Consider the following 56232-nt stretch of genomic DNA (forward strand, 5'->3'; position numbering starts at 1 on the left):
TGTAGTGGTCAACTAATATTGGCCACGATCTTAGAGTTTAACCAGAACAATCGTTCCGATTCATTGGGCGTCAGTCCGCCGTTATATTGATGTGGACGAAGCTGGCAGTAATATCCAATTATGTATCGTGTAATTTCGTTCTGAGCTTCTGTAAAATTACGATACCCTGTTGTTGGTATCCATTCTGTCTTAAGGCTCCTAAAAAAGCGTTCCATTGGACTATTATCCCAACAATTCCCACGTCGAGATAAACTTTGTTTGAGCTGGTATCGCCATAAAAGTTGTCGATATTTTCTGCTTGTATAGTGAGTCCCTTGATCGCTATGGAACATAACATCTTTAGGTTTACCACGACCTTCATAGGCCATCGTAAGCGCTTTGCCAGTTAAACGGCTATCAGGTGATAATGACATAGCCCAGCCAATCACTTTACGGGCGAATAGATCAATCACAACAGCTAAGTACATCCAGCGGTTACCAGCCCACACGTAGGTGACATCACCAACCCAGACTTCATTCGGAGCTGTAACTGCGAATTGTCGACCTAGGTGATTAGGGGTTTCAATATGTTCTAGCGTGCCTTTTCGGTATTTGTGCTTAGGAACCTGACAGCTAACTATACCAAGCTCTTTCATCAACTTAGTGGCACGATAGCGGCTTAGCAAGACACCTTGCTGGCTAACCATATCTGCAATGGTTCTAGCACCAGCCGACCCATTACTTGCAGTGTGTACTTCGCTAACTAGGCTCCGAAGTTTAACTTTATCGGCATTAATGGTTGTTGGCCGCTTTTTCCAATATTTGTAACTACTACGATGAATACTGAACACTTCGCATAATGTTTTTATGCTGTAGCTCTGCCTGAGTTTCTCAATTATTAAGAATTGTTCAGTGAGTCCGACATCAACAGAGCTGTGGCCTTTTTTAATATTTCGTTGTGCTCTTGGAGGCGAGCGAGTTGCTTTTTTAACTCTCGAATTTCAATTTGTTCTGGTGATATAGGTGATGCTTTAGGTTGCTTACCTTGTCGCTCTTCTCTTAATTGTCGAACCCATTTATCCATGGTTGATTTGCCTACACTCATGGCTTGAGCAGCTTCAACAATTGAGTAATTTTGATCTAGCACTAATTGAGCTGATTCAAGTTTGAACTCTGCGCTAAAAAGTCTTCTTGTACGTTTTTTCATAGTGTCACCTGTTAACTTATGAGGTGATGATATCACCTCTAACTAGGTGGCCAAATTCACCGTACCACTACAGGTCATGGTGACGGCTAAAAAGGTGATAGATAGCTTGGGAAAAGTTGAGGTGCCTATCGAGGTGTTTTATGCCGCGCAAACGGCAAGGGCGATAAACAATTTCCCTATTAGTGGCCAGAGAATGCCGATAAGTTATATTCGAGCGTTGTTACTGGCAAAGTGGGCCGAAGCCAATGCCAATGCAGAGTTAACCCTACTTGAACAGCCAACCGCAGTAACGATATTATCCCCAGCAGCATACATATCAGTGCGCTGTTGGCCCTAGAGCATTGACTGTTTCCCTCCTTGGTTTTTCTGGTCGAAACCATTCAGACGAAGGCGCTACAGGTTGACGATGTGGTTAAAATTGGGCGTACCCATTTAATGGATGCCATGCCTGTTCGCATGAGCCAAGTACTGGATGGCTGGGCTAGTCAAATTGAGCAATGTATAGCGATGATTCAAGCGCTGCGCAACTAATCTGTGCAGAGATGGGCTAGGTTGAGTTGAAGGAGCTGGGATGATAAAAGTTAGCGCCATTATTGCGATAACCTTGGTTATATCGCTGGCTGCATTGGTGTTGGCCAATCTCTTTGCTACCAGTTTGTTGGCTTTTTAACGTGATCTCATTAATGGGTTCAGTATAGTAGTGTTAGGTATTGTGGCTGTCGACTTACTGTTTATTATACTCAAAAAGCGCAAAACGGTATCCGAAAAAGCAAAAGAGACTGATTAAGGTCAGTCTCTTCGCTAGCTTTGTCTAGGCTGCTTGCTTTACCAAGCTTTTTCTAAAATCTCACGGCTGACATCTAGGCCTAGATCGCCAGACTCCGATAGCGCCGTCATACCATGAGCTTCCAGAGCGTTAATGATATCGTCAATTTGCGCTTTGGCTATGTCGTAGTCACGCAGGCGTGTTTTGAGTCCTACTTGCTGGAAGAAGGCTTCGGTTTTGGCAATCGCTTGCTCGACGCGGCTCTCTTCATCGCCATCTGTGATATCCCATACGCGTTCAGCATATTGCAATAATTTCGCATGCTTCTGTGTTTTGCGTACACGCCATACTGATGGCAAGAGTGCCGCTAAGGTTTGTGCGTGATCGATATGAAACAGCGCAGTGAGTTCATGGCCTATCATGTGTGTGGTCCAGTCGAATGGCACACCCGCGCCTATCATGCCGTTAAGCGCTGAAGTGGCACTCCACATCAAGTTCGCTCGCGCTTGATAATTTTCTGGTTCGGCTACTGTAATAGGGCCAATTTCGATCAGTGTTCGCATGATCCCTTCAGCTGTTCTGTCTTGTACTCGTCCATCGACAGGATAAGTGGCATATTGTTCAAGCACATGAACGAATGCATCGACCACACCGTTAGCCACTTGGATCTTGGGTAAGCTGAAGGTGAGTGTTGGGTCTAGCATCGAAAAGGTAGGATAGATGCTGGGATGGTTTACTGGGAACTTACCACCTTGATAGCTTACAACACCAAAGGCGTTCATTTCTGAACCCGTCGCTGGCAAGGTTGCAACAGTTCCAAGCGGCAACACATCTTTCGCATCGACAGGAACTGGCGCGAATCCATGGAATAGCAGACTGCTGGTATCACCTTCAAACTTTGTCGCTAGGGCAATAAACTTGGTGCCATCCATCACCGAACCACCGCCAACAGCTAACAGGAAGTCAATCGACTCCTTTCGGGCAAGTTCAGTAGCTTGCATTAAGGTCTCATATTTGGGATTGGCCTCGATACCACCAAACTCAAACACTGTGCGACCGCCCAATGCGCTAAGTACCTTATCGAGCGTACCGAAACGCTTAACGCTGCCGCCGCCATAGGTGACTAAAACTCTGGCATCGGCAGGTATGAGTTGGTCTAGCTCCGCAAGTCTCTCTTTGCCAAATACAATGTGAGTTGGATTTCGATAGTCAAAATTTAGCATGGGCGTTACCTTTCTTTAAAGCTATAGGATCTGAGGGTAATCTTAGTTCAGTTTGAATAAATAGAAATACCTATTGCTGGATCAAATTTGCCTATTCCTACTCTATGCTTGTTGAATTTGGATTAAAGTGGCCTAAAGTGTGCATTTTCCTATCTTGGTGCTAGTATTTACCTCCAAAGTCGATCGAGGTGTTTGATGAAGAGTATTGCTCAGCTAATGTCGGCGCTTGCGCCAAACGAAGGGATAAATCCAACTGCCTTGCAAGGGGTTCATATTTTTCGTAGCTCGCAATATGGTGCGCGTGGACCTATGTGTTATTACCAAGGCGTACTGATTGTCGGGCAGGGTAAGAAGCGGGTATATCTGGACAACGAAGTGTTCGACTATGACCCGCAAAATTCACTAGTAATGACGGTACCTGTTCCGGTGGAGTGTGAGACGTTTGCATCGGTAGAAGAACCTGTCTTAGTCTTGGTCATTGATATTGACCTAAAGCTACTGGATGAATTAACTCGGGTGATGGATGCCCATGATCAACAGCCTACTGAACTGGGGGAGTCACACTTGCCTGGTTATTTTATTGCCCAGAATAACCAGCAGATGGAGAGTTGTGTGATCAGACTGCTGCAAGCTTTGCAGTCTCCCCTCGAGGCGCAGGCGCTGGGCGGCAGTTTTTTACATGAGTTGCTGTATCGATTACTGATGTTGCCCAATGCAGCACCTTTATATGCATTAGCATTAAGCCACACCCGGCTTTCTCGCATTGATAAAGCACTGAGCTTTATCCATCAGCACTATGCAGACTCTATTGAGGTCGAACAGCTTGCTAGCCTAGTCAATATGAGTACATCGGCTTTTCATCGCGGCTTTAAAGAGGTGACAGCCTCTTCACCTATTCAGTATGTGAAAAAAATCCGTCTCAATAAGGCCAAAGAGCTGCTGCAACAACATGGGGCTAAGGCTAAAGAAGCTGCCTTGGCTGTTGGTTATGAAAGCCCCGCGCAATTTAGCCGTGAATTTAAACGCTACTTTAAACAAAGTCCGGGTGAGTGCATTAGGCGATAACCTGGTGGTTATGGTGAGGGGTTGTTGGCTGTGAACCACTTGGCACTCTGTAATTAGGCAAGCAAAGTGGCATGTTATTGTGTGATGTGGTGGTTGTCAGGTCTACTTGGGTGTTTTGAGTTTTGGCATGTGGCCCGGTCAACTCACTCTCTGTTGGAGATATTACAATTAATCAACAATTACTAAAACATGACATGCTTAACAATTATGCACTCAAACCCATGCTAGGTGTTGTAACTTAAAGCCAGTTCACGTTTTATCTATGTCTTAAGTGGTATTTTTGTATTCCGCAAAAGGATGTGTATCTCTTTTAAGTCTTTATTTATCCAATGGCTTTGCGCTTCAAGGTCTGGTTCAGTTAGGAATTTGTATGTCTTCTATTATTCAATCGGTACCCGGTAACTTGATTAAGCCGTATCAAGCCGATATTACCGTACCCAACTGGATGCTGAGCTCTATGGAGCGAGTCATGCAGTACTATGTGGATAAGAATTTACGCCTCGATACCCAGTCAGCTTCTATGATGCCTGCCCCTGTCGAGGGTAAGAAGTACATGCTTTATGCTCATGTGCCTTTCTGCCATACCCTTTGCTCTTTCTGTACCTTCCATCGTTTTTTGTTCAAAGAAGATAAAGCACGTGCGTATTTCATCTCTTTGCGTAAAGAGATGGATATGGTCAAAGCACTTGGATATGACTTTGAATCTATGTATATCGGTGGTGGCACGACAACGGTACTTGAAGATGAGTTAGCGCGTACTATTGAGCATGCGAAAACCTTGTTTCCCAGTATTAAAGAGGTGTCTTGCGAGTCCGATCCACAGCATTTAGATAGCCCAGGCTTTAAACAGCTCGAAGGGCTAGTGGATCGCATGTCTATTGGCGTACAGAGTTTTAATGACGACATCTTAGCCATGACAGACCGATTAGAGAAGTTTGGTTCTGGTCAGCAGACGTTTGACAAGATCATGGCGGCTAAAGAGCTGTTCCCTATTATCAATGTCGATCTTATCTTTGGTTTTCGTGGTCAAACTGATGAGGTTATCCAGCATGATTTGGATATGGCTTCACGGTTAGATCCTCGTCAAATTACCACTTACCCCTTGATGATCACTCATCAAACTCGCAAGAGTGTTAAGGGTAAACTTGCCGCACCTCAGGGGGATATGGCGCGTCAATACCGCCAGATCCTTAATAGCCTAAATGGCCAGTATAATCAGTTGTCTGCATGGGCTTTTGGTAAGGCGAATAACGAAGGTTTCGATGAGTATGTCATCGATTATGATGAATACTTAGGTGTGGGCTCAGGTTCATTTAGCTTTTTAGATGACACCCTGTATGTGAACAACTTCTCTTTACGTAAGTATCAAGAAAATATTGCTGCTGGACGTATGGGAGTTGAACAACAGAAAAATTACAGTAAGAAAGATGTGATGCAGTATCGATTCTTGCTGGGGATGTTCTCGGGTCGTCTGTCACGTAAATACTTCCGTGAGACCTTTGGGGTGAATTTAGATACAGCACTGTTTAAAGAGATGGCCTCCATGAAGGTGATTGGCGCGATTAAGAATGATCCTACAGATCCCGATAATCTTATCGTCACCGATAACGGTAAAATGATGGGATTATTGATGATGAAAGAGTTCTATTCGGGTATGGATAACGTTCGTGCGCAGCTGCGTAAACCGCTCAAGCCTTGTGATATGTGACCGAAAACGCAACAAAAAAGGCTGGCCTTAGGTCAGCCTTTTTTGTTTTTACTGGCAAGTGTTTGAGGGCTACAAAGCCTAGGTATTGAGAAAATAGTGTTGTTGCTTTGGCCGTAGCGATAACTCCTGCTCTAGCCGAGCTACCTCGGTTCGGATCTGCCTGATAAAAGGGTCTTCGTAGTTTAGACGCTCAAATTCATGGAGGCAGGCGCGATAACGCTGCAGCTTATGTTCGGGAGTTGCGGTCAAATCCATGATTTCATCAAAGCATATTATCGATTCCATTCAATAATCCTTTATTTAGCTTATGGACGAATGGTAGCGCTATTTGCGTATTCAAAAAGTCATTGCTGGTGAAAGTCGTTTTCTCATTCAAAAGTTCTATACCAATAAAACTGTTTAAAAACAATCAGTTAAGACGTTCGTGGTTGATGGCTATTTTTGTAAAGGCGAGATGCTGACAGCGCTTAGGGCAAAGGCTTACATCTAAGTGAGCGTTTTAGGGAACGCTTTGCGACCAATATTCACGGTTGTAGCACTTGATAATCGTGTCTATTCGGGTAGCTTTGAGCCACTCTTAAGTAAATCGTCTGGCGCAGATTCATACGCGTTGAGGCTAAAAAGAAAGGATTTTTTATGGTCATACGCATAGGCGAATTTCGCGCAGCAGAGGGCGAGGGGCAGGCTTTGCATCAGTTCTTGCTCTCTTTAGCCCCATACATTACCGCCTCTAAAGGTTGTCTTGCTTATGAGGTATTACGCCAACAAGATAATAATGATCTGTTTGCGGTGATAGAGCGCTGGCAGTCGATTGAGGATCATCGAGCGTCGGTTAATGGTTTCCCTGTTGATGAGATGCAGGCTGCGATGTCGCTGTTTGCTTCACCGCCGAAGGGCACTTACTATTACGGTGATGGCTAATGCAGGGTCACGTCAGCTGAACGTTTACTGTCGTTACTTAGTTTATATTAATTATGATTTTTCGGAGCCCTTATGGCCAGTATCCTACTTATCGCCAATTTAAACTGTGATCGTATATTAAAGCTTAATAGGCCATTGGAGACCGGAGGTCGCTACCATTATCAAGATGGTGGCTATCGCCTTGGTGGCGGTGGCGCGAATACTGGTATTGGTTTGGTTTGGGCTGGGCATAACGTGGCGCTAGTGAGCCAAGTTGGGCGTGACAAAATTGGCGACTGGTTAATGGCTGAGGCCAGTACGCAAGGGATAGACTGTCGTCTAATGCAGCGTTATGAGCAAAATACCTGTGAGATGTTATTGGTCATGACACCCGATGGCGAACGTACCATTATTAGACCTGAGCGCCCGCTGTTTGAGCTAGCCGCTCCGCCTAATTGGAGCAATTGGGATGCGCTCTACATAAACTCTTCTGCCGAGGGGGCGGTGAGCTGGGCTAAAACGGCGCTGAAACAGACGTTAGTGATGGCGCAATTGGCTAAGGATAACCGTCAGCGACCTTGCCATATTCTTATTGCCTCAAAGGCTGATATGCAGGGGCGTAGCCAGTTGTCTCCGTGGGAGTATGCCTTAACGATAGCGGGTGAGAGTTTGCAGTATTTTATCGTTACCGATGGTGAGTCTGGTGCGATGGTTTATCACAACAAGGGTGAGCAGCATGTCGCCGCGCAAACGGCCAATGTGATTGACACCACTGGTGCTGGTGATGCTTATGCCGCAGGGGTATTGCATGGTTTAATGCAGCAGCAACCTATTTGCCAAGCAATGGAGGAGGGGGCGAGATGGGCCGCATTTGCGGTGGCCACCCAAAGTTCAATTCCTGGCGCACAATTAAACCATTATTTGGCTGGTCAAAAGCACCTATAGCCATGTATTTGTCATCATAATGTCATTATCTGAGGCTAAAGTACTTCGCATCGGTCGCAGGCTGTTCCCTGACCTTGTTGTGTGTTGTAGCTTAGTTTCTAACATTGAGTGCTCTTCTGATCTCTCGCCCCGTTTAGGGGCTTTTTTTTATCTGAATTAAAATCGGTGAGTTCTGCTTTGAATTCGGTTAACATTTGGTTAACTGTTTCGGGAGCTGTTGCTGTTAAGGGGTATTTATGGGGAATGCTGTTTGGAGCGATAAAAGGAAGTTCATTTGGGTACTGTTTATCTTGCTGCTCAGTGCTTTTATTGCGATCAGTGCGATCAGTTATAAGGTTGCCCACGACTCCTTGAGTGAGCACATCTCTGAAAACACACTCCCGCTCACCAGTGATAATATCTATTCCGAAATTCAACAAGATCTGCTACGGCCAATATTTATCTCCTCTTTGATGGCACAAGACACTTTTGTACGAGAATGGACCCTCAATGAAGAGCAAAACCCTCAGCAGTTGATCCGCTACCTTAATGAAATACAAACAAAGTATAATACGGTCACCAGTTTCTTTGTGTCAGAAAAATCCCGTAACTACTATCACTCAACGGGAGTACTTAAGCAGATTAATGATATAGACAGTGAAGACGCTTGGTACTTTAGGGTCAGGTCGCTACCCAAAGAAGAGTTATATGAGATTAATATCGATCCCGACACGGCCAATAAAAACCGTACCGTTGTTTATATCAACTACAAGGTATTTGATTTCGATGGCAACTTTATTGGTGTCACAGGCGTTGGGCTGGCTGTTGAAAAGGTTAAAGAGCTGGTAGAGATGTATCAAGCTCGCTATAACCGCCATGTCTACTTTGTCGACAGAACGGGAAGAGTTACGCTGCGAGGCAATGAATACCATGGCAGCAATTCATTACAAAAATCTAAAGAGTTAGCCCCGCTCGCAACGCGAATTCTTACCAGCCCCAGTGCATCGATCTCCTATATGCGAGACGGTAAAAGCGTTTATCTCAACAGCCGCCTAGTCCCCGAGTTTAAATGGTACTTAATGGTAGAGCAGGAGGAGGATCCCGATGAGCAGAAGCTACTCAATACCTTCTGGACTAACATATTGCTGAGTTTTATTGTCACCGTCGCTATTTTAATTATTGCCAACATGACTTTAGGTCGCTATCAGCGCAAGTTAGAACTGATGGCCACTACCGATAAATTGACTGGTGTGACAAATCGACAGGTGTTTGAAAGCCATTTTGAAAATACCTTAAAGCTAGCCACACAAGAGAGTTCGCGGGTGTCTGTACTACTGCTTGATATCGATCATTTTAAACAGGTTAATGATCGCCATGGTCATAGTATTGGTGATTTAGTCATCCAAACTGTATGTCATATTGCGCGCGCCGAGTTACGCGACAGCGATCTGATCTGTCGTTGGGGTGGGGAGGAGTTTTTACTGCTGCTACCAAATAGTGATTTGGCCCACGCCAGTAATCTGGCTGAAAAAATACGTACTCAAATTGCGCAACGTATGATCCGCGTAAATGGTGATGAATTTGGTGTGACAGTTAGCCTAGGTGTTGGTGAGTATAAGCAGGATGAGTCCTTACAATCACTGATTAATCGTGTCGATGTCGCCCTTTATCAAGCCAAAGCACAAGGGCGTAATAAAGTGGTGCTATCGACCTAATGGTTGGGGTGGTCAACACAACGCCAAGGCTTATTCTAAGGGAATTTAGTCTGCAAGACGCGGAAGGCTTTTATTGGCTCAACGTTGACTCTCATGTTCTACGCTATACGGGCGATGAGTCTTTTGATTCTATCGAGGCTGCTGCACGATTTATCGAAAACTATGATGAGTACAAGCGTCACGGTTTTGGCCGTTGGAGCGTTATTGAGCGCGCAACGGGACGCTATTTAGGTTTTTGTGGGCTGCGCAAAGATACTTTGTCTGGCGAAGTCGATCTTGGCTTTCGGTTAATGCGCAGTGTGTGGCGCCAAGGTTTTGCAGCGGAAGCAGCACAGGCCGCATTGCAGGTGGGTATTAAAGACTACAAGATTTCTACTTTTTATGGCAACGTAATGCGTGAAAATGAAGCATCAATTCAGTTGCTGAAAAAATTGAAATTTGAATTGCTCGGCGCCGAGCAGCAAGCGCCAAGTGAGTGGCTTAAGTTCGTCTTACACCAATCAATCTAAGAAAGAATTTGATATGAAACAGTTGTTAGTAAAAAGAATATCGGGATTGTATGCAGGCGATGCTGTTACTGAATATGGTGGTGTCAGCAGCATGATTGCAGGGAAACAGCGTCGACAACAATTAGTGGTGACCGAATCAACGGTTGTCGGCGATTCGCAGGCTGATCCTAAGCATCATGGTGGCTTAGACAGGGTACTGCATCATTTCCCTCGTGAGCATTATGGTCAGTATCGACGCTGGGATATGATGGTAGGCTTTAAAGATGCCCCCGCCATGGGCGAAAACATTAGCAGTGTTGGCCTCGATGAAACTCAGGTCAATATTGGTGACATAATTGCGATCGGTGAGGTAATCGTGCAAGTCACTCAACCGCGGTCTCCCTGTTTTAAGCTCAATCATCAATTCGGTCACCAGGACTTTGCACTGGCGATGCAGACGAGTGGCCTTTGCGGCTGGTTTTACCGAGTGATAACCCCTGGTAAAATAGCTCAAGATGCAAGTATATCGCTGCAACAACGTTGCAGCGATATGAGTGTTAGAGAGGCGATGAGTATCTATTTTTCTTCCGAGTTTGATGTGCACGCCTATGACCGTTTAGCCAGTTGCGAGGGGTTAGCCCAGTCTTGGGTGAATAGTTTAAGTCGTCGCCTCGATTCTGAAAAAATAGAGCCTTGGCAGATTAGGCTTTTTGGGCCGCATAGCCGCTAAAACGGATTGGTATGGACAACATAATAGTAATGATCAAGGAGAAAGATTAGTGATAGAAAATGAAGCATTATCCAAAGATGACAAAAATATGGGCGTTGCAGTACACCTTGCCAGCTTTTCTGGGTATTTAATTCCGTTCGGCTCAATCTTAGGGCCATTGATTGTGTGGTTGATGAAACGTGAAGAGATAGTGTTTGTCGATCAGTGTGGCAGAAACTGTTTAAACTTTAAAATAAGCGTGATGCTATATGCGTTTATTAGTATGATCTTAATGTTCGTTGGTATCGGTTTTATTTTGCTAGGTTTGTTGGCGATTTTTGACATTGTCGTGACCATCATAGCTGCGATGAAAGCCAGTGAGGGGATTAGTTATTCTTATCCCTTAACGATTAAGTTTTTGAAGTCGTAAAGGCTTAAGCCAGTCGCTATGTCGTTATCAAAAAGCCCGCAATCGCGGGCTTTTTGTATAGATATTTCATTAGATATCAAGGCTTAGACCTTAAATCCCGCCACTAAGGTATCCAGACGTCTTGCCAACTGATTTAACGATTGACTCGCTTGCGCCACTGCCTCAGAGGTTTCTGTGGTACGTCGTGTGATCTCGCTGATCTCTGTGACGTTACGATTGATATCTTCAACCACGGTTGATTGCTCTTCCGTTGCAGCGGCGACCTGAATATTCATGTCGGTGATCGCCCCAATTTGCTGACTGATCTCGGTCAGTGAATGGCTTGCCTCATCAACCGCTGCCACGCCCTCTTGGCTGCGAGTTCGGCTTTGGATCATTGCCTGTACGGCCCGAGCTGCCTCGGCTTGTAGGTTATCAATCATCTTCTGTACTTCATCGGTTGATGCTGCGGTGCGCGATGCTAAGTTACGCACCTCTTCTGCAACGACCGCAAAACCACGACCCGCTTCACCCGCTCGTGCCGCTTCAATGGCTGCATTAAGTGCAAGTAGGTTAGTTTGGTCAGATACCGCACGAATAACATCCAAGATACTACCAATAGAAGTGGTGTGAGTGGCGAGTGACTCGATGACATTACCCACCTGTTCTACATCTTTAGAAAGCTCATTAATGGTATCGCGGGCGCGCATAACAACCACTTGGCCGGCACTTGATTCATTGTCGGCGTCTTTGGCGTTATCGGCGGCTTGGGCTGCGTTACCGGCGATTTCATGGACGGTGGCGCCCATTTCGTTAATCGCAGTTACCACCATCATGGTTTGATCTTTCTGTAGTTGGCTGTCGTCGAGTGTCTGTTGTGCCTGATTGGCAACATTAGTGGCCGCTTCACTCAATTGGACACTGGTGTCAGTGACTTCAATAATGGAGTGCTGAATTTTCTCGATAAAACTATTAAAGCCTTTAGCAAGTTGGGCCAGCTCATCTTGACCTTCAACAGGTAGACGTTGGCGCAAATCACCTTCACCTTGGCCGATGTCTTGTAGCATATCCGCTACTTTAGCAATGGGCTGACTGACTGATCCGGCAACAAAAATAGATAGACCAATAAATGCTGCAGCAATAAGCAATGTCCAGATTAAGATCTGATAGGCCGATTCTTCAAGTAAGGCAAATACTTCACTCTCAGGCACTTGGGCAATAAGGTACCAGTCCATTGACGGGATATAGCTACTGGCAACCAGGGTTGATTCACCATCGATATCAGTTTTGATTAAGCTAAAGTCGCTACGGTTGAGTAACTGACTGGTATTAGCCTCTTGGTATAGAGATGTCAGGCTACTGCGACCAATCTCACTGGTATTTTGATGTAGTTTAACTTGGCCTTTGGCGTCGACAAGGTACACAAACCCAGTGTCTTCAATTTTAAATGAACCGAGTAAACGCACCATGTCGTCTAAGGATTTAGCTAACCCGACTAGGCCCCTGTCATTAGGCTGTTGATAGTTAATAAAGAGTTTTACCTCGCCATTGGCTTCGGTAAAGACGTTCAACATACGTTCTTGGCCACTATCTCGATAACCGAAGAACCAGCCATCTTGATCCGGTGTTAAGAGACGCAGGAAACCATCTTGGGTGTAGTACGCTGCAGTTTCCCGATCTGCATAGGAGGCTTGAGCTAGGTTGTACTGGCGTTTAATGTCATTAAGTTGCTCAATAACCAAGGCCTCTGTATCGGCCGGGCGACCTTCGACTAACCACTGTTTAAGCATCTTACTATTGGCCAGTTGCTCAGCAGCATTCATTAAGACAGAGATATCCATCTCTACCTTATTTCTCACCGATTGCAACGTATTTGGCAGTTCAGAGGTCAACATTCGTTGTTCGACAACCTCTTTAGCGCTGCGCTGGCTAAGTACGCCAACGAGTACAGTCGACAGTAGCACCGCAAAAGTGACCGTCAGCAATATTTTTTGTTTAATTGTTAACATGTTAAGTTTCATCGTTTATAACTCGCATCCACAATTTCCGAATATCCATTCAGATGTTTGGTTAATTGATTTAAGGTTAGTCGCTGTTTGCTTAACACGCTAAACCATTGAATATTATGGGGTAGGATTTTCCATTTATCGCATCCACCTCAGGTTGCAGCCTTGCGTGTTATGAGGATGAAGGTCATTCAAATGGTGCGCTTTAGATAGCGCTTGTAGGTATAGTGAACAATTATGGTGATTTATTGGCGTAAGCGCAAGCGGCAACCCATTAAAAAACGCGCCAAAGAGCAGCGCGTTTTTGTTTATAACTGAGTTGGTTACATATTGGGGTAGTTAGGACCACCGCCACCCTCTGGGCTGACCCAGGTAATGTTCTGACTGGGATCTTTGATATCACAAGTCTTGCAGTGAATACAGTTTTGACCGTTAATCATAAACTTCTTCTCACCAGCTTCTTCGACAATTTCGTAAACCCCAGCTGGGCAGTAACGCTGTGCAGGTTCATCAAACTTGACTAGATTAACATCGATAGGGATCCGCTCATCTTTAAGGCGCAGATGACACAACTGATCCTCTTCATGGAAGGTGTTGGAGAGATAGACAGATGAGAGCTTGTCAAAGCTGAGTTTGCCATCTGGTTTGGGGTAATCAATTTTGCTGTAGGCACTGACTTCAGCCATTTGGGCGTAGTCATGCTTCTCATCACGCAGGGTGATAGGGAATTTGCCGCCGAACCAGTTTTGGTCGATATAATTGAATGCGCCACCTAAATAGGCACCAAATTTGTGCATGGCTGGGCCAAAATTGCGTGATGTATGCAACTCTTCTTGTAGCCAGCTTTGTTCAAACTTTTCTTGATAGCAATCCAGGTCTTTTCCACCTTCAACCCCTGCATGCAGTGCATGGCAGATGGTTTCGGCCGCTAATATGCCGCTCTTCATGGCGGTGTGAGTGCCTTTGATTTTGGCAAAATTGAGTGTGCCCGCATCACAACCAATAATCAGTCCGCCAGGGAAACTCATTTTGGGTAGCGAGTTGAGTCCACCTTTGGTGATGGCGCGTGCGCCGTAGCTGAGACGTTCGCCATCTTTAAGGTATTGGCTGATCACTGGATGAGTTTTATAGCGCTGAAACTCATCAAATGGACTCAAGTGTGGATTTTGATAGTTAAGGTCGATAATCAGGCCGACCGCGACTTGATTATCTTCAAGGTGATAAAGGAAACCGCCGCCTGATGCACCTTCAGTTAGCGGCCAACCACCAGTGTGCACCACTTTGCCCTGTTGGTGTTGCTCACTAGGGACTTTCCATATCTCTTTAAAGCCTAAACCGTAATGTTGTGGTGTCTTGCCATTATCAAGGTGATATTTTTCGATAAGCTGTTTGCCTAGATGTCCGCGGCACCCTTCACTGAATACCGTGTACTTAGCGTGGAGTTCCATGCCTGGCTCATAACTGTCTTTGGGTTGACCATCGGCACCCACACCCATGTCACCAATTAAAATACCTTTAACACTGTTGTCATCGTTAAAAAGCAGTTCGCTGGCAGGAAACCCCGGGAAAATTTCAACGCCCAAGGCTTCGGCGCGTTCGGCTAACCAGCGGGCGAGGTTGCCGACACTAATAATATAATTGCCGTCATTGTGCATCGTCTTTGGGATAAGGGCGTTAGGCATCGCACGGGCTGCTGATGGTGAATTAAGCATGTGCAGTTCATCATGGGTAACAGCTGTGTGCAGTGGTGCGCCGGTGTCTTTCCAATCGCTAAATAACTCATCGAGTACTTTAGGTTCAAATACTGCACCAGATAGAATGTGAGCGCCAACTTCGGAGCCTTTTTCTACCACACAAACTGACAGTTCTTGACCACTGTCTTGAGATATCTGCATCAGTCGACATGCTGTTGCTAGGCCTGCAGGACCAGCCCCAACGATAACAACGTCAAACTCCATCGATTCGCGTTCCATCACTTCACCTCTTTTGGTCTTATCCCCCGATTGAAACGGGTGTTTTATTCTTTTCACCACCTTACCTTAATTTTGTGAGATGGCACAGAGTTTAAGCAGTCAGGATAGACTAATTGATAGTAATTATCTGCGTGAGCGCTGTCACAATATGTTCACGCTCAGCTGATCTTGTGCAAGAAAAGGGTGAACAGGGGTATTAACTGATGCAAATTTAGGCCTATAATTGTGAAACGACGGTTCTCCGAGCTTTCTATCCTACGTCAACAGATATGGGTAGCTAGCCGTGGCAATAGTGCCACCGGGGTGAGAAAAGAAATTGACTCACCTCCCCTTACTTGGAAAGGTGATCATGTCTCAATTACAAGACAATTTTGGTCGAAGATTTCACTATCTGCGGATGTCAGTCACTGACGTCTGTAACTTCAAATGTACATACTGCCTCCCCGACGGCTATCGTCCCGATGGTAAACCCAAATTTTTAGATCTTAATGAGATCGAAAATCTAGTGGGTGCTTTTGCCGAAGTGGGTACGCAAAAAATCCGTATCACAGGTGGTGAACCTACGCTGCGCAAAGACTTTAGCGATATTATTCGTATCGTGGCTGACAATGATAAAATTTCCACTATCGCGACTACCACTAACGGATATCGCTTAGCTAAGCATGCTCAAGAGTGGTATGACGCAGGGCTTAGGCGCATAAATGTGTCGGTAGATAGCCTTGATCCGCGGATGTTCTATCAGATCACAGGTGAAAACAAGTTTGACGATGTGATGCGTGGGGTTGATGCCGCGCTAGAGGCTGGCTTTGAGCGCGTGAAGATCAATGCGGTATTGCTAAAAGGCCTCAACGATAAAGATTTGCCCCGCTTTCTTCACTGGATTAAACAGACGCCTATCGATCTGCGTTTTATTGAGTTGATGGAAACCGGATTAGGCCGTGACTATTTTAAGGCGCATCACCTAGCGGGGGCCGACATTAAGTCTCAGTTAATCCAAGACGGTTGGCAACTCGATCAGTCTGCCGTTGACGATGGTCCAGCGCAGAACTTTAGCCACGGTGATTTTCAAGGTCGCATTGGGTTAATCATGCCTTATGAAAAAAACTTCTGTGCTAACTGTAATCGCCTGAGAGTATCGGCTAAAGGTAAATTGCATCTATGTCTGTTCACTGAGCACGGTGTCGACTTGCGCGATCTGCTACAAAGTCATTCACAGCGTACTGAGCTAATTGAGCGTCTGCATGGTCAACTCCAAGCCAAGAAGGAAACCCATTATCTTCATGATGGGGTGACCGGTGTGACACAACATTTGGCCTCCATTGGCGGTTAACTTAGCTTTATGACCTAGGGCAAACACCATCGCTTAGGTCATAGGTATACTCACGGCATCAATTTAGGTGCGCATTCATCCATCAGTTTGAAAATCATCAAGAGAGATATTATGGGTCACTGTACCAACTCGAAATTTGAACCCCTAAATATTGCCGTACTCACGCTTTCAGATACTCGAGATTTTAGCCAAGATACCTCAGGGCAGTTTTTAGAAGATGCCTTGATTGAGGCAGGTCACCAACTTGTAGCGCGACAATTAATTAAAGATGATAAGTATTTAATTCGCTCAGTCGTATCTCAATGGATCGCCTCTAAAGAGGTGCAGGTCATTATCACTACTGGCGGCACAGGTTTCACTGAGCGGGACAATACACCAGAGTCGGTTAAACCACTTTTTGATCGAGAAATCGAAGGATTTGGCGAACTGTTTCGCCATATCACCTATACCGAGCTCGGCACGTCGACAGTGCAGTCCCGTGCACTGGGAGGCTTTGCCAACAAGACGGCAATATTTTGCTTACCTGGTTCAACGGGGGCATGTCGCACCGGTTGGAACAACATTATTAAAGAACAACTCGATGCAACCCACAGACCTTGTAACTTTGTGATGCATGTGAAGAAGGTATCAATTGATGAGTAATGAATTCACCCACATTAATGCCGATGGCAATGCCCATATGGTTGATGTCACCGAAAAAGCGGTTACCGAGCGTGAGGCCCGTGCCGAAGCTTATATTGAGATGGCACCAGCGACACTTGAGATGATCATGAGCGGTAGCCATCATAAAGGCGATGTATTTGCCACGGCACGTATAGCAGGTATTCAAGCCGCCAAGAAGACCTCAGATCTCATCCCTTTATGTCACCCATTGATGCTGACTAAGGTTGAAGTTGACCTAGAAGCCCAGCCTGAACATAGTCGCGTGCGTATTACCAGTTTATGTAAGCTCTCTGGCAAAACAGGCGTAGAGATGGAAGCGTTAACTGCTGCATCGGTGGCCGCACTGACCATTTACGATATGTGTAAAGCGGTACAGAAAGACATGGTGATCTCCCAGACTCGTTTACTAGAAAAGCGTGGCGGAAAATCGGGTCATTTTAAGGCGTAAATAGCACAAGTTTAAAGGTAGAAATAGATGATAAACGTACTCTTTTTTGCTCAGGTTCGAGAGCTTCTCGGCGAGAGCACTATAGCGATTGAAGCCAGTGAAGCGACCAGCACAGCCGAGGGGCTGCGAGCGCAGATAGCTGCTAAAGATGAGAAGTGGGGTAAGGTACTGGCGGCTGACAAGTTGCTAGTTGCTGTCAATCAAACCATTAGCAGTTGGGACACACCTGTTGAAGATGGTGACGAAGTGGCGTTCTTTCCGCCAGTGACCGGAGGCTAATATGAGTGCGTCTTTAGATCATATAGTGGTACAAACTCAAGATTTCAGCGTGCCAGATGAGTATGCGCGAATTGCCGATGATAACAGTGACGGCGCAGTGGTGAACTTTATCGGTAAGGTACGCGACTTTAATGATGGTAGTGCGGTGACCGACCTGACACTTGAGCATTATCCGGGTATGACCGAAGCTGTGTTGCATCAAATTGTGGTCGAAGCGCGTGAGCGTTGGCCGCTTAATAAGGTCACGATTATTCACCGTGTTGGCATCATGGCGTTGGGTGAGCAGATTGTGTTTATCGGGGTTACGAGTGCTCATCGTAAGGCTGCCTTTGCTGCCTGCGAATTTTTGATCGATTTTTTAAAGACCAAAGCACCATTTTGGAAGTTGGAAGCCGGTGATAAAGGCAGCAATTGGGTCGAGGCCAAAGACGCCGATGAACAAGCTGCTAAAATGTGGGAAAAATAACGCTTTAGGTGGCGTGATGAAATATTTCAAAAGGGACTCGTCATGCATGGGATAAGAGCTGTTGTACTAGGGTGTGCCATCTTTTTGGGCTTATGCGTGTCGTCATGGGCTAGCGAAGCCCCCTCTATTGCGGCGGCGTCGAACATTAAGTTTGCATTGGATAAAGTCGCGCAGCAATTTACCCAAGATACCGGCCTTAAAGTGCGGATCTCTTATGGGTCATCGGGTAATTTTGTGGCGCAAATACGTCATGGCGCACCGTTTGAATTATTTCTCTCTGCTGACGAAAAATATATTTATCAGCTGCATAAGTTGGGGGTTACCACCAGTGATGGTACCTTATACGCCATTGGGCGTTTGGCATTAGCCGCCCCGAAAACGTCGCCGCTAGCGTTAGATGAAAACCTTGTAGGGTTAAATGCATTAATGGTGCAGGGCAACTTAAAGCGGTTTGCAATTGCTAATCCTGATCATGCTCCCTATGGAGAGCGAGCCAAAGAGTTATTACAAAAGCTTGGGCTATGGACTCAGATCGAACCACAACTAATCTATGGTGAAAACGTCTCTCAAGCTGCTCAATTTGCGTTAAGTGGCTCTACCCAAGGCGGCATTGTGGCACTGTCTTTGGCAATGGCACCGCAATTTAAGGCGATTGCTCACTATGTAGCCTTACCGAGTGAACTACACACTCCCATCAATCAACGCATGGTCCTCACCGATAAAGCGGGCGATACCGCTGTGTGTTTTTATGACTATTTACAGCAAGAAAAAGCGCGGCAGATATTTACCGAATTTGGTTTTGGTTTGCCACCTCACCTAGCTGCAGGAGAGTAGTCGATGGATTGGCAGGCATTAGGCTTATCGGTAAAACTGAGCTGTGTCACTGTAGTCATTTTGATCCCTTTTGCCATCGTTGTGGGACGGTTTCTTGCCTATCGGCAATTTCGTGGTAAATCATGGGTTGAGGCGCTTATTATGGTGCCCTTGGTGTTGCCACCCACTGTGATTGGTTACTACTTGCTGGTGGGGCTTGGCAGTCAGTCTTGGTTGGGGCAGTTGCTCGAAAACCTGCTCGGCCAACAGTTAGTGTTTCATTTTTCAGGCCTAGTGGTTGCGTCAATTCTGGTCAATATCCCCTTCGCCATACAACCTATTCAACGCGCGTTTGAAGCCGTTCCCGAGGAGGTGCGTGATGCGGGAGCCTGCTGCGGCATGAGTCCGCTTAAGGTACTATTTCGGATTGAACTGCCCATGGTATGGCCCGGCGTATTGACTGCGTTAGTGCTGTGTTTTTCACATGTATTGGGGGAGTTTGGCGTTGTATTGATGATGGGCGGCAATATTGCCGGAGAAACTAAAACCATCGCTATTTCTATATATGATAGTGTGCAGGCCTTTGATTTTGCTAGTGCTGGGCAGATGTCTTTGGTGTTGCTGCTCTTTGCTATTACCGCATTGGCACTCACGACCAGCTTGTCTCGTCGATTAGGAGGCATGAATGTCTCAAGACGTCGCTGATCTCTATTGTAAAATTGACCAACAGCGCGACATCCCCATCGATGCCGAGTTTTGCTGCTCGGCAGGTGAGGTGTTGGCGGTAGTGGGGCCATCGGGTGGTGGCAAATCGACCTTGCTGCGGATGATCGCAGGCCTGACTAAACCTGAACGTGGTGAGATCCGTCATGGCGATTGTCAGTGGTTTAATAGTGAAACTCATCAATATTTAAGCCCGCAGCAGCGTCATTTAGGCTATGTTCCGCAGCATTTTGGGCTTTTCCCCAATATGACGGCACTGGAAAATGTCGTGGCGGCATTGGACCATATTCCTAAATCGCAACGGCAATCTCGGGCGAAGGATTGGCTCGAAAGGGTCAATCTTCATGGTTTGCCAGATAGGCTTCCTGCAAACTTGTCTGGTGGTCAACGTCAGCGTGTTGCATTAGCACGGGCGTTGGCAAGAGAGCCCTCTATTTTGTTACTGGATGAACCGTTTTCGGCTGTCGATAGAGAAACGCGGGAGCGTCTCTATCTTGAGCTCGCTCGATTGAAAGAGCAGTTATCCATTCCGGTGATTATGGTGACTCACGATCTCAATGAGGCGCTGCTACTTGCCGACCGCATGATCCTAATTAGCCAAGGTAAACTGCTGCAGCAGGGGACGCCGCGAGAGGTACTGACCCGGCCTCGTAATGAAGCCGTTGCTAAGCAGATGGGCCTGCGTAATATGTTTGATGCTCATGTCGTGGCGCAAGAAGAAGATCGTCAAATCACTTGGCTTAAATTTGGTGAACATCTGATTGCGAGCACATACTTCGACAGTCTTGATGTTGGCACTAAGGTCCGCTGGGTGATACCCAATCAAGGGATCCGTTTTAATTCTATTACCAAGGGGAGGCTGTGTCGTAGTTTCAACAAGTTGAACATTACGATCGCATCGACATTGGCGATGGGAGAAACGATGCGAATCGTGGCCAGTATTAAAGGGGTTAAACACCACCTGAATGCGGAGGTGCCGCTGCACTTGGCACAAAAATTAGGTTTGGCACCTGGCATGGAAACCGAGGTGGCTTTAAAGTCTGAGCTGATCCATATCCTAGAGCGTTAGCAAAGCTGTTCTTAGGCTGAACTGAATATGATCAAAGGTTAATCTTGGTTCCATCTCCTAGATATTGTTGCTGCATTACACTGGCCTCATTATCTATATGGGGGAAAGATTTTATGGCTAAGAAACTAACCGGGACGCTCATTCTATCTTGCGTGCTTACATTACCAGCCTTTGCTGCCTATAACGGTCCCGGTGCAGATAAACCAGTCAATCGCGCTGCGGATACTTTGAATGCCAAGGATGACACGCCAGTGGAACTAACTGGACACCTCATAAAAAGCTTGGGTGATGAGAAATACCTTTTTCGCGACAATAGTGGCGAAGTCGAGGTTGAGATAGACAATGCATTGTGGCGTGACATTGAAGTGAACAGCAATACCACCGTCACCTTAAAGGGTGAAGTCGATGATGAGTGGAGCGGCATTGAAATTGAGATTGATGAAATAGATTTGATGGGTGATACACACTAGTATCGCCATTGATGCAGGTATTCAGTAAGATACCGACATAGAGAATGTTAATGGAGGAGCCATGGCTCGTTGGTTAGTCAGTTTGATGCTGTTATCTGGTGTGGGTATAGCTGGTATTGCCAATGCAAATACGGCGGTACTTGAGTTGCTGTCAAATAACCAAGGTCTCACTCCGCAGATGTTGATGGCACAGGTTGAGAAGCAATATCCAGGGGTCATTTCTGAATTTGATATTGATGTTGAGAATGGTGAGCTAATATACGAAATTAGCATCATTGATACCCAAGCCGAGACCATTTCAGAGTTTGAATTTTGGGCCAAAGATGGCAGCCTTATTCACCAGAAGGTTGAACCGATAGAGGCCGATGATCATGACGGCGTAAGGGCTGTGCAAGTCTTGATTAATAGTGATCTTTCCTTCTCCCATTTAGTTAAATTAGCTGTGGGCAGCAGTAAGGCTCACGTTATTGAAGCGCAGCTAGATCACGATCTGGGTATTAGTTATTTAGAATTAAAACTTATCGATGCTAACGGCAAACATAAGATAGCTTTTGATATTGAAAAACAGCGGCCTTTACCCCTGTTAAAGTGGGATTAATCGATGAAAATATTACTGGTAGAAGATGATGCGACCACAACCGAATATGTGGTCAAAGGATTTACAGAACAAGGACACAATATCGAAACTGCCAGTGATGGTCACCAAGGCTTGTTACTTGCGACGAGCATGTCATACGACTTGATTGTGTTAGACCGCATGTTACCGCAACTTGATGGTTTAAAACTGTTGGCGGCACTTCGTGCAACGGGTGATCAAACCCCGGTGCTCATTTTGTCTGCACTGAGTCATGTTGATGAGCGTGTCAAAGGTCTTAGGGCGGGTGGCGACGATTACATGACTAAGCCTTTTGCCTTCTCCGAACTGCTAGTGCGAGCCGAAAAACTGATGCAGCGTGGCAATTCATTGCCTGCACATACTGAGTTGTCGGTGGGTAATTTAGTGATGGAGTTGTTGACCCGTAAGGTAACTCTTGGTGGCACTGAGATTTTACTGCAACCTAAAGAGTTCCAATTGCTTAAGTATTTGATGGAACACCCCAATCAGGTGATTAGTCGTACTTTATTGTTTGAAGCGGTATGGGATTATCATTTTGACCCTCGCACCAATGTCATCGATGTGCATATCGCTAAACTGCGTCGTAAGTTTGAAGAGCTTGGCTTTGGCGAGCTGATTGAAACGGTTCGAGGAGCGGGTTATCGCTTACGTCAGGGGCATTAGACCCTATCAGAGCAGTGCTTGGCGCATTACCATTATCTTCTCTGCGCTGGTCACCTTGATCATTGGCACCTTGCTTTTTGGTATGTATAGACAGCTCAATAATGAGCAGGAGCTACAGACAAATCAGCATCTTGCCGCAGAGAAAGCACGCTATCAACAGATGGCGTTGACCCTAGATAGGCGTAGTTTTGCCACCCAAATTCGCACAGCAGATCCGAAAACAGCTCTGGTTGTGTGGCGCAGTTCGTTAGATCTTATTGGCGCTCTGAGCATGATGCCCGATGACATGCCCATGCTGCCAGAAACTCGCGATTTTCCAATATTAACAGGTGGACCCGACAAGCTGCATATCTTAACCGGCGGTATGGTCTTGACCCGTTATGGACCAGTATTGATCGCCACGCGGACTGATCAGCTCGGCACCTTGATTGATCGTTTCGTCAATGCGGCAATTACCGCATTAATGTTGACGATTGTGTTGACCTTGGCTTTAGGTTATCTGTTTTCTAAGGCGATTTTACGCCGTCTCGTTCAATATAACCGCTTGAGTCGCCGTATTGAGAAAGGAGAATATTCAACGCGCCTGCCTGTGAGCTGGCGCCAAGACGAGTTTGATATGTTAGCGGGTAAGTTTAATCGTGTTCTCGATACTTTAGAAAATAACCTCAACGCGGTCCGCGGCGCGACTGACAATATTGCCCATGATCTGCGTACGCCATTGTCTCACTTACGTATTGGTTTGGAACAATTACCTCAGAAACGGCCTGAGGAGTTAGATGAGGCTTGCGCAATTTTGACCGAAGAGTTGGATCATTGCCTGGCGACATTTGATGCAATGTTATCCCTGACACGTATTGAAGAGGGACAGCAGACGCTAGAGTTACAGCCATTAAGTTTACAACAGCTGTGCAGCGATTTGTATGAAATGGCCGAGGCGATGGCTGAGCTCAATGAGCAACAACTTGTGCTGAAAACCGATGAAGACTTTACTGTAATGGCAGACAAATACCTGCTATTTCAAGCATTTTTCAACTTAGTCGACAACGCAATAAAGTATGCCGGTGAAGGGGCTAAGGTGTCGATTGTTCAGCAGGGTAATCAGGTTTCAATCAGTGACAATGGTCCTGGTATTCCGGCGGAAGATAGAGACAAAGTGTTTGATCGCCTTGTTCGTCTTGACCCAAGCCGCCACAACAAGGGCACAGGTTTGGGCCTATCGTTAGTGAAGGCGATATTGCAGCGCCATAATGCAACGATTACGTTAGGTGATAACCAACCTGGCCTAATTATCACTATTACTTTCTCATAATCTTGCAGGTGCACATGTATCAGATCATCGCCGATGAACCCGAGTTTATGGTCATCAACAAGTCGCCTAAAGTCCATTTTCATAGCCAAGATGGCCACGCGGGAGTGATGGCGCAGCTTGAGCTGGATATCGGCATTAAGCTGTATTCTGTGCACCGCCTAGATACCATGACATCAGGCTTGTTATTGTTTGCTAAGAACCCGACCGCAGCCGCGACTTTTACTGAGATGTTCACTGCCCATCAAGTGCAAAAATATTATCTCGCATTAGCCAAGGGCAAGCCAAAAAAGAAACAGGGCTCGATTGTTGGTGATATGGCTAAAGCTCGTCGCAGTATGTATAAACTGCTACGCACCGCCGAAAACCCTGCTTATACCCAGTTTTTCTCGCAATCGGTGAGCGAAGGGATGCGTTTGTACCTGTTAAAACCATTGAGTGGGAAAACCCATCAGCTAAGGGTGGCGCTAGCGAGTATTGGCGTACCGATTTTAGGTGATGATTTGTATGGTGGTGAGCAAGCTGATCGTGGTTATTTACATGCCTATAGTTTGAATTTCCAATTTGCTGGCCATGCGTATCAATATATTGTGGCGCCCAGTATCGGAGAGCTGTTTCACCAAGATGGGGTGAAAAAGCAGTTGCAAACATGGGCTAACCCTGAGAAGTTAGATTGGCCAAAACGAAAATAATTAGACCAAAAGGAAACCGTCTAAATGGATACAAATAAACTCCTACTTGTGATTATTGCAATCTTATTGCCACCAGTAGCCGTATTTTTAAAGAGCGGTGTCGGTAAAGATCTGCTTATCAATATCATCTTATGTTTGCTGTTCTTTATTCCGGGCCTGCTGCATGCATTATGGGTGGTGACTAAGTCATAGCTTGTTGTGTAGTGGAGCGTGAAAAGGTAGCTTTAGGCTGCCTTTTTTTGTTGCCTTCATCGGTTTTAAGCGCTGCCATGAGTGACGCAAAAGTGTGGCTCAGTTACCAGTTTGACTGGGCTAGGCACACAAAAGTGTGCTTTTAGGGTATAATCGCGCTCATGAATAGAAAGAAGAAAATTAATCAAACACTTAAGGCCAAGGCGAAGAAAGCGAATGCAAAACTTCACCATACTGGCAAACCTAAGTATGTATCTAAAGCTGAACGTGAGCGTTTAGCGGCGGACACTGATACACCCTCTGAATCCGCGACTCTGAACTGAGACGTTTTCAATACCCAATTTCATTTTTCCATCCAAAGAGATAATTGTTCTTAAAAAATGATGCCATTGCTGATATGCAATGACTTTTCATCGCTTTTTTGGCGGGTTGCGCCAATGGACTATCTCTAGGTCTAAACTTGTTAGTTATCTCGAGTTTAGAGAAAAAACGACGTTAATAGTTAAGGCAATCGACTTTGTCTAGGCTAACTATTTCGTCAAAAAAGGAGTGTCATGAATACTGTTTACACTATCGGTGAGCTAGAGTCATTTTTGGTGGCGATACTAGTGCTGTTTATCGGTCATACGGTTAATCGTCATGTGGCGGCTTTTAAAAAATACAATATTCCCGAACCTATTGTCGGCGGTCTTATCGTGGCTGCGGTCATTACCGTGTTGCATTTCAATAAAATCTCTTTGGCCTTTACATTGTCGATGCAAAATACCTTGATGATGATGTTTTTTAGCACTGTCGGCTTGGCGGCTAGTTATAAACAGTTGATGAGAGGTGGTTCAAAAGTCTTTTTGTTTCTAGGTATCGCATCGCTCTATATCGTTATCCAGAATGCCGTCGGTGTCAGTATGGCAACCGCTCTAGGTTTAGAGCCCTTAATGGGGCTGATAGCTGGTTCAATTACCTTGTCAGGCGGGCATGGTACTGGCGCTGCATGGGCGCAGACATTTTCTGATGACTATGGCATTAGTACATTAGAGTTTGCGATGGCGGCAGCGACATTTGGCTTGGTGATGGGAGGGATCATTGGTGGCCCTGTTGCCCAGCGATTAATTAATAAGAATGGCCTCGTCTCTTCATATGGTATTGGTGGGAATCATCATAAAGATCATCCTGACTTGGTGACCTATGATCAGCTAGAAGAAGATCGCGTTACTGCAAAAAGCGTACTTGAAGTACTATTTATCTTGCTGTTATGTGTTGCGGGGGCCAAGTGGTTTGGCTCATTTGTGGCAGTAATGGATATTGGCTGGTTGAAGATGCCTGATTTTGTTTATGCACTCTTTTTGGGTGTAGTGATCACCAATGCGACCGAATTGTCGCGTGGTTACAAAATCAATAGCGAAAGCGTGGATGTATTAGGTACCGTGTCGCTGTCACTGTTTTTAGCGATGGCATTGATGAACCTCAAGCTGTGGGAAATATTCGATCTAGCTGTGCCGCTGCTGATTATTTTAACGGCGCAAACTGTGATTCTGGCAATCTTTGCGTACTTTGTGACATTTAGGTTGATGGGTTCAAATTATGATGCGGCGGTGATGGCAGGTGGGCATTGTGGCTTTGGTATGGGAGCAACTCCGACGGCTGTGATGAACATGGGGGCGTTAGTGTCTCGAACCGGCCCGTCTCCTCAGGCATTTATGGTGGTACCCATTGTTGGCGCCTTTTTCATTGATATTGTGAATGCGATTATATTGCAGGGATATTTAGCTTTTATTGGCTGATGTGACGCTAAGTTGGGAGTCCGTTCTAGCTAAATGAAAATTTAAGTTGGTTGGTGAGAAAATCGCGCCAGTCAATATTTAGAGGATGGTTTGTTGGAATGGGTTGCTGATGCATGTGCTTGGTAAATTGACCTAACGCAATGGCGATATGGTATCGTTCGGGTATCGTCATCTGCGGTAAAACTTTATCAAGGGTTATGCCATGAAGCCTCTCCTGAATTAAGTAATACCAACCTCAGTATAGTCTTTGGTAGCGCAGTTGTGGGGGCTTAATGCCTAAGGGCTGTGCTTGTAATAACTGTAAACTGTAACACTCACTATCAAACTGCGGTTGCCGCAATGGGGCAATGAGTTTTAGTACCAAATGCTCCTTGTTTGTTGTCAGTAGCATGAATACTGGATTAGCCCCTTGAGGTTTTACTCAATGGCGAACACATCGAGTGGGTGTTGAGCTATGATAGCGTCGAGGCTAGGCTGCCATTGAGGCTACATACATTTTTCACAGATGTTGCAAGCTTTAGCATAACTTGGCTCTTTGGGTCGCATAGCGACTCGCATCATTTTAGCTTGAGTATCTAGGTTATTGGTGATCGCGGCGCATGAGTTCCCACTGATCTATTGCCTCGCCAGACGGTAGGGTGCACACCCCAGTATCCAGCGCTAATGTGCCTTGCAGCGATTGGCAATACTTAGCGGCAGGGTTGGCAAGGCCAATGGTGGGCTTAGCTTGATCCTTTACTTGCTCTGTCATACTAAGGTCGGCAGGAGCCTCATTGGCCATCTGAGTTTCAGTGTTTGGTGCAGGCTGACAAGCGCTAAGAGTTATAGCGCTGATGAAAGCTAATGAAAACGTTAATGGTTTAATCATATCCTTTGATTCTCCAGTTTGAATTGTGCTTGAGAGTTAATAACCTCTATTAACGTCCAGTATGTCATAAAGGGTTAATTGTAAGTCTCGTTAATGTAATTCGGGAATAAAATAGAGGCTGTTGGCGTATACCTTTTGCGAACCCAGCCAGATATTCCGAAACAGTAAGTTATCTGTTAGGGCGACGATTGCCCCTTTACCGTGTCGTTCAACCATTATCGCAGGAGTACCGCCTAAGGAGCGCTGGTACTCCATGGCGAGGTAGCCATCTAACAGTGGTTCATCTGCGTAGGTGGCGGCGGTAATAAATGGTGTGCTGCTTTTAAGTAGTCCTAGGGCCTTATTTTTTAAAATCGGTAATTGCTCGCCATCTATACCAAAGTTGATCGGGTGGCTGGGATCAATATCAAGTGCCAGCACCGCCCCACCAATGGACTTTCTCGCATTCAACTTATCTTGTTCGGCAAACGTTAAGCCTTCGGTTGGAAATAATTGTTCGAAGAATCGAGCTTTACGCAGATCCGCTCTGAGCAGATTGCCTCTACTAAGCCATTCGAGCGCGCCTTTTTGTGCGACGATAACCCCGCCTCTGTTGGCGAACTGACCTAGCTTTCTGGCGAGCTTATCATCGAAATTATCGTAGCTGCCATCGCTGAGAAATAGATGGGTATATTTCTCAAGTGATAGTCTTGGTAAGCGAGAAGAGTCCACTTGAGTCAGTGGTACACCTAGATGCTGGTCCATGTAGTACCAGAGTTCGCCGACTTCCGATGAGTTGGTGCCATAGCCAGTTATCACTAAAGGTTTTACTTTGTTGATGGGGTGAAAGTCAGGGCTACCCAGATCGATACCTGTGCTCGCTCGGCTACTATTTGTCACCTGATAATCTACGCCATGGGTGTTTGCCAATAAAGTAATCAAGTTGGCGAGTTCATTGGCGGATAGCTTCTGCTTACCCAGAGGCACTTGCAGGGTGCCGGCTGCAAAGTTTAGTTCCAGTTGGTTATTCATTAGATTGAATGGCTTAGCGGCAAATTTAACCTTAATATCGTTTTCCAGTAGCTGTTGCAGCATAGGCGCCGCATTTTGTTGACGCCAGTCAATTAAGATTGCCACACTGCTTGGAGCAATCGCAATTGGCTTGTTTATGGTGGGCTCAAGTAGCAGATCATCGACGTTGAGGCTGACATCGCGAGCAATATGTAACTGATAAGAGTGGGCTAAGTTCCAGTTCGACACATCGTAAAAAGTCGCGTCCTCAAACTCGGTTCGCTGGTCGAATAGGGCTAACAGCAAGGTCTTCTGCGGTTGATTGATTGGAATAAACAGACTATCGCGTTGTTCATATCTATGTTTACCCTGTTTGATATTGTCATTGAGGTAAAAATAGCGGATCTGGTGTTGGCGTAATAGCGACGCTAAATCATCGCGCCGACCAGGATCGCTGCTGGCACTCACTAAAAAGCCTACTTCTCGACCAGAGGGGAGGTGTTTGTCTTTGCGTTTGTAAAACTGCGACTGGTAATCGATCAGCGCCTGTTTTAGTGCCAAGGCCCCCTTAAGACTTGAGTAAGAGGTGGCGACTTGATTAGCGATGGCATCGGCAAAGCGCTGCTTACCGTTTTCCGACTCCTGCTCCTGCCCTCTGACGCTAGCCTGTTCAAATAAGATGCACACCGCACCATTAATATCGGGATAGGTTGAGCCTTTGCCGTAATAGAAGTCATCGAACATTTGCTTGCTAAAGTAAGGTTGCTTAACCTTATCAAGTGCATCGGCGTGATAGCCTGCGAGCACTTCAGTAATACGTTGATTTTCTTTAGGCGTAAAAGGGTGAGTGCGTGTTGGGACGCCGGGCTGAAAGAAGTAACTTTGGTTGTGGCCCATTTCGTGAAAGTCACCCACATAGTGTGGCTGCCACTTATGAAATAACGCGATACGCCCCCGCGACTCAGGGTGGCGCAAGAATAACCAGTCGCGATTAAGATCGGCAAAGTAATGATTGCGGCGCCCAGAAGGCCAGTTTTGCCTGTGTTCATTGTGGTTTTCGTCGCTGACTTTAACCTTGCCCGTGTAGTTATTGGTCCAGGTTGAAAAGCGATCAAAACCATCAGGGTTTTGAGTGGGGGTGATCAACACAATGGCTTCGTCGAGTAACTGTTTTACCCAGGGCGTTTGGCTATGGCTGAGCTGATAGCTGACCTCTAGTGCGGCATGGGCACCACTGGCCTCATCTCCGTGGATAGAATAAGCCAGCCAAATGACTAAAGGGCCGGTCATTTTCTCTCCAGACTTTACCTTTTGGCGTTGCTTTAATATTTGCTCAAGGTTTGCTTGATGCTTCGGCGCGGTGATGACTGCGGTAAGCTGCTGTCTAGCTTCATGGCTTTTCCCCGTGTCTTCTAAGCTAACTCTTGAGCTTTGTTTGGCAAGCTGTTTGAGGTAATAGTTAATTTGATCGTGGCGTAAATGCCATGTGCCCAAGGGGTAACCGAGAAAAGCCTCGGGCGATTCAATATCTGCTAGAGAAGCTGTACTAGAGGAGATGGCGAGCACGCTTTGATTATTTGCGGCATAAGAGGAAGATAACGGCAGTAGAGCCAACAATAGTAAGCAGAGTCGAAGCATCATAGGGTTCTTTATTCTTGTATATAAAGGCTAAATTACCAGTTAGGCGAAGTTGTTACTATAGCTAATGATTAAACCATAAGGGATTTTTTAGCAAAAAAGTGATGTCTAATTACCCTAAGCACTACAAAGCTGGTGGGAGTCAGAGTATCATAGCGCTAATTCTTACTAAATCACTCGGGTTTAACCTGACGGAGCATGTCTTAAATGATCACCATTTCCGATACAGCTCAGGCACATTTTGTAAAGCTACTTGCTGATCAGCCTGAAGGAACTCACATTCGCGTTTTTGTTATCAGTCCCGGTACACCATCGGCTGAGTGTGGTGTCTCTTATTGTCCACCAGATGCGGTTGAAGACGATGATATGGAGCTTGAGTTTAATGGTTTTCATGCCATGGTCGATGAAAAAAGCGCGCCTTTCTTAGAGGATGCATCTATTGATTTTGTCACCGATCAACTGGGTTCACAGCTGACATTGAAAGCACCTAATGCCAAAATGCGCAAAGTTGATAATGATGCTCCACTGAAAGAGCGTATAGAATATGTGATTCAATCAGAGATCAATCCTCAGCTTGCAAGCCATGGTGGTAACATCATGCTAGTAGAGATCGATGCTGCTGGTGTGGCAGTCCTACAGTTTGGCGGTGGGTGTAATGGTTGTTCAATGGTCGATGTAACGCTAAAAGATGGTATTGAGAAGCAGTTGCTGGATATGTTCCCAGGTGAACTAACAGGTGTAAGAGATGTAACCGAGCATCAACACGGTGATCACTCTTACCAATAAGTCTGCAATAGCGCTCAGCGGAGTGCGATCATGCGATGACTCAATAACGAGCTAACAGCAATGTTAGCTCGTTTTTTTTGTTACCTTACAATGGCCTGCACTTTAGGCAGTAGCGGTAATGAATGGCGAGCGTTGCGCTGCGCGCTAGCATAAACATGCTCATCGCTGCCCACAGCGCATGATTGCCATAGCTTTGCAGGGCAAACCAGGTTGGAAAAAACACCCCGAACGTTGAAATTATCATGGTATTACGCATAGCGGCCCCCTGCGCTGCACCAATATAGACTCCATCAAATAGGTAGGAAGCGAAAGAGAGGATTGGTAGCCAAATAATCCAATGTAGGTATTGATAAGCTTCACTCTGCACCGCATCTAAACTGGTCAGCAGTTGGACGATATCTCGTCCCCAAAGAGCAAAAAATAGCATAAAGAGAATGGCTGAAATTCCCGACCAGAGGGTGGCTAACGTCACCGCTTCTGTCAATCTCGTTTGATTACGCTCGCCAAAGGCGCGGCCGACTTCTGCCTCAGCATAGTAAGCGATGCCATCCAATGCATAAGAGATCAGTAGTAGTAAGTTAAGTAATACGGCATTGGCTGCGACAGTATTGTCGCCTAAGCTGGCACCTTTAAATGTCATAAACGCAAAGGCCGCTTGTAGGCAAAGACTGCGAATAAAGATATCTCGATTGAGCCCCAGTAACTGCTTGTAGCTTTGCCAAGAAAGTTGGTGGACGAGCTGTGATAAGTTAAAGTTACCTTGCTGGGTTATTTGTTTAAATACCATAGTGGCGGCAACTGAAAAGCCAGCTATATCAGCGAACACCGATGCCAGCGCAGCGCCTTGAACGCCCCAGTCGAAGCCGATGACAAAAAGAAGGTCTAAGCTGATATTGGCACAATTGGCAATAATCAGTTGCCACATGGCAGCTTTAGGTTGTTGTCTACCCAGTAGCCAACCTAGCAGGGCGAGGTTGAGTAGTGCGAATGGAGTCGACCAGATACGGATTTCAAAATAGGCTTGGCTGTAAAACTGTACTTCGCTGCTGGCATCAGAAAAAGAGAGGGCTAGGTTGATGATTGGCGATTGCAGCACTATCGCTAAACAACCAAGTCCCATGGCTAATGTGGCTGACTGCAGTAATAAGCGGTATTGTGCCTGCAGGTTGTTACCACCAAAAGCCTGAGCCACTAGGCCAGTCGTGGACATGCGCAAGAACCCTAGAATCCACAATATCAGGGTGATAATTGTCGAACCAACAGCAACACCGCCTAAATAGTAGGCATTACTCAAATGTCCTACCACGGCGGTATCAACTAAACCGAGCAAGGGTACGGTGATATTTGATAAGATCATTGGCAAAGCGAGTGCGAGCAATTGCCTGTTTTTCTGTTTGTTGAACAGCAAACGTAGTGGAGACATAGATTCTCAGAGGTTAATTTATATGTTTAAAGGCATCATTTTAGCGTTGCTTTGTGGTTGGTGTTTACCTGCAAGCGCGGTTGTGATTTTACAATATCATCATGTGTCCGAAGATACACCCAGTGTAACTAGCGTGACGCCAGCTCAATTTAAGGCGCAGATGGCATTCATTAAAGAGAATGAATTTACCGTATTGCCTTTGGAAGAGGTGGTGGCTTCAATAAAAAATGGCGACACGCTACCAGATAAGGCGTTGGCAATCACTTTTGATGACGGTTACGCCAGTATTGCAGATAACGCCCACCCTATTTTAAAAGCTTATGGTTTTCCTTATACCGTATTTATTGGTATCGATCCGATAGAGAGCGGTTATCGAGATATCATGAGTTGGGATACGCTAAGAGATTTATCTGAAGATGGTGTGGAGTTGGCAAATCATAGTTGGGCCCATGACCATCTAATTCGACAGCAAGAAGATGAGACCTCTGCACAGTGGTTATCGCGCGTTGAGAAAGATCTACTGGATACAGAAGCGGAGATAAAGGCGCAAACAGGCCAAAGTCATCGTATGCTGGCTTATCCTTACGGTGAATATAATTTAAAGCTTGAGGGACTTCTGGAGAAGCACGGATTTGTCGGGTTTGGCCAACAGTCTGGCGCCGCAGGAGCGCACTCATCGCTGACTGCATTGCCGCGATTTCCTATCGCGGGTGTCTATGCCGATATGGCGAGTTTAAAGGTTAAGCTGTACAGCCTTAATATGCCAGTGCTGGAGATGTCACCTAAAAATACCCAATTGGCGATGGGAAACTGGCGACCAGAATTAAAAGTGAAGTTGGATATGCACGATATCTATCCCCATCAAATGATGTGCTACATCCAAGGCCAAGGAGCGAAAAAACCGCAATGGATTAGCGAAAGTGAGTTTTCAATTCAAGCTGACATGGATTTACCTGCGGGGCGTTCACGCTATAACTGTACAGCCCCAAGTAAAACTAGTGGCCGATATTACTGGTTCTCACAAGCGTGGGTACGGCCTAAAAATGATGGCACATGGGTCGCAGAGTAAACTCACCTCAAATAAGCTATAAACGCTTTGATGTTCTAATTGCCTGCAGGTCGTTGATCAACTCATTGGTTGAGATCTGCGGGATTTGCGCCATCTTCAATGCCTTTGGTTTAATGGTGGCAAACCGCTTGCCTTCAGGCGAAATTAAGGTCATTGACGCACTATGATCGACTTGATAATTATCACCTTCTCCTACCATCGCATACACAAAACCAAGCTCCCGCGTTAGCGGTAAAAGTTGTTGATGTTCGCCGGTAATCGCAATAAATTCTGGATTAAAAAAGTTCATATAATCTAGCAACTTCTGTTGCGTATCACGCTGTGGATCGACCGATAGGAAGATGATTTGCAGATCCCTATTGTCCGGTAATGCTTGGTAGACCGCGGCGAGTTTGGCCATTGTTGTTGGGCAGACGTCTGGACAGGAGGTATAGCCAACAAATACTAAACTCCATTTGCCTTGCAATTGTTCATGGGTAAAGGCTTGCCCATGTTGATCATGCAGTTCAAAAGGAGAGACTAGCCGTTGGGTCGGATAGATATAGCTTGTTTGTAGCACTAACGGTGTTTGACTGTATTGGATTGCGGTGATGCCGCCAAGCAGCGTAAACACAATCATTACGGCAAAGATAAGATATTTTTTCACGCTGCTAGCTCCATAGGTAGTGATCCACCAGTAACACCAGAAACAGCACCATTAAGTGATAAATGGAGAATTTAAATACCTGCATCGCAAGCCCTGGCTTGTCATGGTATTTGAGCTCCCAAGCTTTATAGATAAAGCCACAGCTGAGCAGGGTAGACCCAACGAGGTAGACTGGGCCACACATACTGACTAATACAGGAAATAGGCAAGCCAGCGCCAATAAGACAGTGTAAAGCAGAATGCAGGTTTTGGTAAATTCAACGCCATGGGTTACTGGCAGCATAGGCACATCGACTTTGGCGTATTCCGCTTTACGGTGTATTGCCAGCGCCCAAAAGTGGGGAGGGGTCCATGCAAAAATGATGATCACCAACAACAAAGCATTTCCATGAAACTCGCCAGTGATAGATGTCCATCCTAACAATGGTGGCATCGCGCCAGCCAATCCGCCTACCACAATGTTTTGTGGTGTGGCGCGTTTTAGGTAGGCGGTGTATACCAGTGCATAACCTATGAGGCTGGCAAAAGTGAGCCAAGCTGTTAACGGATTTACTAAGAAGTAGAGGATCACAAAACCCAATATTGCCGTTGAGGTTGCAAAGGTTAACGCCTTCATTATCGATACTCTGCCTTTTGGCAGCGGGCGATTGTAGGTTCTTGCCATGAGCCCATCTATACGTCGGTCGATAAGATGATTATAGGCTGCTGCGGCACCAGCCATCATACCAATCCCTGTTAGTCCTGCGATGAGCGGTTGCAGGGGCACGGCACCAGGGACGGCTAGGCACATGCCAACAAGTACGGTTAACAACATCAGGGCGACAACTTTGGGCTTAGTCATCTCTAAATAGGCGCGCCACTGTAATGTTGGTGTGGGTTGGCCTGCGATAGTCAGTGGTTTTGCCATAATAATGCCTCGCTTATGCTTTACGCCAAAGGGCATAATTGATGAATACTAGTGTCAGCAGCAGCAGGGCCGCTCCCGCGTTATGTGATACAGCAATACCCAATGGAAGGTGCAGTACAACATTACCGATCCCTAGAGTCACTTGCAGTATGACGAGCGCAATAAGTAGCCAGGCACTATTTCTTAATAGTGTTGATTGAGACTGCTTAATCATGCGGTAGGCCAGAAAAACAAGCAGTGTAGCGGTTACTATGGCACCAAAACGGTGAGTGACATGTATGGTCATGCGTGAAGAATAATCCAATATGCCAAACTCGTAGCTGCCTTCTGTTTTGAGCAGAGGATTAAAGGCGTTTAGCGGATCGAGGTTGCTGACCCAATCACCTTCACAGATGGGTAAGGTTGTGCAGGCAAGAGCGGCATAGTTGGAGGAGGTCCAGCCTCCAAGTATTATTTGTAGGACCAACACGGCTAAGCAAAATAGCGCAAATGGCGCGAGTTTGCGCATTGCAGCATCGCCACCCGGTATCCGAAGTGGTTTGGTTCTTAGGTAGAGTATCAACAGCAGAGAGATAAGAGTGAAGCCACCGATGAGATGAGACATCACCACCACTGGCATAAGTTTCATGGTGACAGTCCACATGCCCAATGCTGCTTGAAACAAAATCAACACCGCAATGAGGCTAGGTAGTTTTTTGGGGGCGTCTTGAGTTTTGTAGCTGATAAACAGGATAACCAATACGAGTAACCCTAAGGTGCCTGCGATATAGCGGTGGATCATTTCCAGCCAAGCTTTTTCCTGTTCAATGGTATGTTCAGGAAAAGCTGTCTGTGCTTGCGATAACTCATGGGTTTGAGTGGGCACCTTTAACATGCCATAACACCCCGGCCAGTCTGGGCAACCTAGTCCGGCGTCAGATAATCGGGTGTAGGCGCCCATTAAGATGACACACAGGGTGAAAATCAGTGTTAGCTTTAACAGGGAGGTCATCTGCATCATCCTACCCTCGAGAGTTTAAGCAGCTTGCGCAGATCGGTCACCATCGCTTTACCCTGAAGGATTTGAGCATCTTTGTTTGCCACTTCTGGGTAGCGCATTACGAGTGCACCGAGTGGATCGACAATGATTAAAGCTTGGTTAGTCAACATTGCAGCAATAGCGTTATTTGCCTGCGCTGTATCGAAGTTGAAATTACTCAGTGCGGTAAGGTCACTGTCTGGCTGCAGTAACACAATGGGTTTAATCCTATCTTGATCGCGGCCTAAGGCTATGTGACTCTGCTGCAGGATATACAGCCGGTCTAGACATCTATCATCGCAATGTTTAGGCAACAGGTAGATCACCTGCCAATGCTGCGGCCAAGGGTTATCCATCTGCAAACTGGCATAGTTGGTATCAGGTGTGAGCAACTCTCCGGTGTTGGTGGCGCCGCCATGATAGAGGTTCATGCTCAAAACCAATTTTGCTACGATGACGGGCAACACAAACACCAGAAGGAGAATAATTAGGGGTTTAGCGCCATTCTTCTTTGGGGAGTTCATCTTAGCTCCTCTCGTTGATCATTTAGCGGTAGAGCTGATGCTCTCCACATAAAAATGCCAACTTCCCGAGACGGCTAGGAAGTCACTAAATTACGTTGCTATCTGCTACATTTTGTAGCGGTTAAGTTCTAACCTACAAGGTCTTGTTGTATTAAGCAACCGCTTAATATACGTACTATTAATGTGGTGACATTTTATTTTTCTTTTTTATTATCAATAGATAACCCATAAGTATTAAAAAAGCTGCCGCCATCGAAAACCACTGTAGTGCGTAGCCTTGATGTTTCTGTGCGCTCAGTGGAATGGGTTGCCACGGGTGAGGTAAATCACTGCCTGATATCTCATCCGGCTGCAGTACGGCGGGGGCTAATGGTGAGTTGATAAGTTGTGCCAACTCAGTCAAATTAAGATTTTGTATTCTTATTGGATTGCCTGGTTCTGCCAGTAACTGATTACTCAATGGATTAGCAGATTTTTGATACAGCTTTCCGCGCAATGGTTGAGGGGTTTGCAATGGTCTTACATCCGGCAGTATCCGCCTATCTCCCCCTCCTGGTACGAATCCCAACTCGACTAAAAGTTTAGGGCTAGACATTGAGACTGAGACCACTTGGTAGGCGAGGTAGCCTACTGCACCGTTATAGACTTGATTATCGAGTAAAATGAGTTGTGTATCGACAGAGGTTGCATTGATCTCTAGTCGATAACCTGTGAGCGATGAGTCTTTAGGCATTGCCAATAGGCGTGAATAGCTTAGAGGGGCTGCTTGGTGACGTTGTGATAACTCCGCTTGCCAAAGACTCTTCTCTTCTGCTCGGTTAAGTTGCCATAACCCTAGCTTGACCAAAATGGCAAACACAAGCACTGTAATAACAGCGACAAATAGTTTCGCCCACGCAAATTTCATCATAGGGGTAGTTATGACAGGAATATTAGTATTTAAGCTGGTTTTAGTGCTGCTACTGCTTTTCATTGTATTTAATCTTGGCCGGGCGTTGTTTATTTTAGTGAAAGGCGAGAGTTCGGTGCCTATGAGTCAATATTTGGGACGGCGAGTGCTATTTTCTGTACTGGTTATCGTGCTGTTATTATTGGCGCTAGGGCTCGGCATTATCTCACCTAACCCTAGACCTTATTAACGTTTAGAGTACATAGACAAAGATAAATAGGCAGAGCCAAACCACATCGACAAAGTGCCAGTACCAACTACCTGCTTGAAAAGCGAAATGCTTATCTGGGGTAAAATGCCCCTTTAGCACCCTGAAAAACAGCACCAATAAAAAGACGGTACCTAAGCTCACATGCATACCGTGGAAGCCTGTGAGCAAGAAAAACGTATTCCCATAGACGCCTGATGCCAGTGTCAGTCCCATCTCTTGATAAGCGTGAATATACTCTTCTGCTTGCAGCACCAAGAAGGCTAAACCTAACAAGATCGTTGCCCCCAGCCACAGAGTGAGTGCGGTACGTTTACCTTTTTCTAAGCTCACATGGGCGAAATGCAGGGTGACAGAGGAGGTCAGCAGTATGATGGTGTTATACAGGGGTAAACCGGTCCAACCCATGGCCTTGGTTTTAGTGCCATCAGGGGTGGTAACAAGTGGCCAGACAGCTTCGAATGTTGGCCATAACACTTCATGGGTCATCGCGTTATTCGATGCGCCACCTAGCCAAGGCACTGCTATCATTCTGGCATAGAGCAGCGCCCCGAAGAAGGCAGCGAAGAACATCACCTCTGAGAAGATAAACCAACTCATTCCTTGACGAAAAGAGCGATCCATCTGCGATGAATAGAGGCCTGCCATGGATTCATGGATAACCGTTCTAAACCAGCCAAAGATCATAAACAGGATCACAGCGATCCCTGCGGTCAAGATATAGCCGCCGCTGCTCTGCTGGGTATTTAATTGTTGTACATAGCTTCCTGCACCAAATGCAATTAAGAAGAGCCCGACTGCTCCTATGATAGGCCATGCACTTTGGGCCGGAACGTAATATGGTTCATGTTTGGTTGTCATTTTGCTGCTCCTTGCTCAATAGCACCAACGTAACCCCGGTCGGTGATATTGTAGAGAGTATAAGAGAGTGTCAGTGTCGAAATCGATTCAGGTAGATCGGGATCAACATAAAAGATCAATGGTAGTTGAGCGTCAGCATTTGCTTCGAGTAATTGCTGATTAAAGCAGAAGCACTCGGTTTTGTGAAAGTATGCCGCACCTTGCCCAGGTGACACTGAGGGAATGGCTTGTCCCAATGTCTGAGCGAGTGACAGATTTTTTGCATTAAAGTTAGTTCGCACCAGCTCACCTGGATGAACCTCCATACGCTTAACCTCGGGTACAAATTGCCACGGCATATCAGTTTGAATATGTGACATAAACTCCACTGTGACTGTTCGGGATGTATCGACAGTTAGGGGTTTATACACAGCCGCAGTAGACTGAGTTTTACCATTAATGCCTAATTGCTCACACAGCACGTCGTAAAGCGGCACCAAAGCAAAGCCAAAGCCGAACATGCCAATAGCGCCAGCCACTAGCCAGCCAATTAACTTTCGATTTGAATCTGCTTGATGCGCGCCCATGTTATTTCACCTCAGGTGGGGTAGAAAACGAATGGTATGGTGCTGGACTTGGAATCGTCCACTCCAGACCTTCTGCGCCATCCCACGGTTTTGCTGATGCTTTCTCGCCACCTTTGATGCACTTGAGCACGACGGCAAGGAAGATCAGCTGTGATAGGCCAAACGCAAATCCGCCAATGGAGACTATCTGGTTTACGTCTGCAAATTGAATGGCGTAATCAGGTATACGACGAGGCATTCCCGCAAGTCCAAGAAAATGCATAGGGAAGAACAACACATTCACCGAGATGGTTGAGCACCAAAAGTGGATTTTACCCAACCGCTCATCATACATATTGCCAGTCCATTTAGGCAGCCAGTAGTAAGCGGCGGCCATAATGGAGAAGATAGCCCCTGTCACCAACACGTAATGGAAATGTGCAACGACGAAGTAGGTATCGTGATACTGAAAGTCGACAGGTGTGATGGCTAACATCAGCCCGGAAAAACCACCAATAGTGAATAGAATGATAAAGGCGATAGCGAACAACATAGGAGTCTCGAAACTGATAGAACCGCGCCACATGGTGGCTACCCAGTTAAAGACTTTTACCCCAGTTGGAACCGCGATCAGCATGGTGCAGTACATGAAAAACAGTTCGGCAAAAACAGGCATGCCGGTAGTAAACATGTGATGCGCCCAGACGAGGAAGGATAAGATAGCAATACTGGCCGTGGCATAGACCATTGACGAGTAACCAAATAGCCGCTTACGACTGAATGCTGGCACAATGGCTGAGATAATACCAAAGGAGGGTAAGATCATAATGTACACTTCAGGATGACCGAAGAACCAGAAGATGTGTTGGAACATCACAGGATCACCGCCACCCGCCGCATCGAAGAAGCTGGTACCAAAATATTTATCTGTCAGTACCATGGTGACAGTTCCTGCTAGCACCGGCATCACGGCAATGAGCAAGAAGGCTGTAATAAGCCAAGTCCACACAAACAGTGGTAACTTCATCCATGTCATGCCTGGTGCTCGCATATTGACGATAGTCACTACCACATTGATAGCCCCCATGATGGAGCTAATGCCCATGATGTGCACAGAAAATACAAATAGCGCAGTGCTATCAGGGCTGTAAGTTGTTGATAGTGGAGCGTAGAAGGTCCAACCGAAATTTGGGCCACCGCCCTCCATAAACAAGGAGCTTAATAGAATGGCGAACGCAAACGGTAAAATCCAGAAGCTCCAGTTATTCATCCGTGGTAGGGCCATATCTGGTGCACCAATCATCATGGGGATTAACCAGTTAGCTAAGCCCGTGAAGGCTGGCATAACAGCACCAAATACCATGACTAAGCCATGAACGGTTGTCATTTGATTAAAGAAGTTTGGCTCGACCAATTGTAGGCCGGGTTGAAATAGCTCGGCTCGAATCACCATGGCCATAGCCCCACCAGTGAGGAACATAATAAAGCTGAACCACAGGTAGAGTGTGCCAATATCTTTATGGTTGGTGGTTAAAATCCAGCGCATAATGCCTTTGGGCGCCCCATGATGATGGTCATCATGGTGATCGTCGTGAGCGGCTGGAGAATCTTGTGTAATTGTGCTCATTTTAATCCCTTACTTTCCGTGACCATCAACATCTGAAGCCTGAACCGCATCACCTGAGTTGTTTCCCCATGCATTACGTTCATATGTCACCACGGCAGCTAGCTGTTGTGGTGTAAGTTGCGCGCTAAATGCCTGCATTGCGGTACCAGCCTTGCCATTGATCACTATGTCGAGGTGATCAGAAACTGGACCTGTGATGACAGGGCTACCCACGAGTGAAGGGAAAGCGCCCGGAAGTCCAGTACCGCTAGCTTGGTGACAAGCCACACAACTGGTTAGATAAACTTTCTCGCCCATGGCCATGAGCTCTTCCATTGTTAAGTCATCTAATACCACCGTTTTCTCTGCGGTCGCAGCAACGGCCGATTCAACGGTTGGTACTACATCTGCGGTTTCTGGTAGGTTTGCTGGTAACCTAGTTGGAGCCTTTGTATTGCTCTCTACCGAAATCGCTGAGCCATCAGAGTTGACGTCTACTGCCTGAACCGCATCGCCGGAGTCATTACCCCAAGCATTACGCTCATAAGTTACGACGGCAGCAATTTCAGCCGCTGTTAGCTGTTTAGCAAACGCTTGCATTGCTGTACCAGGTTTACCATTTAAGACGATATCGATATGACCTGAGACGGGTCCTTTAATGATGGGGCTGCCAATAAGAGAGGGGAATACGCCTGGTAATCCTGCACCATTCGGCTGGTGGCAAGCGGCGCAGCGCGCCATATATATTTGCTCGCCTTGTGCCATTAGCTCCTCCATAGAGAGAGTTTGGCTCAGTGCTGCTTCGGCTTGCGCAGCTGCTAGACTAGCTTGTGCTTTTTGATCTTGTATCCAGCTTTCAAAATCTGCCTCTGATAATGCTTCGACGACAATAGGCATGAAGCCGTGGTCTTTACCACAAAGCTCGGCACATTGGCCTCGGTAGGTGCCAGGTTTATCAATACGGGTCCAAGCTTCATTGATAAATCCAGGATTAGCATCCTTTTTGACAGCGAAGGCAGGTACCCACCAAGAGTGTATGACATCGTCAGAAGTCATGAGGAAACGGATTTTTTTGTTAATCGGCAGCACGAGTGGCTTGTCTACTTCTAAAAGATAGTTTTCACCTTTAGCTTCTGTGCCTTCAATCTGTTCTCTGGGAGTAGAGAGCAAGCTAAAGAACTCTATGTCATGGTCAAAGTAGCTGTAATGCCACTTCCATTGAGAGCCGGTGACTTTGATGGTGATGTCCGCATTACTGGGATCTTCCATCGCGATAAGAGTCTTTGTTGCAGGGATTGCCATAATAATGAGTATGACAAAGGGGACAACCGTCCACGCTATTTCAACCTTAGTACTCTCATGGAAATTGGCCGCAACGGCGCCTTTTGAGCGTCGGTGATTGATGATGGAATAGATCATCACGCCAAAAACCACGACACCGATGGCACAGCAGATGTAGAGAATGGTCATGTGTAGACTAAACACCTTGCCACTAATCTCTGTTACCCCTTGGGTCATATTTAGGGGCATATCGGCTGCGAGTATGGGGGGCGTAAACAGTAACGCCAGCAAACTATACAACACTTGCTTCACTAGACTTCTCCTCTGTCAATTGCGAAGGCAACTACAAAGAAGAGCCACACAGTATGTCTCGGCTCTATGCAAACTCTTCAGTTCCCAAAAAAGCAACGATGACTTCAAAGTGCGCTGGTGGTGTAGATATTGTTATTGCTGGTGGTGACCACGCTTGCACTTACGGCTGAATATATCAGGCGAATTTCAGTTTCAATTCCAAGGCGCTGTTTACTCTGCCAAGTGTAAAGAAGCCGACAACTAAATTGTTCGGATATAACAAATAATCGTTGATATCTGTTACTAACTTAATGCGTGTTCAAATATTGATCAAGATCACTTTTACTTTTATTTTTCTAAAAAAAACAGAGACAAAAAAAGCCCCGTTAGGGGCTTGCGTATGGAAAGTGTTCTTGCAGATGCTAGTGCAGAGATGAAAATAGCGAACCTTGCTGCATGGCTAAATCATCTGAACTGTGTGCGGCAGATGGCAAGTGAACATTGCCTTCTTCTATCACGACACCTAGTGCACTGCAGTTTTTTGCAACCAGCTGCAGACGTCGGTTATCACGTTCGTCAAGGGTGTGAGTCCAGCTAATGACCGCACTAGATGTGCCACTAGTGAGTGCTTTTTCCATAGCCCATAACGCTTCAACTTCATCTTTGGTGTGAACCAGTAGAATTCTGTCCATGCGCACGCCAGCATCAGCCAGCATCTGCTTATAGCCAATATTCGGCGGACTAATAAGTACAACCCACTGACCTTGTTGGCTCAATCTTGCAAGCTGTGGTGTTAATGCCTGCAGTTCTTGTTTGCCTTGTGTGACACTGGATACTGTCGATATGCTTGCATTGTGGCTGTGCTTAATCTGGTCACCCATTTCAACCCATAGACCTGGATGACGCGGTGCATTGCCTATTAAGTTGTTCATTGCCAATCTCCATTTCTGATCACACCAACGGCCAAGCCTTCAATGCTTAAACTTTGGGTGGATAAGTCGACAACAATAGGTGAATACTCTTCATTTTCAGCATGAAGGTATACAGTATTTCCTTTCTTTTCGAATCGTTTTACGGTGACATCATCTTCAACACGCGCTACTACGACTTGGCCGTTACGCGCTTGCTCAACTTTATGCACTGCGAGTAGATCGCCTTCTAAAATACCGATATCTTTCATACTGTCGCCACGGACTCGCAAAAGAAAGTCTGCACTCGGGCGGAACATGGATGGATCGACCTTGTAGTGCTGCTCTACATGCTCTTGAGCTAGGATAGGCTCACCGGCAGCGACTTGGCCAATCAGTGGTAAACCAAGCTCTTCAGGTTCATCTTCCTGCGTCAGTTTTATTCCGCGTGAGGTGCCGGGCATGATCTCTATGCAGCCTTTTTTAGCCAACGCCTTTAAGTGCTCTTCTGCGGCATTGGCGCTTTTAAAGCCTAAGCGTCGTGCAATTTCAGCTCGGGTTGGTGGCATACCTGTGTCGGCGATATTGCGCTTAATAAGGTCTAAAATTTCGGCTTGTCTTGGGGTTAGTGGTCTCATTAAAGTTCCTGTCTTTCCATACAGTACCTGTTAGTATATACAGTATTTATTGTAGCGCAAGTATTAACCAAATTATTGCTATGATGACCATAGGTTAAGGCTTTATGCTGCTAATTTTGCTTATTAAGTTCATCAAGCAGATGCTGATAGTCATCAATCGCAGGAAAGTCAGTAAAAATTTTATGGGGCTTCTGGCTGTCTGGATTTTTGATACCAAGCTGATAGTGGACCCCAGCTAATTTCGCCGCGGCTAAGATGGCCTCACTATCATCGATAAATAAGCAGCGTTTGGGATTTAGCTGATATTGATTAAACAGGGCAGCCCAAAATTGCGGATGCTCTTTAGGAAATCCAGTTTCATGGCTTGAGATGATAGCGTCTAGCCCGGTTGCCAGGTCAGTGTGTTCCAGCTTAAGCGCTAGACTATTAGGGTGTGCGTTAGTAACTAAGATTCTTTTTTTGCCTGCTTTTCCGAGTGCGTCGAGGAATGGCAGGCTGTCTTGTCTTAATTGAATCCTGTCGACCATTGTCTGGTGTAGAGCCAGAATATTTAGATTCAATTCTTTAGCCCAATAATCAATACAGTACCACTCTAAAGTTCCAAAAACCTTGTCATAGGCGATTTCAACTATGGCATTGGCTTGTTCTAGGCTGATCCCTCGTTCTCTGCTCAAGCTTTGTGGCACAACACTTAACCAGAAGTGGTTGTCAAAGTGAAGGTCGAGTAGTGTACCGTCCATATCGAGGAGCACGGTATCTATGTTATTCCATGGAAACATATGAGAAGTAAAAAAATTCCATCGCTAGAGTTGTGGATTAAGCACATCATAGTAAGATTGAACTGTTAAGCAAACGCCATTTTTATCAGGAACATCCATGTCGGACAAAAAGCCGCAAATTTTACATACTAAAGTTGTTGCACAAAGCCGTCTGTTTCAGATAGAGCAAGTGCATCTGAAGTTCTCCAATCAGGTAGAACGTCAATATGAGCGAATGAAGGGCAATAACCGTGGCGCTGTGATGGTAGTGCCCGTGTTGGACGATAAATTGCTCTTAGGGCGTGAGTATGCAGCGGGGACGCATAGCTATGAGCTGGGGTTCCCCAAAGGCTTAGTTGATCCTGGTGAAACTCCAGCAGAAGCCGCCAATCGTGAGCTACAAGAAGAGATAGGTTTTGGTGCTAAAACCTTAACTCATTTAATGGAGCTGAGTTTAGCGCCCGGGTATTTTGCTAGCAAAATGCAGATTTTTATCGCTGAAGATCTGTATGAGAGTCGTTTAGAGGGCGATGAGCCTGAACCTATCGAGGTGGTGCCCTGGCCATTGAGCAAGTGGTCTGAACTCTTGTCTGAAAGGGACTTTTCTGAGTCGAGAAGCGTTAGCGCCTTGTTTTTGGCGCAGAAACATCTAAAACTAAAGTAGTTACTACAAATTATCATATATGCATTGCCTGTTTAGGCTGTTGGAGTTGTGATGAAGCCAGAAGATTATGTGGAGCAGGCAATAGCCATTGCGGTTGAGGCAGGCATAGCGATCAAGGATATCTACTTAGAGGGTAACTTTGATAAGGAAGTTAAGTCTGATAATACCCCGGTGACGTCTGCCGATATTGCGGCCCATAATATCATTACTTCTGCGCTAACTAAGTTAACGCCTGATATTCCCGTTCTCTCGGAAGAGGATGCCGATATTCCTTTTGCTGAGCGTGCTGAATGGCAGCGATATTGGTTGGTTGACCCCTTAGACGGAACGGGCGAGTTTATTGCAGGTAGTGGCGATTTTTCAGTGATCATCGCCTTGGTTGAACATAATCGACCTATTATGGGCATAGTGTATGTACCTATGACTGAGGTGATCTATTATGCCATTGCAGGCCTTGGGGCTTATAAGCGTTCCTGTAAAGGTGAGTTGCGTATTTCTAGTCGTCAGTTGACCTGTGATGATGAACCTTCTTTGCGTTTAGCGGTGAGCCGCCGTCAAGATCCACAGTCAGTGCTAAAACTGTTTAATCAGTCACGACATTGTGACCTGGTTGTGTTGGGTGGTGCAGCATTAAAGAGCTGTTTAGTTGCCGAAGGACGTGCAGATTGCTATGTGCGTATTGGTCCAACGGGCGAGTGGGATACAGGTGCTGCGCAAATCATTATTGAAGAGGCTGGGGGGCAGGTCATGGACCTCGAACTGCAGCCTTTGAGTTATAACGAAAGAGAGTCGCTCGAGAATCCTAATTTTATCGTTGTTGGATCGACTCATCTTCCGTGGGATGAACTGTTAGTTAGTGAATAGTTCAGAATTCATAACGGTTCGTCCAATTGACAAGGGCGAACTGCTTGCCGTTTATCAGCTTGAGCAGCAACTCTTCGGTGCGCATAGCTATCCGGATTTCTTTTTTCGACAGTGTTATGACTGTTGGCCTTCGGGGTTAAAGGTTGCGGTTGATCAGCAAGATTCACTACTTGGATACATTCTGATTGCGCAAAGTGAACAAGCCGATTGCGCTTGGCTATTGTCTGTCGCCGTGGCAAGGTCAGCACAGGGCAATGGCGTGGGTAAGCGTTTAATTTTAGATGCTATGGCCACAGTGCCTGCGTCTGTTGCAAGCATTAAGTTGACCGTTGCACCAACCAATCCAGCTCGTTACCTCTACCTGGCGCTGGGCTTTGTAGAGGTGAATCTTGAAAAGGACTATTTTGGTGCAGGTGAAGATAGATTGTTAATGGTACTAAACCGAACTGTTTAGTCTTTTCCCCCTGTTTATCTGATTAACCAGAAAACCTACGTCAAAGTGATTGAGTATTAATCTTATTGTGAACATTGTTTTTTATTTTGTTTGCTGTTAGCTTTACACCTTCTTAAGGTCAATCGTCTAGGATGGAAAGTGGCAAGAAGGAAAGAGCATACTCATGATGAAATAAGGCAGATGGCGGTTGCTGCGGTCATCAATCATCTGCATCAGCAAGATGTTAACCAACTGAGTTTACGTCAAATCGCCACCATGATCGGTTATGCTCCAAGTACCTTAGTAAAGGTATTTGGTAGCTACCAGCTGCTATTACTTACGGTTTCTCGTCAGACGTTAGCGCAACTGCTTGGTCAGTTAAAGCAGGCTGATAGGTCTTCTCCAATAGAAACACTCGATGCTATGGCTATTATTTATAGTCAATTTGCGCTGCAGCACCCTCATGCTTTCCGATTAGTTTTTAGTTTAAAAATGAGCAATGATGAAGCTTTGCCGGCGACACATGCCAACCTAATCAATGAACTCTTCACGTTAGTTGAAAGCTGTTTGTGCCAGCTATTTGCTAGCGCGACAGCATCAGATTTGGCGGTGATGAGCCGAGTGCTATGGGGTGGGATTCATGGATTGACGACGTTAGCGCTCGATGAGAAATTATTCATCGAGCAGGTACCGCTGGAGATGTTATTAAAAAATCATGTGAGTGGTTATTTAGCTGGCATGGGTTGCCACAAGGAGGCGGCATGTTATTAACTAAAAGGTTTTTTCCCTATTTTTCCACCCAGTGTTTGGGAGCATTAAACGACAATATCTATAAGAATGTCTTGCTGTTAATGGTGACATATACCCAAGTTAACGACTTACCTATGAGCGTTAATTTGTTTGTAAACCTTGCTGCCGGGGTCTTTATTTTGCCCTTTTTCCTGTTTTCTGCTCATGCAGGTATGGTGGCCGACAACATGGATAAAGCCAAATTAATAAGGCGATTAAAGCAGTTTGAAGTCGTGATAATGTCTTGCGCAGCTATGGCGATATTGAGCCAGAGCTACCTGATGATGCTGCTACTCTTGTTTTTAACCGGAAGTCAGTCGGCCTACTTTGGGCCCGTAAAGTACTCTCTGCTACCACAAGCACTTGCTGAGGATGAGTTGGTAACGGGAAATGCGTGGGTTGAGATGGGGACCTTTCTCTCTATTCTAGTGGGCACGCTCAGTGCTGGACTTATTGTTGCGAGTGAACATAATTTAGTGACAGCTGCGGTGAGTGTGTTTGTATTGTCAATTTGTGGTTACCTTTCTAGTCGCGCTATTCCAGCAATGCCCCCTTTGGGCGTGGTAAAAAAAATACGTTTTGAGCCGTTATCAGGAACTTGGCGTAGTATCGCCAAGGTCAGACAAACACCGACTATCTGGATGGCGATATTGGCGATCAGTTGGTTTTGGTTTTTAGGCGCGACGTATCTTACCCAGTTTCCTAACTTCGCCAAGCTACACCTGCATGCCGATGCAACGGTCGTCTCGTTATTGTTGGCGCTATTTTCTATCGGTATAGCCATTGGCTCATATATTTGTGAGCGTTTTTCTTTTGGTCATGTTGAGCTTGGTTTGTTACCTTTTGGCGTGCTTGGGTTAACGGTCTTTGGCGTAGACCTTTTATGGACGATTCCACCTGCGCCAATAGATGTTAGCTATATCTATAGTATCGGCAGCTTTATTGATGCTTCGCAACATTATGGTGTCATGTTTGCGCTATTTATGGTCGGCGTGAGTGGCGGGCTATTTATTGTGCCACTTTATGCCTTTATTCAGTCACGGGCCAAGAAAGAAGAGTGTGCCCAGGCGATAGCGGCGAACAATATCGTTAATGCGCTGTTTATGGTGTGTTCGGCATTACTATCTATGGTGTTGTTGGAGGGGCTTAATTGGACGATCACTGAGTTGTTTTTACTGCTGGCACTCCTGAATTCTGTCGTGGCGCTTTATGTCTATTCTCAGGTACCTGAGTTTACTCAGCGGTTCATCAGTTACTTACTGAGTCATGTTTTCTATCGTGTCACGGTTGAAGGGCGGGCAAAGCTACCAAAAGAGGGGGCTGCTGTGATTGTTTGTAATCATGTCAGCTATGTCGACGCGCTGATTATCATGGGCGCTTCTACTCGGCCGATCCGCTTTGTTATGGATAAATCGATTAGTGAGATCCCGCTGTTGAAATATCTGTTTCGTCATGCAGGCGTGATCCCGATTTGTTCGCCTAGGCAGTGCCAGAATACTTATAACAGCGCGTTTGATCAGATCCACCAAGCATTACAAAATGATGAGTTAGTGTGTATTTTTCCTGAGGGAAGATTAACACCTGATGGCCTGCTAGGAGAATTTAAGCCTGGTATCGATAAGATCTTGGCTCGTGATACCGTGCCAGTCATCCCTATGGCGTTAAACGGGTTGTGGGGTTCCTATTTTAGTCATAAAGATGGTCATGCTTTGAGTACGCGGCCGAAACGGTTTTGGTCGAAAGTCACGGTCAAGATAGATGATGCCGTCGCTGGGACCGTCGAACGACAGTTGCTGCGTGCTAAAGTCGAGGTGCTGCAGTCAGAGTAACCCTATGTTGGGAGTGACTAAGAGTTTAAAAAAGCTAGGAGATAAACGCCTAGCTTTTTAGCTTAGCCTACAGCTTTTTGGTCAAGCCATTGATGCATGGCTTGGTGATCGCCGCGAAAAAGCACCCGATCACTTTTTTTATCAATCTGATATTGATACATAGGATCATAATAGATACTGAGTAATATGTTTATCCATTCAAGATGGGTCTCAGTATCACCGCGGCTTTGTTGGATTGCCAAGGCATTGCGGATCAGCGTTTGTAATTCATCATGCTGTTTGCCACCGATACGTTTTTTGATTCCAGTAATGCTTTGGGACAGGTACTCGCCAAACGCGGTAAAGCCCGCGTCTTCTCCAAGGCGTTCAATATAACCGCTGGCCATTTTGTGCACATATTCATTAAGTAAGCGGTTTAGTCTTGCTTCTCTGCTTTCTTCTAAGACCAATATATTGGCGACTTGCATGCCTTGATAGAATGCTTGTGGCAGCGCAGAACGGCCAATTAGAAAGCTTTCATCTTCAAGTAACAGTGATTTTGCTTCACTGTGTTGATGTTTTAGTAGCGCGACAGCCAGACTGTTTTCAAAGTTAATCTGTGTGGGTTGTGGTTCGTGATACCGACCAAAGCTAGAACCTCTATGGTGGGCGAGCCCTTCTAAATCGACAGCTTCACTGCGCTTGTACAAAAAGTCGGTTTTGCCACTGCCGGTCATACCGCTGACAATCATCATCGGCTTTACGCTGGGGGCTGTATCGATAATGTCTATTAAAAACTGACGCATCGCTTTGTAGCCACCTTCAATATAGGGAATCGCTAATCCAGCCTCTTTTAGCCATGTTTGTGTCAGTTGTGAGCGCAGCCCACCACGAAAGCAGTATAAATAAGCATTAGGATTGGCGCTGAAATAAGTCGTCCAAGCATCGACTCTTTGCTGTTTGAGCTCTCCAGCCACTAAGGTGTGTCCAAGTGCTATGGCAGCATCTTGGCCCTGCTGTTTATAACACGTGCCGACGAGCCTGCGCTCCTCATCCTGCATCAATGGATGATTGCTGCTAGTCGGAAAAGCGCCTTTACCAAACTCAATTGGTGCGCGTACATCCATGATGGGGCGGTCGCTAAGAAAGAGCTCGGTATAACTGCTTTTAGGGACGATATTGGTTGGCATCAAATGAGTTCCACCAGTTGAAGTGCGTCATTGTTCTCAACCAATTGGCCAATACTGATGGGCGCGATATCATTGGCTTCTAAGAGTGCAATTAACTCCGCTTCATGGGAGCTGGATACCGAGATGAGTAACCCGCCGCTCGTTTGAGGGTCACATAATAGGGCTTTTTGCTCTTCATTGACGCTTGGCAAGTGCTCTCCATAACTGTCGTAATTTCTATGAGTCCCGCCTGGGATACAACCCATCTCCAAGTAAGCTTTGGCTTTTGGCAGTAGAGGCAAAGAGTCAACATGTATCTTGGCAGAGAGTTTCGCGCCGAGACACATTTCAATTAGATGACCGGCTAAGCCGAATCCCGTGACATCAGTCATCGCCGTTACGCCGTTGATCTTCGCGATGGCGGGCCCAATCTTATTGAGCTGACACATGGCATCGGGGGCAATATTAAGATCTTCATTGGCCAGTTTTTTCTGTTTCTGTGCTGTCGTAAGAATGCCTATTCCTAGCGGCTTGGTGAGATAAAGCGTATCTCCTGCCTTGGCCGTATTGTTTTGTTTCAGTTCAGTTAGGGGGATCTGTCCTGTGACGGCGAGGCCAAAAATAGGTTCTGGAGCATCAATACTGTGACCGCCAGCTAGCATGATACCCGCATCAGCGCAGGCTTGACGTCCACCATCAACAACTTGTTGGGCAATTTCTGGTGCTAGCACGTTGACTGGCCAGCCGAGAATTGCAATTGCCATCATAGGGGTCCCACCCATCGCATAGATATCACTAATTGCGTTGGTGGCTGCAATGCGGCCAAAGGTAAAAGGATCGTCCACAATCGGCATAAAGAAATCAGTAGTACTAATGATGCCAGTCTCATCATTAAGTTTATACACCGCGGCATCATCTCGCGTCTGATTACCAACCAGAATATTAGGGTCGTCAAAGATGGGGAGCTGCGATGCCAAGATTGTGCCTAAGACCTTAGGTGAAATTTTACAGCCGCAACCGGCGCCGTGGCTGTATTCGGTGAGTTTGATTTTTTCTGCAGACATGGACTCAAAGGGTCTCTAGGTTGAAGTGAATTGTCGCCCATCATAGACCCATCTACAGAGCACTTCAATTGGGGTCAATAGGTATTGTGGTCGATGTGGGGTCACCAGCTCTATTTATAAAAAAGGCCACTGTTAAAGTGGCCTTTTAGAGAAATAGCTTTTTACTTAAGCGTAGCTGGCGGTTAATAGTTTCCAGTTTTTCTTATGTGCAATAAGATCTTGCTTAAGCTGCTCAACTTTTTGTAGCAGTTGCTGGTTGCTTAGCTGTTTTCTTTTGGCATCCAATAACTCTTTGTGAGCTTGATAGTATTCACTGATATGACGCTTTAATAGCTCATATTCTGCATGTAGTTTTTCAAGCGCCTCTTCACGGTTGGCCAGTTGTTCAACACGGCCTCGGGTTCGCTTTAATTGCATCTGCAATTTAGCGCTTTCTATACGCTCTTGTGGTGTGACTCGCAGTTGAGTTGCCAGTCCCATCGACGCCATGGTGTTGATTAACCATTTGGTTGGATCATAGTGCCACCAGTTAATGCCATTACGATAATCATTTTCGAAAATATGATGAAAGTTGTGGTAGCCCTCGCCATAAGTAAATACGGCCAATATACCATTGTCTCTGGCGGTGTTCTTGTCTGTGTATGGCTGACTGCCCCAGATGTGTGCTAACGAGTTAATAAAGAAGGTGCAATGATGAACTACGACTAATCGTAGTAAGCCTGCCATTAGTAGCATTGCCCACACATCGCCATTCAGCCAACCCAGTAAGGCCGGTAGGCCGAAATTCATGATAAGCAACAATGGTAGATAATATTTATGCTGCCACATCACAATTTTATCATTTTGTAAGTCTCTGACATTCTTATAATCATGATAACGCTGTGCTTGGTATTCGCGCAGCATCCAGCCGATATGGCTGTACCAGAAACCCATGTTCGCCGAATAGGGGTCTTTATCATTGTCATCCACATGCTTGTGATGAATGCGGTGATCAGAAGACCAGTGTAGCGCGCTGTTTTGTAGCGCTAGTGCACCGCCTAATGCAAAAAGGAATCGCATAGACCAATGAGCTTTATAGGTACGATGAGACCAAAGCCTATGGTAGCCAGCAGTAATAGATAGACCGCTGGCGAATGCGAGTACTATGAAGGCGAACCATTCAGCAAAGCCATAGCCATAGGTGATACCGTACCAAGGAACTAAAATAATTGCGCCGAGAAACGTCACGGCAAACAGTAAAACATTAGTCCAGATGAGGGGAGGTTTTTTCATTATAATTTTCCGACAACAAGTTGAGCGTACATCTGTAAGCTAATTTATCTTGATTGCTTGTCGAGGTCAAGTTGGGCTGTGTTTTTGTGCTAAAGCAGGTATTATCTGCAGATTATCTTTATCTAGTGGATTCATCATGATGGGCATAAGAGCACAGCAGAAAGAAAAAACTCGTCGCGCCTTAGTTGACGCAGCATTTAATCAATTAAGTGCTGAACGAAGTTTTTCTAGCCTGAGTTTGCGTGAGGTGGCTCGCGAGGCCAAGATCGCACCTACGTCGTTTTATCGTCATTTTAAAGATATGAACGAACTTGGGTTAACCATGGTTGATGAAGGTGGTTTAACGCTAAGGCAGATGATGCGAAAGGGGCGTCAGCGAGCCGAAGCTGGTGGCAGTGTTATTCGTATATCGGTAGATACCTTTATGGAAGTGTTGGAATCTAATCCCAACGTGTTTCGTATTTTACTGCATGAGCGTTCTGGAACCTCTGCCCCTTTTCGTGCCGCGGTAGCTAGAGAGATTGAACACTTTATCTCTGAACTTGCGCATTACACTGAGGCAACAGCAAAACGCTCTCCTGAGTTAGCGCGTGCTCAAGCAGAGGCGTTAGTGACGTTAGTCTTTAATGCGGGGGCGGCGGCACTGGATATGAAACGTGTTGATCGTAAAGTGTTGGCCGATCGTTTAGTTATCCAGTTACGTATGGTGGCAAAAGGCGCTGAGGCTTTACAGCACAAGATGGAAAATCGCTGATATAAACGCAATAAAAAAGGGCTTTAAAGCCCTTTTTTATTGTCAATCATTTAGCGGCGCTCAAGTAGTACGCCAGATTCCATGTGATCGGTATACGGAAATTGATCGAATAATGCGAAGCGGGTGATCTTGTGGGTCTTCTCTAATACGTTGAGGTTGTCCATCAAGGTCTGTGGATTACACGAGATATACATAATTCGCTCGTAATGCTGCACCATAGCTAAAGTGTTATCATCAAGGCCTGCACGCGGTGGGTCAACAAAAATCGTATTACAGTTATAACTGTCTAAATCTACGCCTTCTAAGCGTCTAAAGCTGCGTTTCTTAGCTAGTGCATCGGTAAAATCTTCTGCCGACATACGAATAATTTGCAGATTGTCGATATTGTTGGCTTGGATATTAAATTGGGCAGAATCAACAGAGGGCTTAGCTAATTCAGTTGCCAATACACGATTAAAGTTTTGCGCCAAAGCAATTGAAAAGTTTCCATTGCCGCAATAAAGCTCCAATAGATCGCCTGAGCTTTGCTTGGTGATATCGATAGCCCACTCCAGCATCTTAATTGATACCTTGCCATTGGGCTGAGTAAAACTATTTTCAATTTGCTTATAGATTAGCGTTTCGCCATTCACAGGTAGTGACTCGATGACAAAATCTTTATCGATAACCAACTTTTGTTTACGAGCTCGGCCAATGATATTGACATTGAACTGGTGTGACAGGCGTTGTTTAAGCGCTTGCACTTCATCTTGCCACTGTTGGTCTAACTGCTTGTGATACAGTAACGACACTAATATTTCACCGCTAAGTGTAGAGAGAAAATCTACCTGGAAAAGCTTATGGCGCAAGATAGAGTTTGGACGCAACTCCTCCATCAGCGCAGGCATCATGGCGTTTATCAAAGCGCTTGCCGGTAAAAATTGTTCGCAACGTACTTTTTGATTCAGTACTTTATCGAACATATAATAGTAAAGATCGTCACCATCATGCCAAACACGAAATTCAGCGCGCATCCGATAATGCTTGGGCTCAGAGGCAAAAACTTCCAATGTTGGTGTCGTAAAGTCAGCAAAAAGTTGCGCTAATTTTTCACGCTTCGCATCGAGTTGCGCTTCGTATTGGTTAGGATCCATTGCTTCTAAATTCATTTGTAAACACCATTGCTATCATTGGGGGCGCAAATAGTATACTACCTAGCGATGATGTCTAGTCTCTGGCTTTCGAATTATCGTTAGCGATGGGGAAATCCGTCGCGCATTACCTTTTACTGTTTCTATGGAGAGCTATAATTGTCAGCAACTATTTTAGTATTCGATTCTGGTGTGGGAGGGTTATCTATATTCTCAGAGTTACAACTCTCCCTACCTAATGCGAATTACTACTACCTATTTGACAATGCTCGCTTGCCCTATGGGGAGTTGGATGAGCAAGAACTTATATCAGGGTGTGTATCACTAATCAGTGCTGCTGTGACTGAGTTGAGTATCGACGTTGTCGTTGTCGCTTGTAATAGTGCTAGTACCTTGGTTTTGCCTTCGCTACGTGAAAAGTTAACCGTGCCCATCGTGGGTGTGGTGCCAGCCATAAAACCAGCGGCCCAGTTATCGACCTCCAAACATATAGGCTTGCTCGCAACCCCAGGTACGGTAAACCGTAGTTATACCGATGATCTTATTTGTCAGTTTGCCTCAGATTGTAAGGTCGAGAGATTCGGCTCGTCTCAGTTGGTATTAATGGCTGAGTCTAAGCTAGCAAAAGAGCACATTGACCAAGCTGAACTGAATAGGGTGCTAGCACCGATTAAGCAATCTGGTATTGATACGCTTGTTTTAGGCTGTACCCACTTTCCGATTTTAAAAGGCGAGTTGCAAAACTACTTGGGAGAGAGCGTGCTGTTGCTCGATTCAGCAAAAGCAATTGCTGCACGAGTAAAAGTGATTGTTGGTGAGCCTGCTACTTCAGAAGGCAATAGTGTTTGTCACGCGCTATTTACAACGAACAAGATAGGTAGTGGATTGGAGGCGACATTACGTGAATGGGGATTCTCATCAGTAAACCGATTTATGACAGCCTACTGATGAGCTTTATAACATGCAAAACATGAAAATGAATGTGCATGTTATAAAGTGATAAAGCTAGCTTGCAGCAGATTCGCTCTTATCAGCGTCTTGCGACTTAGCTTCTCTGACTTTAAGTGTACGCTCTTGGAAATCAAACTCATTAAGTTTGGCCATCGCTTTAGTTGCACCAGCTTCTGACATCTCAATAAATCCAAACCCTTTACGTCGACCCGTTTTGCGATCTCTTACAAGTCGCACTGAATTGACAGGACCATATTTCCCAAATAGCTCCTTAACTTCACCTTCGTGTACACGGTAAGGCAGGTTACCAACATATAAAGTCATTGTTGGACCTTTATACTGTTCGTTAGTAACTGGTGCAGATTGCGAAGACTGTAGCGTATAGATAACACTTGCGATGATGGCACCAGTGAAAAATGCGATTGCTGAATAGATATCTGGCGTAAACTGAGATATTGCCAATGCGCCAACTACGGCGACGATCAAAACTATAAGAAATGGCTTTTGCATAATAGGTTCTCTAAAGAATAATGATAATTAACTGTTAATAGCTCGTATATGGTAATGAATTATTAGTAATTACACTAGTATATTGATGAAAAAACGAACTTAATTACTTGTGGTCGTCTAATACTGGTACCCAAATCGAACATAAAAGGTCCAGGGTGCTAGAAAAAACAGCGTAATGTTTAAAAGATCGGCGAGCGATCGTTATTTTTATAAAAAGCCCTTGCGTAAAATGAGTGGCTCCCTATAATGCGCATCCACTGACACGGCAAAGCTCGCAGAGACAAGTCGAAACACTAAGTAGCCTAGGTTACAGAGTGGTCAGGCACTGAA

61 protein-coding genes and 1 riboswitch are annotated in these 56232 nt (G+C 45.8%); of the genes, 36 read left to right on the forward strand and 25 right to left on the reverse strand.

The window, feature by feature from the left end; translation table 11 throughout:
• Positions 1-8: 8 nt before the first annotated feature.
• Positions 9-1186 (reverse strand): IS3 family transposase gene (locus BEL05_RS01810; RefSeq protein ID WP_139151798.1). Its coding sequence is split into 2 segments (ribosomal slippage): positions 9-919 and positions 919-1186, totalling 1179 coding nucleotides; the frame shifts between segments, so codons are not numbered across the junction.
• A 46-nt stretch (positions 1187-1232) separates the two neighbouring features.
• Between BEL05_RS01810 and BEL05_RS21235 the strand changes: the two genes are divergently transcribed.
• Entirely contained in the window at positions 1233-1523 is a 291-nt protein-coding gene (locus tag BEL05_RS21235) for a hypothetical protein (protein WP_281179885.1), read from the forward strand.
• A 71-nt stretch (positions 1524-1594) separates the two neighbouring features.
• A complete protein-coding gene (locus BEL05_RS21240; protein ID WP_281179886.1) occupies positions 1595-1717 on the forward strand; it encodes a lyase family protein in 123 nt (40 codons plus the stop codon).
• Between the two features lie 294 nt (positions 1718-2011).
• Here BEL05_RS21240 and BEL05_RS01825 read toward each other — a convergent pair whose 3' ends face one another.
• A complete protein-coding gene (locus BEL05_RS01825; RefSeq protein WP_028763397.1) occupies positions 2012-3175 on the reverse strand; it encodes an iron-containing alcohol dehydrogenase in 1164 nt (387 codons plus the stop codon).
• Positions 3176-3370: 195 nt separating this feature from the next.
• Here BEL05_RS01825 and BEL05_RS01830 point away from each other — a divergent pair, with 195 nt between their 5' ends.
• A complete protein-coding gene (locus tag BEL05_RS01830; protein ID WP_069670099.1) occupies positions 3371-4240 on the forward strand; it encodes an AraC family transcriptional regulator in 870 nt (289 codons plus the stop codon).
• Positions 4241-4610: 370 nt separating this feature from the next.
• Positions 4611-5948, forward strand: coding sequence for a coproporphyrinogen III oxidase family protein (locus BEL05_RS01835; RefSeq protein WP_069670100.1), 1338 nt, complete (start codon positions 4611-4613; stop codon positions 5946-5948).
• Between the two features lie 78 nt (positions 5949-6026).
• On the opposite strand, the gene BEL05_RS01840 is transcribed toward BEL05_RS01835, so the two are convergent.
• Positions 6027-6233 carry a hypothetical protein gene (locus BEL05_RS01840; RefSeq protein WP_069670101.1) on the reverse strand — a complete coding sequence of 69 codons (207 nt, stop codon included), beginning with the start codon at positions 6231-6233 and terminating at the stop codon, positions 6027-6029.
• A 351-nt stretch (positions 6234-6584) separates the two neighbouring features.
• On the opposite strand from BEL05_RS01840, the gene BEL05_RS01845 reads away from it, so the two are divergent.
• The 6 genes from BEL05_RS01845 to BEL05_RS01870 all read left to right on the forward strand — a co-directional run bounded on the left by BEL05_RS01845 (position 6585) and on the right by BEL05_RS01870 (position 11114).
• Positions 6585-6869 (forward strand): putative quinol monooxygenase, encoded by a 285-nt coding sequence (locus BEL05_RS01845; protein ID WP_028763394.1) that lies wholly within the window; start codon positions 6585-6587, stop codon positions 6867-6869.
• A 72-nt stretch (positions 6870-6941) separates the two neighbouring features.
• Positions 6942-7793: a PfkB family carbohydrate kinase gene (locus BEL05_RS01850; RefSeq protein WP_069670102.1), complete on the forward strand. Its 852-nt coding sequence runs from the start codon at positions 6942-6944 to the stop codon at positions 7791-7793.
• Between the two features lie 236 nt (positions 7794-8029).
• Positions 8030-9487, forward strand: a complete 1458-nt coding sequence (locus BEL05_RS01855; RefSeq protein ID WP_028763392.1) for a sensor domain-containing diguanylate cyclase — start codon at positions 8030-8032, stop codon at positions 9485-9487.
• A complete protein-coding gene (locus BEL05_RS01860; RefSeq protein ID WP_051413038.1) occupies positions 9487-9996 on the forward strand; it encodes a GNAT family N-acetyltransferase in 510 nt (169 codons plus the stop codon). Before BEL05_RS01855 ends, BEL05_RS01860 begins: the two co-directional genes overlap by 1 nt.
• 13 nt (positions 9997-10009) lie before the next feature.
• On the forward strand, positions 10010-10705 hold the full coding sequence (locus tag BEL05_RS01865) for an MOSC domain-containing protein (protein ID WP_069670103.1): 696 nt from the start codon (positions 10010-10012) through the stop codon (positions 10703-10705).
• An 88-nt stretch (positions 10706-10793) separates the two neighbouring features.
• Positions 10794-11114 carry a DUF4870 domain-containing protein gene (locus tag BEL05_RS01870; RefSeq protein ID WP_069670121.1) on the forward strand — a complete coding sequence of 107 codons (321 nt, stop codon included), beginning with the start codon at positions 10794-10796 and terminating at the stop codon, positions 11112-11114.
• An 83-nt stretch (positions 11115-11197) separates the two neighbouring features.
• Here BEL05_RS01870 and BEL05_RS01875 read toward each other — a convergent pair whose 3' ends face one another.
• Complete coding sequence (locus tag BEL05_RS01875; protein ID WP_028763389.1) at positions 11198-13114, reverse strand: methyl-accepting chemotaxis protein; 1917 nt, start codon at positions 13112-13114, stop codon at positions 11198-11200.
• Between the two features lie 308 nt (positions 13115-13422).
• Entirely contained in the window at positions 13423-15072 is a 1650-nt protein-coding gene (locus BEL05_RS01880) for an electron transfer flavoprotein-ubiquinone oxidoreductase (protein WP_028763388.1), read from the reverse strand.
• Between the two features lie 227 nt (positions 15073-15299).
• Positions 15300-15434: riboswitch (molybdenum cofactor riboswitch) on the forward strand.
• Here BEL05_RS01880 and moaA point away from each other — a divergent pair.
• From moaA to gltS, 16 genes are all read left to right on the forward strand, one after another.
• Positions 15422-16402 (forward strand): GTP 3',8-cyclase MoaA, encoded by a 981-nt coding sequence (moaA, locus tag BEL05_RS01885; RefSeq protein WP_069670104.1) that lies wholly within the window; start codon positions 15422-15424, stop codon positions 16400-16402. Its footprint overlaps the riboswitch before it by 13 nt.
• Positions 16403-16513: 111 nt before the next feature.
• The gene (moaB, locus tag BEL05_RS01890) at positions 16514-17044 is read left to right on the forward strand and encodes a molybdenum cofactor biosynthesis protein B (protein WP_028763387.1); all 531 of its coding nucleotides are present in this window, start codon (positions 16514-16516) and stop codon (positions 17042-17044) included.
• Positions 17037-17513 (forward strand): cyclic pyranopterin monophosphate synthase MoaC, encoded by a 477-nt coding sequence (gene moaC / locus BEL05_RS01895; RefSeq protein ID WP_028763386.1) that lies wholly within the window; start codon positions 17037-17039, stop codon positions 17511-17513. Before moaB ends, moaC begins: the two co-directional genes overlap by 8 nt.
• Before the next feature lie 27 nt (positions 17514-17540).
• Positions 17541-17792: a molybdopterin synthase sulfur carrier subunit gene (gene moaD / locus BEL05_RS01900; protein ID WP_028763385.1), complete on the forward strand. Its 252-nt coding sequence runs from the start codon at positions 17541-17543 to the stop codon at positions 17790-17792.
• 1 nt (position 17793) lies between these two features.
• Entirely contained in the window at positions 17794-18258 is a 465-nt protein-coding gene (gene moaE, locus BEL05_RS01905) for a molybdopterin synthase catalytic subunit MoaE (protein WP_069670105.1), read from the forward strand.
• Positions 18259-18300: 42 nt separating this feature from the next.
• Positions 18301-19092: a molybdate ABC transporter substrate-binding protein gene (modA, locus tag BEL05_RS01910; protein WP_069670106.1), complete on the forward strand. Its 792-nt coding sequence runs from the start codon at positions 18301-18303 to the stop codon at positions 19090-19092.
• A 3-nt stretch (positions 19093-19095) separates the two neighbouring features.
• Positions 19096-19776, forward strand: coding sequence for a molybdate ABC transporter permease subunit (gene modB / locus BEL05_RS01915; RefSeq protein WP_069670107.1), 681 nt, complete (start codon positions 19096-19098; stop codon positions 19774-19776).
• Positions 19757-20863 carry an ABC transporter ATP-binding protein gene (locus tag BEL05_RS01920; protein ID WP_028763382.1) on the forward strand — a complete coding sequence of 369 codons (1107 nt, stop codon included), beginning with the start codon at positions 19757-19759 and terminating at the stop codon, positions 20861-20863. The genes modB and BEL05_RS01920 overlap by 20 nt, the downstream gene beginning before the upstream one ends.
• Positions 20864-20976: 113 nt before the next feature.
• Positions 20977-21333 carry a NirD/YgiW/YdeI family stress tolerance protein gene (locus tag BEL05_RS01925; RefSeq protein ID WP_028763381.1) on the forward strand — a complete coding sequence of 119 codons (357 nt, stop codon included), beginning with the start codon at positions 20977-20979 and terminating at the stop codon, positions 21331-21333.
• Positions 21334-21394: 61 nt separating this feature from the next.
• Positions 21395-21931 (forward strand): PepSY domain-containing protein, encoded by a 537-nt coding sequence (locus tag BEL05_RS01930; RefSeq protein WP_028763380.1) that lies wholly within the window; start codon positions 21395-21397, stop codon positions 21929-21931.
• 3 nt (positions 21932-21934) lie between these two features.
• Positions 21935-22612 carry a response regulator transcription factor gene (locus tag BEL05_RS01935; RefSeq protein WP_028763379.1) on the forward strand — a complete coding sequence of 226 codons (678 nt, stop codon included), beginning with the start codon at positions 21935-21937 and terminating at the stop codon, positions 22610-22612.
• Between the two features lie 82 nt (positions 22613-22694).
• Positions 22695-23921, forward strand: coding sequence for a sensor histidine kinase (locus BEL05_RS01940; RefSeq protein ID WP_175427309.1), 1227 nt, complete (start codon positions 22695-22697; stop codon positions 23919-23921).
• A gap of 14 nt (positions 23922-23935) precedes the next feature.
• Positions 23936-24610, forward strand: a complete 675-nt coding sequence (locus BEL05_RS01945; protein ID WP_028763377.1) for a TIGR01621 family pseudouridine synthase — start codon at positions 23936-23938, stop codon at positions 24608-24610.
• A gap of 24 nt (positions 24611-24634) precedes the next feature.
• Positions 24635-24802 carry a YqaE/Pmp3 family membrane protein gene (locus BEL05_RS01950; RefSeq protein ID WP_011863909.1) on the forward strand — a complete coding sequence of 56 codons (168 nt, stop codon included), beginning with the start codon at positions 24635-24637 and terminating at the stop codon, positions 24800-24802.
• 161 nt (positions 24803-24963) lie between these two features.
• Positions 24964-25125 carry a DUF2986 domain-containing protein gene (locus tag BEL05_RS01955; RefSeq protein ID WP_081730659.1) on the forward strand — a complete coding sequence of 54 codons (162 nt, stop codon included), beginning with the start codon at positions 24964-24966 and terminating at the stop codon, positions 25123-25125.
• A 231-nt stretch (positions 25126-25356) separates the two neighbouring features.
• Positions 25357-26580, forward strand: coding sequence for a sodium/glutamate symporter (gene gltS / locus BEL05_RS01960; protein ID WP_028763376.1), 1224 nt, complete (start codon positions 25357-25359; stop codon positions 26578-26580).
• Between the two features lie 580 nt (positions 26581-27160).
• Here the strand turns inward: gltS and BEL05_RS21245 are convergent.
• On the reverse strand, positions 27161-27448 hold the full coding sequence (locus tag BEL05_RS21245; RefSeq protein ID WP_037428242.1) for a putative hemolysin: 288 nt from the start codon (positions 27446-27448) through the stop codon (positions 27161-27163).
• A gap of 90 nt (positions 27449-27538) precedes the next feature.
• Positions 27539-30079, reverse strand: coding sequence for a M14 family zinc carboxypeptidase (locus BEL05_RS01970; RefSeq protein WP_342671953.1), 2541 nt, complete (start codon positions 30077-30079; stop codon positions 27539-27541).
• A 204-nt stretch (positions 30080-30283) separates the two neighbouring features.
• Here BEL05_RS01970 and nfuA point away from each other — a divergent pair, with 204 nt between their 5' ends.
• Complete coding sequence (gene nfuA / locus BEL05_RS01975; RefSeq protein ID WP_028763374.1) at positions 30284-30862, forward strand: Fe-S biogenesis protein NfuA; 579 nt, start codon at positions 30284-30286, stop codon at positions 30860-30862.
• Positions 30863-30947: 85 nt separating this feature from the next.
• Here nfuA and BEL05_RS01980 read toward each other — a convergent pair whose 3' ends face one another.
• Positions 30948-32285: an MATE family efflux transporter gene (locus BEL05_RS01980; RefSeq protein WP_069670110.1), complete on the reverse strand. Its 1338-nt coding sequence runs from the start codon at positions 32283-32285 to the stop codon at positions 30948-30950.
• A 22-nt stretch (positions 32286-32307) separates the two neighbouring features.
• Here BEL05_RS01980 and BEL05_RS01985 point away from each other — a divergent pair, with 22 nt between their 5' ends.
• Positions 32308-33354 (forward strand): polysaccharide deacetylase family protein, encoded by a 1047-nt coding sequence (locus BEL05_RS01985; protein WP_069670111.1) that lies wholly within the window; start codon positions 32308-32310, stop codon positions 33352-33354.
• A 16-nt stretch (positions 33355-33370) separates the two neighbouring features.
• On the opposite strand, the gene BEL05_RS01990 is transcribed toward BEL05_RS01985, so the two are convergent.
• From BEL05_RS01990 to BEL05_RS02010, 5 genes are all read right to left on the reverse strand, one after another.
• Positions 33371-33973 carry an SCO family protein gene (locus BEL05_RS01990; protein ID WP_069670123.1) on the reverse strand — a complete coding sequence of 201 codons (603 nt, stop codon included), beginning with the start codon at positions 33971-33973 and terminating at the stop codon, positions 33371-33373.
• Between the two features lie 31 nt (positions 33974-34004).
• Complete coding sequence (cyoE, locus tag BEL05_RS01995) at positions 34005-34907, reverse strand: heme o synthase (protein WP_069670112.1); 903 nt, start codon at positions 34905-34907, stop codon at positions 34005-34007.
• Between the two features lie 13 nt (positions 34908-34920).
• Complete coding sequence (locus BEL05_RS02000; protein ID WP_028763369.1) at positions 34921-35904, reverse strand: COX15/CtaA family protein; 984 nt, start codon at positions 35902-35904, stop codon at positions 34921-34923.
• Positions 35904-36449, reverse strand: a complete 546-nt coding sequence (locus tag BEL05_RS02005) for a redox-active disulfide-containing membrane protein (RefSeq protein ID WP_028763368.1) — start codon at positions 36447-36449, stop codon at positions 35904-35906. The genes BEL05_RS02000 and BEL05_RS02005 overlap by 1 nt, the downstream gene beginning before the upstream one ends.
• Positions 36450-36627: 178 nt before the next feature.
• Positions 36628-37359, reverse strand: coding sequence for an SURF1 family protein (locus BEL05_RS02010; RefSeq protein WP_028763367.1), 732 nt, complete (start codon positions 37357-37359; stop codon positions 36628-36630).
• Between the two features lie 10 nt (positions 37360-37369).
• Here BEL05_RS02010 and BEL05_RS20675 point away from each other — a divergent pair, with 10 nt between their 5' ends.
• Positions 37370-37588 carry a DUF2909 family protein gene (locus BEL05_RS20675; RefSeq protein ID WP_083250279.1) on the forward strand — a complete coding sequence of 73 codons (219 nt, stop codon included), beginning with the start codon at positions 37370-37372 and terminating at the stop codon, positions 37586-37588.
• A gap of 3 nt (positions 37589-37591) precedes the next feature.
• Here the strand turns inward: BEL05_RS20675 and BEL05_RS02015 are convergent, their stop codons facing one another.
• From BEL05_RS02015 to yrfG, 7 genes are all read right to left on the reverse strand, one after another.
• Positions 37592-38467: a cytochrome c oxidase subunit 3 gene (locus BEL05_RS02015; RefSeq protein WP_069670113.1), complete on the reverse strand. Its 876-nt coding sequence runs from the start codon at positions 38465-38467 to the stop codon at positions 37592-37594.
• Positions 38464-39033: a cytochrome c oxidase assembly protein gene (locus BEL05_RS02020; RefSeq protein WP_028763365.1), complete on the reverse strand. Its 570-nt coding sequence runs from the start codon at positions 39031-39033 to the stop codon at positions 38464-38466. The genes BEL05_RS02015 and BEL05_RS02020 overlap by 4 nt, the downstream gene beginning before the upstream one ends.
• A gap of 1 nt (position 39034) precedes the next feature.
• On the reverse strand, positions 39035-40639 hold the full coding sequence (gene ctaD, locus BEL05_RS02025; RefSeq protein ID WP_069670114.1) for a cytochrome c oxidase subunit I: 1605 nt from the start codon (positions 40637-40639) through the stop codon (positions 39035-39037).
• A gap of 9 nt (positions 40640-40648) precedes the next feature.
• On the reverse strand, positions 40649-42211 hold the full coding sequence (coxB, locus tag BEL05_RS02030; protein ID WP_069670115.1) for a cytochrome c oxidase subunit II: 1563 nt from the start codon (positions 42209-42211) through the stop codon (positions 40649-40651).
• 401 nt (positions 42212-42612) lie between these two features.
• Positions 42613-43122: a cell division inhibitor SulA gene (locus BEL05_RS02035; RefSeq protein ID WP_069670116.1), complete on the reverse strand. Its 510-nt coding sequence runs from the start codon at positions 43120-43122 to the stop codon at positions 42613-42615.
• Entirely contained in the window at positions 43119-43736 is a 618-nt protein-coding gene (lexA, locus tag BEL05_RS02040; RefSeq protein WP_028763361.1) for a transcriptional repressor LexA, read from the reverse strand. Before lexA ends, BEL05_RS02035 begins: the two co-directional genes overlap by 4 nt.
• 110 nt (positions 43737-43846) lie before the next feature.
• Positions 43847-44515, reverse strand: coding sequence for a GMP/IMP nucleotidase (yrfG, locus tag BEL05_RS02045; RefSeq protein WP_028763360.1), 669 nt, complete (start codon positions 44513-44515; stop codon positions 43847-43849).
• A gap of 97 nt (positions 44516-44612) precedes the next feature.
• Here yrfG and nudE point away from each other — a divergent pair, with 97 nt between their 5' ends.
• From nudE to BEL05_RS02070, 5 genes are all read left to right on the forward strand, one after another.
• Positions 44613-45158, forward strand: coding sequence for an ADP compounds hydrolase NudE (gene nudE / locus BEL05_RS02050; protein WP_028763359.1), 546 nt, complete (start codon positions 44613-44615; stop codon positions 45156-45158).
• 51 nt (positions 45159-45209) lie between these two features.
• Positions 45210-46022 carry a 3'(2'),5'-bisphosphate nucleotidase CysQ gene (gene cysQ / locus BEL05_RS02055; protein ID WP_028763358.1) on the forward strand — a complete coding sequence of 271 codons (813 nt, stop codon included), beginning with the start codon at positions 45210-45212 and terminating at the stop codon, positions 46020-46022.
• Positions 46015-46476 (forward strand): GNAT family N-acetyltransferase, encoded by a 462-nt coding sequence (locus BEL05_RS02060; RefSeq protein WP_083250280.1) that lies wholly within the window; start codon positions 46015-46017, stop codon positions 46474-46476. Before cysQ ends, BEL05_RS02060 begins: the two co-directional genes overlap by 8 nt.
• A 138-nt stretch (positions 46477-46614) precedes the next feature.
• Entirely contained in the window at positions 46615-47226 is a 612-nt protein-coding gene (locus tag BEL05_RS02065; RefSeq protein ID WP_028763357.1) for a TetR/AcrR family transcriptional regulator, read from the forward strand.
• Entirely contained in the window at positions 47217-49073 is a 1857-nt protein-coding gene (locus BEL05_RS02070; RefSeq protein WP_069670117.1) for an MFS transporter, read from the forward strand. Before BEL05_RS02065 ends, BEL05_RS02070 begins: the two co-directional genes overlap by 10 nt.
• 62 nt (positions 49074-49135) lie before the next feature.
• On the opposite strand, the gene mnmH is transcribed toward BEL05_RS02070, so the two are convergent.
• The 3 genes from mnmH to BEL05_RS02085 form a co-directional block, all read right to left on the reverse strand.
• Positions 49136-50242, reverse strand: a complete 1107-nt coding sequence (gene mnmH, locus BEL05_RS02075) for a tRNA 2-selenouridine(34) synthase MnmH (RefSeq protein WP_069670118.1) — start codon at positions 50240-50242, stop codon at positions 49136-49138.
• Positions 50242-51285: a selenide, water dikinase SelD gene (gene selD, locus BEL05_RS02080; RefSeq protein WP_028763354.1), complete on the reverse strand. Its 1044-nt coding sequence runs from the start codon at positions 51283-51285 to the stop codon at positions 50242-50244. Before selD ends, mnmH begins: the two co-directional genes overlap by 1 nt.
• A gap of 165 nt (positions 51286-51450) precedes the next feature.
• Complete coding sequence (locus BEL05_RS02085; RefSeq protein ID WP_069670119.1) at positions 51451-52557, reverse strand: fatty acid desaturase; 1107 nt, start codon at positions 52555-52557, stop codon at positions 51451-51453.
• A 139-nt stretch (positions 52558-52696) separates the two neighbouring features.
• On the opposite strand from BEL05_RS02085, the gene fabR reads away from it, so the two are divergent.
• Positions 52697-53311 (forward strand): HTH-type transcriptional repressor FabR, encoded by a 615-nt coding sequence (fabR, locus tag BEL05_RS02090; protein WP_028763352.1) that lies wholly within the window; start codon positions 52697-52699, stop codon positions 53309-53311.
• A gap of 50 nt (positions 53312-53361) precedes the next feature.
• Here fabR and trmA read toward each other — a convergent pair whose 3' ends face one another.
• A complete protein-coding gene (gene trmA, locus BEL05_RS02095; RefSeq protein ID WP_028763351.1) occupies positions 53362-54459 on the reverse strand; it encodes a tRNA (uridine(54)-C5)-methyltransferase TrmA in 1098 nt (365 codons plus the stop codon).
• Positions 54460-54600: 141 nt separating this feature from the next.
• Here trmA and murI point away from each other — a divergent pair, with 141 nt between their 5' ends.
• Positions 54601-55389 (forward strand): glutamate racemase, encoded by a 789-nt coding sequence (gene murI / locus BEL05_RS02100; RefSeq protein WP_069670120.1) that lies wholly within the window; start codon positions 54601-54603, stop codon positions 55387-55389.
• Positions 55390-55446: 57 nt separating this feature from the next.
• On the opposite strand, the gene BEL05_RS02105 is transcribed toward murI, so the two are convergent.
• The gene (locus BEL05_RS02105; RefSeq protein ID WP_028763349.1) at positions 55447-55902 is read right to left on the reverse strand and encodes an RNA recognition motif domain-containing protein; all 456 of its coding nucleotides are present in this window, start codon (positions 55900-55902) and stop codon (positions 55447-55449) included.
• Positions 55903-56232 lie beyond the last annotated feature (330 nt).

Origin of the sequence: Shewanella colwelliana, from assembly GCF_001735525.1 — a bacterium.
Lineage (GTDB): Bacteria > Pseudomonadota > Gammaproteobacteria > Enterobacterales > Shewanellaceae > Shewanella > Shewanella colwelliana.

Bases quoted from the DNA above. Each gene is read 5' to 3' on its own strand.
- lexA (WP_028763361.1), bottom strand. From the start codon at position 43,736: ATGAGACCACTAACCCCAAGACAAGCCGAAATTTTAGACCTTATTAAG.
- BEL05_RS01925 (WP_028763381.1), top strand. From the start codon at position 20,977: ATGGCTAAGAAACTAACCGGGACGCTCATTCTATCTTGCGTGCTTACA.
- trmA (WP_028763351.1), bottom strand. From the start codon at position 54,459: ATGAATTTAGAAGCAATGGATCCTAACCAATACGAAGCGCAACTCGAT.
- BEL05_RS01980 (WP_069670110.1), bottom strand. From the start codon at position 32,285: ATGTCTCCACTACGTTTGCTGTTCAACAAACAGAAAAACAGGCAATTG.
- BEL05_RS21245 (WP_037428242.1), bottom strand. From the start codon at position 27,448: ATGATTAAACCATTAACGTTTTCATTAGCTTTCATCAGCGCTATAACT.
- modA (WP_069670106.1), top strand. From the start codon at position 18,301: ATGCATGGGATAAGAGCTGTTGTACTAGGGTGTGCCATCTTTTTGGGC.
- ctaD (WP_069670114.1), bottom strand. From the start codon at position 40,639: ATGAGCACAATTACACAAGATTCTCCAGCCGCTCACGACGATCACCAT.
- BEL05_RS01875 (WP_028763389.1), bottom strand. From the start codon at position 13,114: ATGAAACTTAACATGTTAACAATTAAACAAAAAATATTGCTGACGGTC.
- BEL05_RS01940 (WP_175427309.1), top strand. From the start codon at position 22,695: ATGTATAGACAGCTCAATAATGAGCAGGAGCTACAGACAAATCAGCAT.
- BEL05_RS01920 (WP_028763382.1), top strand. From the start codon at position 19,757: ATGTCTCAAGACGTCGCTGATCTCTATTGTAAAATTGACCAACAGCGC.
- nfuA (WP_028763374.1), top strand. From the start codon at position 30,284: ATGATCACCATTTCCGATACAGCTCAGGCACATTTTGTAAAGCTACTT.
- BEL05_RS02010 (WP_028763367.1), bottom strand. From the start codon at position 37,359: ATGATGAAATTTGCGTGGGCGAAACTATTTGTCGCTGTTATTACAGTG.
- cysQ (WP_028763358.1), top strand. From the start codon at position 45,210: ATGAAGCCAGAAGATTATGTGGAGCAGGCAATAGCCATTGCGGTTGAG.
- BEL05_RS01845 (WP_028763394.1), top strand. From the start codon at position 6,585: ATGGTCATACGCATAGGCGAATTTCGCGCAGCAGAGGGCGAGGGGCAG.
- BEL05_RS01835 (WP_069670100.1), top strand. From the start codon at position 4,611: ATGTCTTCTATTATTCAATCGGTACCCGGTAACTTGATTAAGCCGTAT.
- BEL05_RS01955 (WP_081730659.1), top strand. From the start codon at position 24,964: ATGAATAGAAAGAAGAAAATTAATCAAACACTTAAGGCCAAGGCGAAG.
- BEL05_RS02000 (WP_028763369.1), bottom strand. From the start codon at position 35,904: ATGCAGATGACCTCCCTGTTAAAGCTAACACTGATTTTCACCCTGTGT.
- BEL05_RS02020 (WP_028763365.1), bottom strand. From the start codon at position 39,033: ATGGGCGCGCATCAAGCAGATTCAAATCGAAAGTTAATTGGCTGGCTA.
- BEL05_RS02005 (WP_028763368.1), bottom strand. From the start codon at position 36,449: ATGAACTCCCCAAAGAAGAATGGCGCTAAACCCCTAATTATTCTCCTT.
- cyoE (WP_069670112.1), bottom strand. From the start codon at position 34,907: ATGGCAAAACCACTGACTATCGCAGGCCAACCCACACCAACATTACAG.
- BEL05_RS01855 (WP_028763392.1), top strand. From the start codon at position 8,030: ATGGGGAATGCTGTTTGGAGCGATAAAAGGAAGTTCATTTGGGTACTG.
- moaD (WP_028763385.1), top strand. From the start codon at position 17,541: ATGATAAACGTACTCTTTTTTGCTCAGGTTCGAGAGCTTCTCGGCGAG.
- selD (WP_028763354.1), bottom strand. From the start codon at position 51,285: ATGTCTGCAGAAAAAATCAAACTCACCGAATACAGCCACGGCGCCGGT.
- BEL05_RS02015 (WP_069670113.1), bottom strand. From the start codon at position 38,467: ATGACAACCAAACATGAACCATATTACGTTCCGGCCCAAAGTGCATGG.
- moaA (WP_069670104.1), top strand. From the start codon at position 15,422: ATGTCTCAATTACAAGACAATTTTGGTCGAAGATTTCACTATCTGCGG.
- moaE (WP_069670105.1), top strand. From the start codon at position 17,794: ATGAGTGCGTCTTTAGATCATATAGTGGTACAAACTCAAGATTTCAGC.
- BEL05_RS01870 (WP_069670121.1), top strand. From the start codon at position 10,794: ATGGGCGTTGCAGTACACCTTGCCAGCTTTTCTGGGTATTTAATTCCG.
- BEL05_RS01860 (WP_051413038.1), top strand. From the start codon at position 9,487: ATGGTTGGGGTGGTCAACACAACGCCAAGGCTTATTCTAAGGGAATTT.
- moaB (WP_028763387.1), top strand. From the start codon at position 16,514: ATGGGTCACTGTACCAACTCGAAATTTGAACCCCTAAATATTGCCGTA.
- BEL05_RS01970 (WP_342671953.1), bottom strand. From the start codon at position 30,079: ATGATGCTTCGACTCTGCTTACTATTGTTGGCTCTACTGCCGTTATCT.
- BEL05_RS01825 (WP_028763397.1), bottom strand. From the start codon at position 3,175: ATGCTAAATTTTGACTATCGAAATCCAACTCACATTGTATTTGGCAAA.
- BEL05_RS02085 (WP_069670119.1), bottom strand. From the start codon at position 52,557: ATGAAAAAACCTCCCCTCATCTGGACTAATGTTTTACTGTTTGCCGTG.
- BEL05_RS01880 (WP_028763388.1), bottom strand. From the start codon at position 15,072: ATGGAACGCGAATCGATGGAGTTTGACGTTGTTATCGTTGGGGCTGGT.
- modB (WP_069670107.1), top strand. From the start codon at position 19,096: ATGGATTGGCAGGCATTAGGCTTATCGGTAAAACTGAGCTGTGTCACT.
- BEL05_RS01935 (WP_028763379.1), top strand. From the start codon at position 21,935: ATGAAAATATTACTGGTAGAAGATGATGCGACCACAACCGAATATGTG.
- moaC (WP_028763386.1), top strand. From the start codon at position 17,037: ATGAGTAATGAATTCACCCACATTAATGCCGATGGCAATGCCCATATG.
- BEL05_RS01840 (WP_069670101.1), bottom strand. From the start codon at position 6,233: ATGGAATCGATAATATGCTTTGATGAAATCATGGATTTGACCGCAACT.
- BEL05_RS01830 (WP_069670099.1), top strand. From the start codon at position 3,371: ATGAAGAGTATTGCTCAGCTAATGTCGGCGCTTGCGCCAAACGAAGGG.
- BEL05_RS02070 (WP_069670117.1), top strand. From the start codon at position 47,217: ATGTTATTAACTAAAAGGTTTTTTCCCTATTTTTCCACCCAGTGTTTG.
- BEL05_RS01945 (WP_028763377.1), top strand. From the start codon at position 23,936: ATGTATCAGATCATCGCCGATGAACCCGAGTTTATGGTCATCAACAAG.
- yrfG (WP_028763360.1), bottom strand. From the start codon at position 44,515: ATGTTTCCATGGAATAACATAGATACCGTGCTCCTCGATATGGACGGT.
- gltS (WP_028763376.1), top strand. From the start codon at position 25,357: ATGAATACTGTTTACACTATCGGTGAGCTAGAGTCATTTTTGGTGGCG.
- BEL05_RS01990 (WP_069670123.1), bottom strand. From the start codon at position 33,973: ATGATTGTGTTTACGCTGCTTGGCGGCATCACCGCAATCCAATACAGT.
- nudE (WP_028763359.1), top strand. From the start codon at position 44,613: ATGTCGGACAAAAAGCCGCAAATTTTACATACTAAAGTTGTTGCACAA.
- BEL05_RS01865 (WP_069670103.1), top strand. From the start codon at position 10,010: ATGAAACAGTTGTTAGTAAAAAGAATATCGGGATTGTATGCAGGCGAT.
- mnmH (WP_069670118.1), bottom strand. From the start codon at position 50,242: ATGCCAACCAATATCGTCCCTAAAAGCAGTTATACCGAGCTCTTTCTT.
- BEL05_RS20675 (WP_083250279.1), top strand. From the start codon at position 37,370: ATGACAGGAATATTAGTATTTAAGCTGGTTTTAGTGCTGCTACTGCTT.
- BEL05_RS02035 (WP_069670116.1), bottom strand. From the start codon at position 43,122: ATGAACAACTTAATAGGCAATGCACCGCGTCATCCAGGTCTATGGGTT.
- BEL05_RS01930 (WP_028763380.1), top strand. From the start codon at position 21,395: ATGGCTCGTTGGTTAGTCAGTTTGATGCTGTTATCTGGTGTGGGTATA.
- BEL05_RS02105 (WP_028763349.1), bottom strand. From the start codon at position 55,902: ATGCAAAAGCCATTTCTTATAGTTTTGATCGTCGCCGTAGTTGGCGCA.
- BEL05_RS01950 (WP_011863909.1), top strand. From the start codon at position 24,635: ATGGATACAAATAAACTCCTACTTGTGATTATTGCAATCTTATTGCCA.
- BEL05_RS01985 (WP_069670111.1), top strand. From the start codon at position 32,308: ATGTTTAAAGGCATCATTTTAGCGTTGCTTTGTGGTTGGTGTTTACCT.
- fabR (WP_028763352.1), top strand. From the start codon at position 52,697: ATGGGCATAAGAGCACAGCAGAAAGAAAAAACTCGTCGCGCCTTAGTT.
- BEL05_RS01850 (WP_069670102.1), top strand. From the start codon at position 6,942: ATGGCCAGTATCCTACTTATCGCCAATTTAAACTGTGATCGTATATTA.